This window comes from Rhodococcus sp. SBT000017 (assembly GCF_003688915.1).
In the GTDB taxonomy this organism is placed as follows: domain Bacteria; phylum Actinomycetota; class Actinomycetes; order Mycobacteriales; family Mycobacteriaceae; genus Rhodococcoides.
This window is the reverse complement of the sequence record NZ_REFU01000001.1, coordinates 1,613,360-1,669,836: the sequence shown is the minus strand read 5'-3', so window position 1 is coordinate 1,669,836 and position 56,477 is coordinate 1,613,360. Positions and strand designations below refer to the sequence as shown.

52 protein-coding genes (2 of these 52 running past the window's edge) are annotated in these 56,477 nt (G+C 65.5%); 24 read left to right on the top strand and 28 right to left on the bottom strand.

The annotated features are described in order from the left end of the window. The 3 genes from AYK61_RS07555 to AYK61_RS07545 form a co-directional block, all read left to right on the top strand. A protein-coding gene (locus AYK61_RS07555; RefSeq protein WP_121870359.1) for an ABC transporter permease crosses the window boundary here: on the top strand, positions 1-928 show its 3' portion. Its footprint begins 131 nt before the window's first position; the window shows 928 of its 1,059 coding nt (coding positions 132-1,059); the start codon falls outside the window, past its left edge; it ends in the stop codon at positions 926-928. 2 nt (positions 929-930) lie between these two features. Further along, positions 931-1,713 (top strand): ATP-binding cassette domain-containing protein, encoded by a 783-nt coding sequence (locus tag AYK61_RS07550; RefSeq protein WP_121872547.1) that lies wholly within the window; start codon positions 931-933, stop codon positions 1,711-1,713. 95 nt (positions 1,714-1,808) lie between these two features. Next, the gene (locus AYK61_RS07545) at positions 1,809-3,014 is read left to right on the top strand and encodes an acyl-CoA dehydrogenase family protein (protein ID WP_121870358.1); all 1,206 of its coding nucleotides are present in this window, start codon (positions 1,809-1,811) and stop codon (positions 3,012-3,014) included. 64 nt (positions 3,015-3,078) lie between these two features. Here the strand turns inward: AYK61_RS07545 and AYK61_RS07540 are convergent, their stop codons facing one another. Genes AYK61_RS07540 through sdhC form a run of 4 tightly spaced genes read right to left on the bottom strand, consistent with a single transcriptional unit; the run spans position 3,079 to position 6,493 of the window. Continuing rightward, on the bottom strand, positions 3,079-3,861 hold the full coding sequence (locus AYK61_RS07540) for a succinate dehydrogenase iron-sulfur subunit (RefSeq protein ID WP_037188150.1): 783 nt from the start codon (positions 3,859-3,861) through the stop codon (positions 3,079-3,081). A 1-nt stretch (position 3,862) separates the two neighbouring features. After that, on the bottom strand, positions 3,863-5,614 hold the full coding sequence (gene sdhA, locus AYK61_RS07535; RefSeq protein ID WP_032397463.1) for a succinate dehydrogenase flavoprotein subunit: 1,752 nt from the start codon (positions 5,612-5,614) through the stop codon (positions 3,863-3,865). A gap of 16 nt (positions 5,615-5,630) precedes the next feature. Then, positions 5,631-6,083 (bottom strand): succinate dehydrogenase hydrophobic membrane anchor subunit, encoded by a 453-nt coding sequence (locus AYK61_RS07530; protein WP_032397462.1) that lies wholly within the window; start codon positions 6,081-6,083, stop codon positions 5,631-5,633. Further along, positions 6,083-6,493, bottom strand: a complete 411-nt coding sequence (gene sdhC, locus AYK61_RS07525; protein ID WP_121870357.1) for a succinate dehydrogenase, cytochrome b556 subunit — start codon at positions 6,491-6,493, stop codon at positions 6,083-6,085. Before sdhC ends, AYK61_RS07530 begins: the two co-directional genes overlap by 1 nt. Before the next feature lie 265 nt (positions 6,494-6,758). On the opposite strand from sdhC, the gene AYK61_RS07520 reads away from it, so the two are divergent. Continuing rightward, the gene (locus tag AYK61_RS07520) at positions 6,759-7,172 is read left to right on the top strand and encodes a cytidine deaminase (protein ID WP_121870356.1); all 414 of its coding nucleotides are present in this window, start codon (positions 6,759-6,761) and stop codon (positions 7,170-7,172) included. After that, positions 7,165-8,448, top strand: a complete 1,284-nt coding sequence (locus AYK61_RS07515; protein WP_121870355.1) for a thymidine phosphorylase — start codon at positions 7,165-7,167, stop codon at positions 8,446-8,448. Before AYK61_RS07520 ends, AYK61_RS07515 begins: the two co-directional genes overlap by 8 nt. 9 nt (positions 8,449-8,457) lie before the next feature. Here AYK61_RS07515 and AYK61_RS07510 read toward each other — a convergent pair whose 3' ends face one another. Both AYK61_RS07510 and AYK61_RS07505 read right to left on the bottom strand, forming a co-directional pair. Further along, a complete protein-coding gene (locus tag AYK61_RS07510) occupies positions 8,458-9,825 on the bottom strand; it encodes an aspartate aminotransferase family protein (protein ID WP_121870354.1) in 1,368 nt (455 codons plus the stop codon). Further along, positions 9,822-10,286 (bottom strand): Lrp/AsnC family transcriptional regulator, encoded by a 465-nt coding sequence (locus AYK61_RS07505; protein ID WP_032376836.1) that lies wholly within the window; start codon positions 10,284-10,286, stop codon positions 9,822-9,824. The genes AYK61_RS07510 and AYK61_RS07505 overlap by 4 nt, the downstream gene beginning before the upstream one ends. A gap of 143 nt (positions 10,287-10,429) precedes the next feature. Between AYK61_RS07505 and AYK61_RS07500 the strand changes: the two genes are divergently transcribed. Both AYK61_RS07500 and AYK61_RS07495 read left to right on the top strand, forming a co-directional pair. Further along, complete coding sequence (locus AYK61_RS07500; RefSeq protein WP_121870353.1) at positions 10,430-11,935, top strand: gamma-aminobutyraldehyde dehydrogenase; 1,506 nt, start codon at positions 10,430-10,432, stop codon at positions 11,933-11,935. Beyond that, a complete protein-coding gene (locus AYK61_RS07495) occupies positions 11,932-13,353 on the top strand; it encodes an FAD-binding oxidoreductase (protein WP_121870352.1) in 1,422 nt (473 codons plus the stop codon). The genes AYK61_RS07500 and AYK61_RS07495 overlap by 4 nt, the downstream gene beginning before the upstream one ends. Positions 13,354-13,489: 136 nt before the next feature. On the opposite strand, the gene AYK61_RS07490 is transcribed toward AYK61_RS07495, so the two are convergent. Genes AYK61_RS07490 through AYK61_RS07480 form a run of 3 tightly spaced genes read right to left on the bottom strand, consistent with a single transcriptional unit; the run spans position 13,490 to position 17,653 of the window. Next, positions 13,490-15,220, bottom strand: a complete 1,731-nt coding sequence (locus AYK61_RS07490; RefSeq protein ID WP_183130116.1) for a transposase — start codon at positions 15,218-15,220, stop codon at positions 13,490-13,492. 55 nt (positions 15,221-15,275) lie between these two features. Beyond that, complete coding sequence (locus AYK61_RS07485) at positions 15,276-16,130, bottom strand: universal stress protein (RefSeq protein WP_121870351.1); 855 nt, start codon at positions 16,128-16,130, stop codon at positions 15,276-15,278. Between the two features lie 20 nt (positions 16,131-16,150). After that, positions 16,151-17,653: an APC family permease gene (locus AYK61_RS07480; RefSeq protein ID WP_121870350.1), complete on the bottom strand. Its 1,503-nt coding sequence runs from the start codon at positions 17,651-17,653 to the stop codon at positions 16,151-16,153. 245 nt (positions 17,654-17,898) lie between these two features. Between AYK61_RS07480 and AYK61_RS07475 the strand changes: the two genes are divergently transcribed. Continuing rightward, complete coding sequence (locus tag AYK61_RS07475) at positions 17,899-19,023, top strand: adenosine deaminase (RefSeq protein WP_121870349.1); 1,125 nt, start codon at positions 17,899-17,901, stop codon at positions 19,021-19,023. Between the two features lie 21 nt (positions 19,024-19,044). Here AYK61_RS07475 and AYK61_RS07470 read toward each other — a convergent pair whose 3' ends face one another. Genes AYK61_RS07470 through AYK61_RS07450 form a run of 5 tightly spaced genes read right to left on the bottom strand, consistent with a single transcriptional unit; the run spans position 19,045 to position 22,444 of the window. Beyond that, complete coding sequence (locus AYK61_RS07470) at positions 19,045-20,304, bottom strand: primosomal protein (protein WP_121870348.1); 1,260 nt, start codon at positions 20,302-20,304, stop codon at positions 19,045-19,047. Positions 20,305-20,319: 15 nt separating this feature from the next. After that, positions 20,320-20,634 (bottom strand): YbaB/EbfC family nucleoid-associated protein, encoded by a 315-nt coding sequence (locus AYK61_RS07465; protein WP_121870347.1) that lies wholly within the window; start codon positions 20,632-20,634, stop codon positions 20,320-20,322. Continuing rightward, complete coding sequence (locus tag AYK61_RS07460; protein WP_121870346.1) at positions 20,631-20,969, bottom strand: hypothetical protein; 339 nt, start codon at positions 20,967-20,969, stop codon at positions 20,631-20,633. The genes AYK61_RS07465 and AYK61_RS07460 overlap by 4 nt, the downstream gene beginning before the upstream one ends. 11 nt (positions 20,970-20,980) lie before the next feature. Further along, positions 20,981-22,105: a C40 family peptidase gene (locus tag AYK61_RS07455; RefSeq protein ID WP_121870345.1), complete on the bottom strand. Its 1,125-nt coding sequence runs from the start codon at positions 22,103-22,105 to the stop codon at positions 20,981-20,983. Positions 22,106-22,111: 6 nt separating this feature from the next. Next, the gene (locus AYK61_RS07450; protein WP_121872546.1) at positions 22,112-22,444 is read right to left on the bottom strand and encodes a type VII secretion target; all 333 of its coding nucleotides are present in this window, start codon (positions 22,442-22,444) and stop codon (positions 22,112-22,114) included. A gap of 133 nt (positions 22,445-22,577) precedes the next feature. Between AYK61_RS07450 and upp the strand changes: the two genes are divergently transcribed. Further along, the gene (gene upp / locus AYK61_RS07445; RefSeq protein WP_037188128.1) at positions 22,578-23,201 is read left to right on the top strand and encodes a uracil phosphoribosyltransferase; all 624 of its coding nucleotides are present in this window, start codon (positions 22,578-22,580) and stop codon (positions 23,199-23,201) included. An 80-nt stretch (positions 23,202-23,281) separates the two neighbouring features. Beyond that, on the top strand, positions 23,282-24,130 hold the full coding sequence (locus tag AYK61_RS07440) for a DUF2797 domain-containing protein (RefSeq protein ID WP_259467959.1): 849 nt from the start codon (positions 23,282-23,284) through the stop codon (positions 24,128-24,130). A gap of 18 nt (positions 24,131-24,148) precedes the next feature. Here the strand turns inward: AYK61_RS07440 and AYK61_RS07435 are convergent, their stop codons facing one another. Together AYK61_RS07435 and AYK61_RS07430 are read right to left on the bottom strand one after the other, a co-directional pair. Further along, positions 24,149-25,750, bottom strand: a complete 1,602-nt coding sequence (locus AYK61_RS07435; protein WP_121870344.1) for a phospho-sugar mutase — start codon at positions 25,748-25,750, stop codon at positions 24,149-24,151. Next, positions 25,747-26,541 carry a purine-nucleoside phosphorylase gene (locus tag AYK61_RS07430; protein ID WP_121872544.1) on the bottom strand — a complete coding sequence of 265 codons (795 nt, stop codon included), beginning with the start codon at positions 26,539-26,541 and terminating at the stop codon, positions 25,747-25,749. The genes AYK61_RS07435 and AYK61_RS07430 overlap by 4 nt, the downstream gene beginning before the upstream one ends. 120 nt (positions 26,542-26,661) lie before the next feature. On the opposite strand from AYK61_RS07430, the gene AYK61_RS07425 reads away from it, so the two are divergent. The 4 genes from AYK61_RS07425 to AYK61_RS07410 all read left to right on the top strand — a co-directional run bounded on the left by AYK61_RS07425 (position 26,662) and on the right by AYK61_RS07410 (position 30,281). Beyond that, complete coding sequence (locus AYK61_RS07425) at positions 26,662-27,366, top strand: enoyl-CoA hydratase-related protein (protein WP_121870343.1); 705 nt, start codon at positions 26,662-26,664, stop codon at positions 27,364-27,366. Positions 27,367-27,478: 112 nt separating this feature from the next. Continuing rightward, on the top strand, positions 27,479-28,642 hold the full coding sequence (locus AYK61_RS07420; protein ID WP_121872543.1) for a M20 family metallopeptidase: 1,164 nt from the start codon (positions 27,479-27,481) through the stop codon (positions 28,640-28,642). Further along, the gene (locus AYK61_RS07415; RefSeq protein WP_121870342.1) at positions 28,639-29,802 is read left to right on the top strand and encodes a M20 family metallopeptidase; all 1,164 of its coding nucleotides are present in this window, start codon (positions 28,639-28,641) and stop codon (positions 29,800-29,802) included. Before AYK61_RS07420 ends, AYK61_RS07415 begins: the two co-directional genes overlap by 4 nt. Before the next feature lie 14 nt (positions 29,803-29,816). Further along, a complete protein-coding gene (locus AYK61_RS07410; protein ID WP_121870341.1) occupies positions 29,817-30,281 on the top strand; it encodes a TrmO family methyltransferase in 465 nt (154 codons plus the stop codon). 13 nt (positions 30,282-30,294) lie between these two features. Here AYK61_RS07410 and AYK61_RS07405 read toward each other — a convergent pair whose 3' ends face one another. Beyond that, a complete protein-coding gene (locus tag AYK61_RS07405) occupies positions 30,295-30,759 on the bottom strand; it encodes a gamma-glutamylcyclotransferase (RefSeq protein WP_037188123.1) in 465 nt (154 codons plus the stop codon). A gap of 181 nt (positions 30,760-30,940) precedes the next feature. Between AYK61_RS07405 and AYK61_RS07400 the strand changes: the two genes are divergently transcribed. The 3 genes from AYK61_RS07400 (at position 30,941) to glpD (ending at position 35,498) form a co-directional block, all read left to right on the top strand. Next, positions 30,941-32,344 (top strand): NAD(P)H-quinone dehydrogenase, encoded by a 1,404-nt coding sequence (locus tag AYK61_RS07400; protein ID WP_121870340.1) that lies wholly within the window; start codon positions 30,941-30,943, stop codon positions 32,342-32,344. Between the two features lie 139 nt (positions 32,345-32,483). After that, entirely contained in the window at positions 32,484-33,722 is a 1,239-nt protein-coding gene (locus AYK61_RS07395) for a PLP-dependent aminotransferase family protein (RefSeq protein WP_121870339.1), read from the top strand. Positions 33,723-33,767: 45 nt separating this feature from the next. Further along, a complete protein-coding gene (gene glpD / locus AYK61_RS07390; protein WP_121870338.1) occupies positions 33,768-35,498 on the top strand; it encodes a glycerol-3-phosphate dehydrogenase in 1,731 nt (576 codons plus the stop codon). Between the two features lie 148 nt (positions 35,499-35,646). Here glpD and AYK61_RS07385 read toward each other — a convergent pair whose 3' ends face one another. The 4 genes from AYK61_RS07385 to AYK61_RS07370 form a co-directional block, all read right to left on the bottom strand. Further along, positions 35,647-36,903 carry an RNA polymerase sigma factor gene (locus AYK61_RS07385; RefSeq protein WP_121870337.1) on the bottom strand — a complete coding sequence of 419 codons (1,257 nt, stop codon included), beginning with the start codon at positions 36,901-36,903 and terminating at the stop codon, positions 35,647-35,649. Further along, the gene (locus tag AYK61_RS07380; RefSeq protein WP_121870336.1) at positions 36,900-37,250 is read right to left on the bottom strand and encodes a YciI family protein; all 351 of its coding nucleotides are present in this window, start codon (positions 37,248-37,250) and stop codon (positions 36,900-36,902) included. Before AYK61_RS07380 ends, AYK61_RS07385 begins: the two co-directional genes overlap by 4 nt. 109 nt (positions 37,251-37,359) lie before the next feature. Next, positions 37,360-38,133: a DNA-formamidopyrimidine glycosylase family protein gene (locus tag AYK61_RS07375; RefSeq protein ID WP_121870335.1), complete on the bottom strand. Its 774-nt coding sequence runs from the start codon at positions 38,131-38,133 to the stop codon at positions 37,360-37,362. Between the two features lie 46 nt (positions 38,134-38,179). After that, on the bottom strand, positions 38,180-42,757 hold the full coding sequence (locus AYK61_RS07370) for an ATP-dependent helicase (RefSeq protein WP_397484773.1): 4,578 nt from the start codon (positions 42,755-42,757) through the stop codon (positions 38,180-38,182). Between the two features lie 96 nt (positions 42,758-42,853). On the opposite strand from AYK61_RS07370, the gene AYK61_RS07365 reads away from it, so the two are divergent. Beyond that, positions 42,854-43,105 carry a modification methylase HgiDII gene (locus tag AYK61_RS07365; protein ID WP_068051442.1) on the top strand — a complete coding sequence of 84 codons (252 nt, stop codon included), beginning with the start codon at positions 42,854-42,856 and terminating at the stop codon, positions 43,103-43,105. Positions 43,106-43,292: 187 nt separating this feature from the next. Beyond that, positions 43,293-43,829, top strand: a complete 537-nt coding sequence (locus AYK61_RS07360) for a DUF1992 domain-containing protein (RefSeq protein WP_237669085.1) — start codon at positions 43,293-43,295, stop codon at positions 43,827-43,829. On the opposite strand, the gene AYK61_RS07355 is transcribed toward AYK61_RS07360, so the two are convergent. After that, positions 43,826-44,431 carry a ribulose 1,5-bisphosphate carboxylase large subunit gene (locus AYK61_RS07355; RefSeq protein ID WP_121870334.1) on the bottom strand — a complete coding sequence of 202 codons (606 nt, stop codon included), beginning with the start codon at positions 44,429-44,431 and terminating at the stop codon, positions 43,826-43,828. The two genes, AYK61_RS07360 and AYK61_RS07355, sit on opposite strands and share 4 nt — an antisense overlap. 54 nt (positions 44,432-44,485) lie before the next feature. Here AYK61_RS07355 and AYK61_RS07350 point away from each other — a divergent pair, with 54 nt between their 5' ends. From AYK61_RS07350 to AYK61_RS07340, 3 genes are all read left to right on the top strand, one after another. Continuing rightward, a complete protein-coding gene (locus tag AYK61_RS07350) occupies positions 44,486-45,670 on the top strand; it encodes an NAD(P)H-binding protein (RefSeq protein ID WP_121870333.1) in 1,185 nt (394 codons plus the stop codon). Then, complete coding sequence (locus tag AYK61_RS07345; protein WP_037188095.1) at positions 45,670-46,380, top strand: CPBP family intramembrane glutamic endopeptidase; 711 nt, start codon at positions 45,670-45,672, stop codon at positions 46,378-46,380. The genes AYK61_RS07350 and AYK61_RS07345 overlap by 1 nt, the downstream gene beginning before the upstream one ends. 98 nt (positions 46,381-46,478) lie before the next feature. Continuing rightward, positions 46,479-46,916, top strand: coding sequence for an Lrp/AsnC family transcriptional regulator (locus AYK61_RS07340; protein ID WP_032376860.1), 438 nt, complete (start codon positions 46,479-46,481; stop codon positions 46,914-46,916). On the opposite strand, the gene AYK61_RS07335 is transcribed toward AYK61_RS07340, so the two are convergent. Both AYK61_RS07335 and AYK61_RS07330 read right to left on the bottom strand, forming a co-directional pair. After that, on the bottom strand, positions 46,888-49,602 hold the full coding sequence (locus tag AYK61_RS07335; RefSeq protein WP_121870332.1) for a molybdopterin cofactor-binding domain-containing protein: 2,715 nt from the start codon (positions 49,600-49,602) through the stop codon (positions 46,888-46,890). The genes AYK61_RS07340 and AYK61_RS07335 overlap by 29 nt on opposite strands. Then, positions 49,599-50,411 (bottom strand): FAD binding domain-containing protein, encoded by an 813-nt coding sequence (locus AYK61_RS07330; RefSeq protein WP_121870331.1) that lies wholly within the window; start codon positions 50,409-50,411, stop codon positions 49,599-49,601. The genes AYK61_RS07335 and AYK61_RS07330 overlap by 4 nt, the downstream gene beginning before the upstream one ends. Positions 50,412-50,625: 214 nt before the next feature. Here AYK61_RS07330 and AYK61_RS07325 point away from each other — a divergent pair, with 214 nt between their 5' ends. Both AYK61_RS07325 and AYK61_RS07320 read left to right on the top strand, forming a co-directional pair. Next, the gene (locus tag AYK61_RS07325) at positions 50,626-52,194 is read left to right on the top strand and encodes a PucR family transcriptional regulator (protein WP_121870330.1); all 1,569 of its coding nucleotides are present in this window, start codon (positions 50,626-50,628) and stop codon (positions 52,192-52,194) included. 9 nt (positions 52,195-52,203) lie between these two features. Then, positions 52,204-52,836: a DUF2461 domain-containing protein gene (locus tag AYK61_RS07320; protein WP_121870329.1), complete on the top strand. Its 633-nt coding sequence runs from the start codon at positions 52,204-52,206 to the stop codon at positions 52,834-52,836. A 50-nt stretch (positions 52,837-52,886) separates the two neighbouring features. On the opposite strand, the gene pucL is transcribed toward AYK61_RS07320, so the two are convergent. The 4 genes in view from pucL to uraD (AYK61_RS07300) are tightly spaced (at most 10 nt apart) and all read right to left on the bottom strand, a layout consistent with a single transcriptional unit that may run on beyond the window. Further along, positions 52,887-53,807, bottom strand: coding sequence for a factor-independent urate hydroxylase (gene pucL, locus AYK61_RS07315; protein WP_121870328.1), 921 nt, complete (start codon positions 53,805-53,807; stop codon positions 52,887-52,889). Position 53,808: 1 nt separating this feature from the next. After that, positions 53,809-54,135, bottom strand: coding sequence for a hydroxyisourate hydrolase (gene uraH / locus AYK61_RS07310; RefSeq protein ID WP_121870327.1), 327 nt, complete (start codon positions 54,133-54,135; stop codon positions 53,809-53,811). Then, positions 54,132-54,635: a 2-oxo-4-hydroxy-4-carboxy-5-ureidoimidazoline decarboxylase gene (gene uraD / locus AYK61_RS07305; protein ID WP_121870326.1), complete on the bottom strand. Its 504-nt coding sequence runs from the start codon at positions 54,633-54,635 to the stop codon at positions 54,132-54,134. Before uraD (AYK61_RS07305) ends, uraH begins: the two co-directional genes overlap by 4 nt. 10 nt (positions 54,636-54,645) lie before the next feature. Then, a protein-coding gene (gene uraD / locus AYK61_RS07300) for a 2-oxo-4-hydroxy-4-carboxy-5-ureidoimidazoline decarboxylase (RefSeq protein WP_121870325.1) crosses the window boundary here: on the bottom strand, positions 54,646-56,477 show its 3' portion. It continues 73 nt past the right edge of the window; only the last 1,832 of its 1,905 coding nucleotides appear in the window; the start codon falls outside the window, past its right edge — the gene reads right to left on this strand; its stop codon occupies positions 54,646-54,648.

The following is a 56,477-nucleotide window of genomic DNA, read 5'->3' as shown; positions in this document are numbered from 1 at the left end:
ATTCGTCTTCTTCTGCATCGTGGCACCGCCGTTTCGATCGCCCGAAGCCCTCGCCACCGTGCTGTACGCATCCTCGACCATCGGCATCATGGCGATCGGTGTTTCCCTTTTGATGATCGGCGGAGAATTCGACCTCTCCACCGGGGTTGCGGTGACGTTCTCCTCGATCATGGCCTCCATGCTGGCCTACAACCTGCACCTGAACGTCTGGACCGGCTCGGTGCTGGCGCTGGTGCTGGCACTGGCGGTCGGGTTTCTCAACGGATACCTGGTGATGACGACCAGGATTCCGTCGTTCCTGATCACGTTGGCGTCGTTCCTCATGCTCACCGGCATCAATCTCGCCGTCACCAAGCTCGTCACCGGCCAGGTGGCCACCCCGTCCATCTCGGACATGGAGGGGTTCGATTCGGCCAAGGCAGTGTTCTCGTCCTCGTTCTCGCTGCTGGGGGTCTCGGTCCGCATCACCGTCGTGTGGTGGATCGTGTTCACCCTCGCCGCGACCTGGGTGCTGATGAAGACCCGGATCGGCAACTGGATCTTCGCTGTCGGCGGCAACCAGGAATCGGCGCGTGCGGTCGGGGTGCCGGTCACTCGGGTCAAGATCGGCTTGTTCATGTTCGTCGGCTTCTGCGCCTGGTTCGTCGGCATGCACCTGCTGTTCGCGTTCGACACCGTGCAGTCCGGCCAAGGCGTGGGCAACGAATTCCTCTATATCATCGCCGCGGTCATCGGCGGATGCCTGCTCACCGGTGGATACGGCACGGCTGTCGGTGCCTTCATCGGAGCGTTCATCTTCGGCATGACCAACCAGGGCATCGTCTACGCAGGCTGGAACCCGGACTGGTTCAAGTTCTTCCTCGGTGCGATGCTGCTGTTCGCAGTGATCGCGAACAGCTCCTTCCGCAACTACGCGGCGAAAAGGTGACCATGACGTCCTCCGCGAACACGCCCCTCATCGAACTGAAAAGCGTGGGCAAGAGCTACGGCAACATCATCGCGCTGCACGGGATAGACCTCCGTGTCGGTGCCGGTGAGGTCACCTGCGTTCTCGGTGACAACGGCGCAGGCAAGTCCACTCTGATCAAGATCATGTCCGGGTTGCATCGGCAGTCGGAGGGGGAATTGCTCGTCGACGGCACGGCGACCACGTTCGGCTCGCCGAAGCAGGCGGTCGATCAGGGTATCTCCACGGTCTACCAGGACCTCGCGGTCGTCTCCCTGATGCCGGTGTGGCGCAACTTCTTCCTCGGTCAGGAGCTGCGCAAGGGCAAGATCTTCAAGACCCTCGACACCCAAGCGATGCGCGCGAGAACCATCGACGAACTCCGCAAGATGGGGATCGATCTACCGGATGTCGATGCCCCCATCGGCTCACTGTCCGGTGGCCAACGTCAGTGCGTGGCCATTGCGCGCGCCATCTACTTCGGTGCCCGAGTTCTCATCCTCGACGAGCCGACCGCCGCTCTCGGCGTCAAACAGTCCGGCATGGTTCTCCGGTACATCTCGGCGGCCCGGGAGAAAGGCTTCGGAGTCGTGTTCATCACCCACAATCCGCATCATGCGTACATGGTCGGAGATCACTTCGTCCTCCTCGATCGTGGACGTCAGACACTGGACTGTGCGCACGACGACATCTCGCTCGACGACCTCACCAAGGAAATGGCGGGCGGCGACGAACTGGCGACCCTCTCCGACGAACTGCGCCGCTGACATCTCGGGGCCGCGGTGCATGCGTGAGAATTGGGCGCGGCGGGTAGAGGATCGAAAGAGGTGCTCGACGGAGGCACCAGACGAAGGAGCCGAACATGAGCGAGCACGAGCCCCTCGGACCACTGTCGCCGGACTTTCTCGAATCCGATTTCTACGGGTATCAGAGCATGCTCGACGATTCCGAGACCGAAGTGGTCCTGCGCACCCGTCGATTCCTGCAGGACGAGGTCGCGCCGCGGGCGAACGAATTCTGGGAGAAGGCCGCCTCTCCGGTGCACCTGATGCCGAAGATCGCACAGCTCGAGATCGCCGGTCTGGGTTATGGTTTCGACGACCGAAAGGCCTCACGCAAGCTGCTCACCGGCTGGCTCGAAATGGAGTTCGCGCGAGTCGATCCGTCCACGGGAACGATGTTCAGCGTGCACAGTTCGTTGGCGATGAGCAGTATCTCGATTCTCGGGTCCGAGCAGCAGCGCGAGCGGTGGTTGCCTGCGATGCGCCGAATGGAGAAGATCGGCGCGTTCGGACTGTCCGAACCGCACGGTGGCTCCGACGTCGCAGGCGGACTCGAGACCACAGCTCGACTCGACGGAGATCACTGGATCCTCAACGGCAGTAAGCGCTGGATCGGCAACGCCACGTTCGCAGATCTGACCATCGTGTTCGCCAAGGACGAGGCCGACGGCGAGGTCAAGGGCTTCGTCGTCGAGCAGGGATTCGAGGGGTTCCGGGCGGAGAAGATCGAGGGCAAGTACTCGCTCCGCGCGGTCGAGAACGCGGACATCCATCTGGAGAACTGCCGAGTCCCGGTCGAGAACAAGCTGGCCGACGCCAACTCGTTCGCCGATACAGCGAAGGTGCTCCGTCTGACCCGCGGAGGCGTGGCGTTCCAGGCCGTGGGCGTGATGATGGGCGCGTACGAGCGGGCCGTGGCCTATGCGCGCGAACGCGAACAGTTCGGGTCTCCGATCGCGTCGTTCCAGCTGATCTCCGACCTGATCGCCCGCATGACGGCGAACATCACCGCCTCGCTCGGCATGGCGATTCGTGTTTCTCAGCTGCAGGACAACGGCGTCCACCACGACGAGCATGCAGCGCTGGCCAAGACGTTCTGTACGACGCGGCTGCGCGAGGTGGTCGGCTGGGCCCGAGAGATCCTGGGCGGCAACGGAATTCTCATCGAGCACGACGTCATCAGATTCTTCGCCGACGCCGAGGCCCTGTACTCCTACGAGGGCACCGCGCAGATCAACAACCTGATCGTCGGCCGCGGAGTGACGGGCTTCGGCGCGTTCGTCTGACCGAGAACGAAAAGCGCCCCTTCGCGTGTGCGAAGGGGCGCTGTACGTGGGGCAGGAGAAGCTGTCAGCGTGCGAACAGCAACGCGCGCTTGACTTCCTGAATCGCCTTGGTCACCTGGATGCCGCGAGGGCATGCGTCGGTGCAGTTGAAGGTGGTGCGGCAACGCCACACACCCTCGACATCGTTGAGGATGTCCAGACGCTCGGTTGCACCCTCGTCACGGCTGTCGAAGATGAACCGGTGCGCGTTGACGATGGCGGCCGGACCGAAGTAGCTGCCGTCGCTCCAGAACACGGGGCACGAGGTGGTGCAGCACGCGCACAGGATGCACTTGGTGGTGTCGTCGAACCGGGCGCGGTCCGCTGCGGACTGGATCCGCTCGCGGGTCGGCTCGTTGCCCGTCGTCATCAGGAACGGCTTCACGGCGCGGAACGCGTCGAAGAAGGGTTCCATGTCGACGATGAGGTCCTTCTCCACCGGCAGACCCTTGATGGGCTCGATGGTGATGTTCAGCGTCTTCGACGAGTCCTTGGGGAGCATGTCGCGCATGAGCACCTTGCAGGCGAGACGGTTGACACCGTTGATCCGCATCGCGTCGCTGCCGCAGACACCGTGTGCACACGAGCGACGGAACGTCAGGGTGCCGTCCAGGTAGCCCTTCACGTACAGCAGCAGGTTGAGCAGACGGTCGGTGGCCAGGGTGGGGACCTGGAAGGTGTCCCAGCGCTGACCGTCACCGTTCTCGGGATTGAAGCGCGCGATCTTGAGGTTGACCATCACCGCGCCCTCGGGGACGGGCGGCAGGTCGGACTCGTTGGACTTCTTGTCCAGTGTGGGTGCGCTCATATCAGTACTTCCGCTCCATCGGCTCGTAGCGGGTTTGGATTACCGGCTTGTAATCCAAGCGGATCTCGGTGAGCAGACCTTCGCCCTCTTTGTAGGCCATGGTGTGCTTCATGTACTCGGCGTCGTTGCGCTCGGGGTAGTCCTCGCGAGCGTGTCCGCCGCGCGATTCCTTCCGGTTGAGTGCACCGACGACCGTGACCTCCGCCATTTCGAGCAGGAAGCCGAGTTCGATGGCCTCGAGCAGGTCGCTGTTGTAGCGCTTGCCCTTGTCCTCGACGGTGATCTTGTTGTACCGCTCCTTGAGGGCGCGGACATCCTTGAGTGCCGTCTCGAGACGTTCCTCGGTACGGAACACCGATGCGTTGTTGTCCATCGACTGCTGCATCTCGGTACGGATGTCGGCTGCGCGCTCGTGGCCGTGGTCCGACAGGATCAACTCGAGCCAGTCCTGCACCATCTTCGCCGGCTCCTCGGGGAGCGGGGTGAAGTCGACCGAGTTCGCGTACTCGGCCGCGGCGATGCCGGCACGACGTCCGAAGACGTTGATGTCGAGCAACGAGTTGGTGCCGAGACGGTTGGCTCCGTGCACGGAGACGCAGGCGCATTCGCCGGCCGCGTAGAGGCCGGGGACGATGTCCTCGTTGTTGCGCAGAACCTCGCCGCGGATCTTGGTGGGGATGCCGCCCATGACGTAGTGGCACGTCGGGTAGACGGGCACCGGCTCCTTGACGGGGTCGACACCGAGGTACGTGCGCGAGAACTCCATGATGTCCGGGAGCTTCTCGTCCAGAACTTCCTCGGGAATGTGCGTGACGTCGATGTAGACGTAGTCCTTGTTCGGGCCGCCGCCGCGTCCTTCGAGCACCTCGAGCACCATCGACCGCGCGACGATGTCGCGGGGCGCGAGGTCCTTGATGGTCGGTGCGTAGCGCTCCATGAAGCGTTCGCCCGACTCGTTCCGCAGGATGCCGCCCTCGCCTCGCACTGCCTCGGAGATGAGAATGCCCAGGCCTGCGAGACCTGTCGGGTGGAACTGGTGGAACTCCATGTCCTCCAAGGGAAGACCCTTGCGGAACACGATGCTCATGCCGTCACCGGTGAGGGTGTGGGCGTTGGAGGTGGTCTTGTAGATCCGGCCCGAGCCTCCGGTGGCGAAGATGATCGACTTCGCGTGGAAGATGTGCAGCTCACCGGTGGAGAGCTCGTAGGCGATGATTCCGGTCGCGACGGGACCGTCGTCGGTCTCGGTCAGACACAGATCCAGTGCGTAGAACTCGTTGTAGAACTCGACGTCGTGCTTGACGCAGTTCTGGTAGAGCGTCTGCAGGATCATGTGGCCGGTGCGGTCGGCTGCGTAGCACGCACGACGCACCGGAGCCTTGCCGTGATCGCGGGTGTGGCCACCGAAGCGCCGCTGATCGATCTTGCCCTCGGGTGTCCGGTTGAACGGAAGACCCATCTTCTCGAGATCGAGAACGGCGTCGATGGCTTCCTTGGCCATGATCTCCACCGCGTCCTGGTCGGCGAGGTAGTCGCCGCCCTTGACGGTGTCGAACGTGTGCCACTCCCAGTTGTCTTCCTCGACGTTGGCCAGGGCGGCGCACATGCCGCCCTGAGCTGCGCCGGTGTGCGAGCGCGTGGGGTAGAGCTTGGTCAGTACGGCTGTGCGAGCACGGGGTCCGGCCTCGATCGCAGCACGCATACCGGCACCGCCTGCGCCGACGATCAGTACGTCGTAACGATGTTCCTGCATGTAAGCGTCAGTGTCCTTAGCTCGCCGTGATGTTGGGATCGAACGTGAAGATGACGTAGGTGCCGACGCCCATGATGAGGATCATCGACAGCACCAGCAGCGTGGTCAGCCAGAAACGCGTCGAATCCTTGCGGGAGTAGTCCGCGATGATCGTGCGCAGGCCGTTGCCGCCGTGCAGCTGCGCCAGCCACAGCATCGTCAGGTCCCAGAACTGCCAGAACGGGCTGGCCCAACGACCGGCGACGAATGCGAAGTTGATGCGATGCACACCGTCGTCGAGCATCAACATGATGAACATGTGGCCCAGGACGAGCACGACGAGTGCCAGGCCGGAGAAGCGCATGAACAGCCATGCATAGAGCTCGAAGTTGCCCTTGCTCTGGCGCCGCGGCGAACGCGGGTTGGCCAGGCTGGCCGGACGGTCGTAGTTCGTGCCGAGGACCTTCGCCTCGGGACCCTGCGTCGACATCAGTGACCACCCGCCGTGAACATGTTGTAGAAGATTCGTCCCGCGCCGGGGATCATGACGACGAGCCAGACGACTGCGATGACCCACAGCATCGGCTTCTGGTACTGCGGTCCCTTCGACCAGAAGTCGATCAGCATCACGCGGATGCCGTTCAACGCGTGGTACAGCACGGCCGCGACGAGGCCGATCTCCATCAGACCGACGAGCGGGGTCTTGTAGGTCTCGATGATGGCGTCGTACGTCTCGGGGTTGACCCGAACCATCGCCGTGTCGAGAACGTGGACGAACAGGAAGAAGAAAACCAAGACGCCTGTGATTCGGTGAAGGACCCAGGACCACATGCCCGGATCCCCGCGGTACAGCGACCGCTTGCGCTCCTTGACCGGAGCGGCTTCTGTCGTGCTACTCATCGAGTGCAATGCCTCCAACGTCGTTGGTGGACGCATCGAGCCCGGTGGCCGGTCTTGTCGTGGCTCGATTTGTCGCGATTCGGCCCTAGTGCTGGTTGTACTAGCCGCTTACAAGAAACTGTAAACCCATTCGAAACACGGAACTAATTCGACTCGAGGTTCGTACGCTGCCGAAATCTGGTGTTAGGTTTGCCTTCCCAATTGATGGGCGCACTTCAGGCCGGATCTCTGCATCAATTCAGACAGCGTGATTGGATGGTGCACCATGAACGAAATCGACTGGAAAACGTTGCGCGACAATGCTCATGAGGCAATGGGCCGTGCCTACGCCCCGTACTCCAACTTTCCGGTCGGCGCCGCAGCTCTGGTGGACGACAATCGGATAGTCACCGGGTGCAATGTGGAAAATGTCTCATACGGTTTGGGGCTCTGCGCGGAGTGCGGGTTGGTGTCGAACTTGCACTCGACCGGCGGCGGCAGACTCGTGGCCTTTTCCTGCTGCGATTCCAGGCGTGAAATTCTGATGCCGTGCGGGCGATGCCGGCAGCTGCTGTACGAGTTCGGCGGCCCGGATCTGCTCGTCGACACCGCCTCGGGACCGGTTCGACTGGCAGAGTTGCTCCCGAACGCTTTCGGCCCCGACAACCTCGACGAAGGACGCGTGAACAACCATGCCTGACGCCGTATCCATCATCAGCGCCAAGCGCGACGGGCGCGTTCTCGACGACGAGCAGATCGAATGGGTGATCGCGGAGTTCACCCGCGGATCCGTCGCGCCGGAACAGATGTCGGCTCTCGCAATGGCCGTTCTGTGGCGCGGATTGTCGCGTCGCGAGCTCGGTACGTGGACGAACGCGATGATCGCGTCGGGCACACGGATGGACTTCTCGGCGCTGCCGCTGCCCACCGTCGACAAACACTCGACCGGTGGTGTCGGAGACAAGATCACGCTGCCGCTGGCTCCGCTCGTCGCCGCCTGCGGAGCCGCTGTGCCGCAGCTGTCGGGTCGAGGACTTGGCCACACCGGCGGGACGCTCGACAAGCTCGAGTCCATCCCCGGATGGCGAGCGGATCTGAGCGGCGAGGAGATGCACCGCATCCTGGCCGATCCGGCGATCGGTGCTGTCGTGTGCGCTGCCGGTGCCGATCTCGCTCCGGCCGACAAGAAGCTCTACGCATTGCGAGACGTGACGGGAACGGTCGAATCGATCCCGCTGATCGCCAGCTCGATCATGAGCAAGAAGATCGCCGAGGGCACCGGGGCGCTCGTGTTGGACGTCAAGGTCGGTGCCGGAGCGTTCATGAAGAACGTCGACGACGCACGCGAACTCGCGACCGCCATGGTCGAGCTCGGAACCGATGCGGGGGTACGGACTCTGGCGGTGCTGACGGCGATGGACACCCCGCTCGGGCTCACCGCGGGCAACGCGCTCGAGGTGGAGGAATCGGTCGAGGTACTCGCCGGAGGTGGGCCGGCCGACATCGTCGAGCTGACGATCACGCTGGCGCGCACGATGCTCGCGGCGGCCGGGATCGAGGGTATCGATCCGGCCGACAAGCTGGCCGACGGTTCGGCAATGGATCGGTGGCGAACGATGATCGCCGCGCAGGGCGGCGATCCCGATGCCTCGCTCCCCGTCGCCCGCGAGAGCCAGGACTTCGTCGCCGCCACCGACGGCGTCGTCACCGGATTGGACGCAATGGGTGTCGGATTGGCGGCGTGGCGGATGGGCGCGGGCCGCGAGCGCCAGGGTGAGCCGGTGCAGAGCGCAGCCGGTGTGCGGCTGCACGCCAAGCCCGGCGATCGGGTGCGCGCAGGAGATCGGCTGGCGACGCTGTACACCGACACCCCGGAGCGCTTCGAGTACGCGCAGCAGGCACTCGAATCCAGTTGGGAGATAGGGGCCACGGCCGTGCAGCCGACCCCTCTGGTGATCGACCGGATCGGGCAATAACGAGCCCGGTCAGATCAGGTTGCCGGCCTCCGTCAGCACGCTGCGCAGGATCTGCTCCATCTCGTCGAACTCCTTCTGACCGCAGATCAGTGGCGGAGCCAGCTGCACCACCGGATCGCCGCGGTCGTCGGCACGGCAGTACAGGCCTGCGTCGAACAGGGCCGTGGACAGGAAGCCGCGGAGGATGCGTTCTGCTTCGGCGTCGCTGAACGTCTCCTTCGTGGTCTTGTCCTTGACCAACTCGATGCCGTAGAAGAATCCCTCGCCGCGCACGTCTCCGACGATGGGCAGGTCGTGCAGCTTCTCGAGCGTCGCACGGAACGCCGGGGCGTTGTCTGCGACGTGAGCGTTGATGCCCTCGCGCTCGAAGATGTCGAGATTGGCCATGGCCACGGCGGCGGAGACGGGGTGGCCGCCGAAGGTGTATCCGTGCGCGAAGCTCGACGTGCCGTCGTCGAACGGCTCGAAGAGCTTGTCGGAAGCGATCATTGCGCCGATGGGTGAGTAGCCCGAGGTCATTCCCTTCGCGCAGGTGATGATGTCCGGTACGTAGCCGAAGTCGCTGCAGGCGAACATCGACCCGATCCGGCCGAAGGCACAGATGACTTCGTCGGAGACGAGCAGAACGTCGTAGCGATCGCAGATCTCGCGGACCCGCTCGAAGTATCCGGGCGGGGGAGGGAAGCAGCCGCCGGCGTTCTGAACCGGCTCGAGGAACACAGCGGCAACCGTGTCGGGGCCCTCGAATTCGATGGCCTCGGCGATCCGGTCCGCGGCCCAGATTCCGAAAGCCTTCGGATCGGAGTCCAGGGGAGCGGGGGCGCGGTAGATGTTGGTGTTCGGCACTCGGAACGCGCCCGGTGTCAGCGGTTCGAAGGGTTCCTTGAGCGCGGGAATTCCGGTGATGGCCAGCGCGCCCTGTGGGGTCCCGTGGTAGGCGATCGCCCGCGAGATCACCTTGTGCTTACCGGGCTTGCCGACCTTCTTGAAGTACTGCTTGGCGAGCTTCCATGCGCTCTCGACGGCCTCGCCGCCACCGGTGGTGAAGAAGACGCGATTGAGATCGCCCGGGGCGTATCCGGCGAGCCGCTCGGCCAGCTCGATCGCAGGTTCGGTCACGTACGACCACAGGGGGAAGAACGCCAACTCCTTGGCCTGCTTCGCGGCCGCCTCGGCCAGTTCCTCGCGACCGTGACCCACCTGCACCACGAACAGCCCCGAGAGACCGTCGATGTAGCTCTTGCCGTTCGAGTCCCAGATGGTCGACCCCTCACCGCGCGTGATGATCGGGGGAGTGACCCCTGCGCCATGGCGGGTGAAGTGGCCCCACAGATGTTTGGCTGCGGAAGCGTCGAGCTCGGATGTCGTTCGCGTCATCGTGTTCCCCAATTGTATTGCTGCTTGACGAGTTTGAGATAGACCAGCGTTTCGGTGCTGGTGACACCGTCCAGGCTGCGGATCTGCTTGTTCAGGATCTGCAGGAGTTGTTCGTCGTCCTCGCACACCACTTCCACGACGACGTCGAACGATCCTGCGGTGAGGACGACGTAATCGATCGCATCGATCGCCGACAGTTCCTCGGACAGTGCATAACTGTCGCCGGTGCACTTGATGCCGATCATGGCCTGCCGCTTGAATCCGACCTGCACCGGATCGGTGACCGCGACGATCTGCATGACGCCGGAGTCCGTCAGGCGCTGAACCCGTTGACGGACAGCCGCTTCCGAGAGTCCGACGGCTTTGCCGATGGCAGCGTACGAGCGACGCCCGTCCTCCTGGAGTTGCTCGATGATCGCCTTGGAGACGTCGTCGAGTGCGATGGGCGGTTGCTCGGGCATGGATCGATCTTGTCACTGTCGTGGCCGTGAACACAACCCGTCGACGATGAAAAGCGTGTCGATTGTGGATTCAGACGACAGAATCAGTTGTCGAAAGGCTGGAAACAGAGAGAATCAGTGGGTCCGACGGTACTGTCGCAGGCATGGCGAACATTCCTGGTTGTTGGATCGGTGGACAAGCGGTCGACGGTAGCGGTGATCGGTACGAGATCGACGATCCCGCGAGCGGAGCCGTCGTCGCCGGCGTCGGTCTGGCCACCGCCGCCGACGTCGATTCGGCTCTCGCGCAAGCCCGATCGGCCTTTCCCGCATGGTCCACCGCCACTCCCGCGCACCGCAGCGCGGTGTTGATGGAACTCGCGCGTCTGGTTGCGGCCGACGCGGCGAACTTCGTGTCCGAGGAAGTGGCACAGACCGGCAAATCGACCAGGCTGGCAACGGAATTCGATGTTCCGGGCAGCATCGACAACATCGAGTTCTTCGCCGGAGCGGCGCGGCACCTGGACGGCAAGGCTGCTGCGGAATACTCGGGTGAGCACACCTCCGCCATCCGTCGCGACGCCGTCGGAGTGGTCGGGTCGATCACGCCGTGGAACTATCCACTGCAGATGGCGGTGTGGAAAGCGATACCGGCGTTGGCGGCCGGGTGCTCCATTGTGCTCAAGCCCAGTGAACTCACCCCGCTGACCACCTTGCGGCTGGCACGCTTGGCCACCGAAGCGGGCGTTCCCGACGGGGTGTTCAACGTGGTCACCGGAACCGGTCTCGACGCAGGGGTCGCGCTGTCCTCCCATGCGGGTCTGGACCTGATGACGTTCACCGGCTCCACTCCTGTCGGCAGGCGCGTGATGGCGCAGGCCGCCGCGCACGGCACACGCGTGCAGCTCGAGCTCGGCGGCAAGGCCCCGCTGGTGGTGTTCGAGGACGCCGATCTCGACGCAGCCATTCACGGAGCCGTCGCGGGATCGTTGATCAACGGCGGTCAGGACTGTACTGCTGCCACCCGCGCCATCGTCGCCGAATCCCTCTACGAGGACTTCGTCGCCGGAGTCGCCGAGTTGATGGGTCGCGTCGTCGTGGGAGACCCGACGGATCCGGCGACCGACATGGGATCGTTGATCTCCGTCGCGCACCGCGATCGTGTGGCGGCGATGGTGGATCGAGCCCGGGACGCGGGGGCCAGGGTGGTGACCGGAGGCCGTGTCCCGGAGGGCCGGGGTGCGTTCTATCCGCCCACCCTGATCGCCGATGTCGGTGAGCAGGACGAGATCTATCGCGACGAGGTGTTCGGTCCGGTGCTCACGGTGTCGAAGCATCACGGGGACGACGATGCGATCCGGCGCGCCAACGACACCGAGTTCGGACTCGCCGCCTCGGCCTGGACCAGGGACGTGTACCGCGCGGGCCGAGCGACGCGGGAGATTGCCGCCGGCTGCGTCTGGATCAACGACCACATCCCGATTGTCAGCGAGATGCCACACGGCGGATTCGGGGCCTCGGGGTTCGGAAAGGACATGTCGAGCTACTCGCTCGACGAGTACCTCACCGTCAAGCACGTCATGACCGACATCACCGGTGTAACCCGAAAGGCCTGGCACCGAACGGTATTCGCTTCAGCCGATCCCGAAGCGCAGGTGGATGCCCGATGAGCGCATCATGGGCAACCGCACCCACCGAACGCGGCGTGGCGATGGTGGCGGGCGCGGCACCGGAGTCCTACTGGCTCGACCGTCCCGAACGCCCCGCTCCGCGCAGTCGGCACACCGGCTCTGCGACAGCGGATCTGGTGATCGTCGGCGGCGGGTTCACCGGCCTGTGGGCGGCGGTGCACGCCGCCGAAGAGAATCCCGACAGATCGATCGTGTTGCTCGAAGGTGACCGCATCGCGGAGGGCGCAACCGGACGCAACGGCGGCTTCTGCGCGGCCAGCCTGACGCACGGACTGAGCAACGGACTCGACCGCTACGCCGACGAACTACCCGAGCTGCTGCGCATGGGCACCGAGACGCTCGACGCGATCTGCGCGACTGCGGACCGGTACGGAATCGACGCAGACATCGAGCGCACCGGCGAGTTGGACATCGCCAATTTCGACTGGCAGGTGGACGACCTGCGTGAGCTCGGCGACGAGGCGACGCGGTTGTATCAGCCGATGGAGTATCTCGACGCCGCTGCGGTGGCGTCGAGAGTCACCTCGCCGATGGCGCGGGGCGCACTGTTCGACCCCGACGTTGCGATGATCGATCCCGCCAAACTCGCCTGGGGCCTGGCCGACGCGGCCGAGTCGCGCGGCGTTCGCATTCACGAGAACACTCGGGCGCTGTCGATCGACAAGTCCGGCAACGGAATTCGAGTGAAGACGGGATACGGCACCATCGAGGCCGCCAAGGTCCTGCTGGCCACCTCGGCATCGAAATCGTTGCGCCGCAAACTCCGTCACTGGATCGTCCCGGTATGGGACTACGTGATCATGACCGAGCCGCTGAGTCCGTCGCAGCTCGCCGACATCGGCTGGTCCGGCCGCGAAGGATTGGCCGACTCCGGCAACCGATTCCACTACTTCCGGTTGACGGCGGACGATCGCATCCTGTTCGGCGGGTGGGACGCGCACTACTTCTACGGTAGCGACACCGACCCGCGCCGAACCCAACATCCCGAAGAGTTCGCACTGCTCGCCGAACACCTGCTGCAGATGTTCCCGAGCCTCGAAGGAATTCGCGCCACCCACGCCTGGGGCGGATCGATCGACACGTGCTCGCGGTTCAGCGCCTTCTGGGATCTCGGAATGGACGGACGGGTGGCCTCGGTGGCCGGGTTCACCGGACTCGGCGTCGGCGCGTCGCACTTCGGGGCCCGCACCGCTCTCGATCTATTGGACGGCAAGGACACCGAACGAACACGCCTGAAGATGGTGCGCAGCAAGCCGCTGCCGTTTCCACCCGAGCCCCTCAAGTTCATCGGCATCAACATCACGCGTGCACAATTCGCCCGAGCAGACCGCAACGAGGGACGACGGGGACTGTGGCTGAAGGGAATGGATGCGCTGGGTCTCGGCTTCGACAGTTAGAGCGGCTGCGCCGCACGTGCGCGGAAACTCGACCTCTGCGGGCCGTTGCGTTTTGGCGCGAGTGAGCGGGTGAACTGATCGGCTGTGTGAGGTCGGTCGGTGTGGCCGGGCCCGGTAGGGCCCGGTCACTCACTGTTCAGGCCGGTGCCGTTGTGGGGGCGGCCGCGAGGCGGGTGAGGATTTTGCCGATGTTGTGAACCGCTGCGTGAAATGACCATTCACTGGCCGCTCGGTCGAGTCCTCGACCTGTGAAGCGACGAAATCCGAGATTGTGTTTGGCATGCCCGAACGGTGTCTCGGCGATATGCGAGCGTGTGCGGTAGGTCGCGATCCCGTCCGGTGTCGCCAACCTCTCCCGCATCTTATCGAGCGAACTCTGTTGCACCGGTGCATCTTCGGTGTTGCTCGCCGCGGCGGCGTGGGCAGCGGCTTCGAGATCACGGGTGGTGCCGGTGGCGATCAACCTGTCCGGGCCGGGTGCATCGAGATTGGCGTTCGAGCAGTACCCGGCATCGAAAAGCATGATCCCGATCGCAGCCTCACCGGCACCGGCATCGGATCCGCAGACCGTGTCGGTGACCGGCGGTGAATCTGTGGCAGTTTTCGTCGCGACGATCGTGTCGGCGGCAGCGATGGCCTTCGCGACCATGTCCGGGTAGTAACCGGAGTCGTTGGGGTTGATCCCGACACCGGTCGCGATGATGATCCCGTCCTCGGTGGTGAATGCTTGACAGTTGTAACCCTGCACCCATCCGCCACCACGGATCGGCTGCACTCGCGACTGCGGATCGGTGATGTTGCGGCAGATCACCGGCGCACTGTTCTCCCGGTCACGTCGGCGGGCTCGAGCTTTCGCCAACGCCGCCCGCGCCCGCACCACCGTGTAATGAGACTCCACCGGCACCGGAGCAGTTCCTTTCGGCTTCGCCCCACGAGCACCCAGTGCCGCAACTTTGGCCTCGTAGTCAGCGCTCATCTGCACCCTGACCTGCCGTGCACGCTGCAACCGGATCTCCGCTGCGTCGACCGCAGCACCGACCGGAGACTGACCGATGATCTTTGCGCCCGCCTCCATCCGCTCGAGATGGCCCTTCGCCGCGGCCTGCTCGGCTGCTCGCGCCGCTGCCTTCTCGGCCTCGATCTGGGCCAGTGCTTCGGCGATCCGCGCCGACCGAGACTTCGGGTCGGCCAGGTCTTTCGGGACGTGGCCGGGGCCCGGATCGTCCGGGCCGTAGAGCTCGTCGTCGGCGTCATCGCCTGCGGCGTGCGCTGCGGCCGCCGCGGCGGCGATCTTCGCAGCCTCGGCCTCGGCCGCCGCACGCAACCCGGATTCGCTGCGATTCGCCGACAGCGACGCGTTCGAGGCGATCTTGACTCCGTCGAGGGCGATGGTTCCCAACGACCCCAATCCCACCCGCGCGGCCAGGATCAGCACCTGCGCGAACAAAGCCGCGCAGGCCGCGTGGTTGTCTTTACGGAACCGAGAGATCGTCACATGATCGGGGATGTCACCAGCGCAGATCACCCGGTAGGACACCACGTCGGCGCACGCGGACTCGATCCGGCGTGAGGATCGTTGGCCCTGCGACCAGGACCAGATCAGCAACGTGAGCAACATGTCCGGGTCGTATCCGGCGCGCCCGACACCACCGAGTCGACGCCCGGTATGAAACGCCGAGGTGTCGAGATGAGTATCGACGATGTCGATGAGCGTCCACACCGGATGCTCCGCCGGTAACCACTCGCGCATGTCCGGTGGAATCAGAAACTGTTGATCACGATCGACCGGTCGATACCCCTTCGCCACCACCACATTCTCGCCCACCCACAACGATGGGGCGCCTCGACACTCGAGACGCCCCACCATCAAATTGAAACAGCCCGTCTGCTACGAACTTCTACTCACGTGCGGCGACGCCGCTCTACTCGTGCGGGACCACGACCACCGGCACCGGCGCGGCACGCAGAATCTTGGCCGCGCTGGACCCGAGGAAAACCCGCTTGGGAGTCGCCAATCGACTCGAGCCGAGGAACAGCACATCGCCCGGCTTCCAGTCGAGGTTGCCCATCGCCTCGTCCAGCGTCGACCCGTCGGCGACGACCGACTGCAGGCCCTCGATATCGGGGAGCGTGCGCACCGCGTGGTCCAGATTGTCCTGCGCGGCAGCGACCTGTCGTCGACGGGTGTCCAGTGACGTCTCGTCGCTCGGGGCCCCGGTCGGCTCGAGCGAGACCAGTGACACCAACCGCACCGGTACGTGCGCCGCGCTGGCAAGAGTGATGGCGAAGGGCAGCGGATTCGGGGCGGAGGCCCGAGTGGGGACGGCGACGGTCAGGTCGGTGATCGGTGCGTTCGAGAGCCGGTAGCCCCGAGGGGCAAGTGCCAGCGGCACTTCCGACGCGTGCAGCAGTTGACTGGCGACCGACCCGATCGAGTGTCGGTTCAGCAGGCCGTCACCGGCACCGCCGACGACGATCATGTCGGCATCGGTGTTCACCGCGAAGTCGATCAGGGCGCGGGCGAACGACTCGTGCGTGAGCACGTGCGTGGTCACCTCGATGCCCGACGGTACCTGCGCGGCCGCGTCGTCCACCCAGCCCCGCGCCTTGGCCTCGAGAACTTTTCGGTAGGGTCCGCTGCCCTCCATGACAGGTTCGTCGACGGCCATGACCAGCACGATGTCGATGGAGGCGTCGAGGGCGCGGGCGAGGGCGGTGGCCAGGGCTACGCCGTCGTCGCCGCTGGGAGTGGCGAGGTAGCCGACGGTGATCTTCATGAGCGAGGTGTCCTTCTCTTCTAGTAAGTGTCGGGAACCTTGACGTCGGTCGACGCGGTGAGTGTCTTGCCCTGGAAGAAGTCCTTGTTCCCCACGAAGCACAGCAGCATCAGCGGAATGCCGAGTACCAGCATGCCGACACCGAGAACGAACACTCCGCCGACGGGACCGTAGACGGTGAAACCGTAGTCGGGCTTGATCATGTCCACCGCGCTCTGGACGAACGCCCACGTCATGGACAGCCCGCCGAGAAGCGGAAAGATGCCGCGCATGAACAGGTTTCGGGCGGACGAGAACAATGTCCGACGGAAGTACCAGACGCACGCGTATGCGGTGATGCCGTAGTAGAAGGCGACCGCGAGCCCCAGTGACGCCACCGAATCCTGGAGCGCGTTGGCGCTGACGAAGGTGAGCACCAGGTAGAACAGCAGTGCCGCGACGCCCATCACGAGGGTGCCGAAGCCGGGCGTCATGTACTTGGGATGGACGCTGGCGAACCGCTTGGGGAGGGCCTCGTAGACGGCCATCGACAGGGTTCCGCGCGCGGTGGGCAGGATGGTCGTCTGGGTCGAGGACAGAGCCGAGATCGAGACCGTCAACAGCAGCAGCGACGCCACGATCGAGCCGGCTACGGGACCGCCGAGGATCGTGAGCACGTCGTCGACGTTGTCCGGGTTGTTCAAACCGATGCCGGTATCGCCGAACCCGGCGAACGACTGCACCGCGTATCCGACGAGAACGTACGTCGCGACGAGGATCAACGTCGTGATCACCGCGGCGCGTCCCGGCGTCTTCTCGGAGTCCTTCGTTTCCTCGCCGACGGCCAGGCAGGCGTCCCATCCCCAGTAGATGAAGATGCACAGGATGATGGCCTGGGCCGCGTCGGACATCGTCACTCCGGTCGGGACCAACCAACTCCACTGGGGCGTGATGGCCTGCGGTCCGGCGGTACCGGTGCCCACCTTGACCAGTGCCGTCACCGACACTCCGATGAGCACACCGAACTGCACGACCAGCAGCACGTTCTGCATGCGTTCGCTGATGAGGATGCCGCGAAAACTGACGTAGGTCATCGAGGCGATGAAGAACGAGCCGAGGGCGACCTTGGCCGCGGTGGACTCCGCCAATCCCGACAGCCCCAGGAACTCGAACAGGTAGATGGCGGCAATCTCGGCGACGTTGGCCAGCACGATGATCGCCGAGACTGCCAGGCCCCACCCTGCCATCCAGCCGACCCAGGGTCCGAACGCCTTGGTGCCCCAGGTGAACGACGTTCCGCAGTCCGGGGTGTCGCGGCCGAGCTCGCGGTAGGCGAAGGCGGTGAGCAGCATCGGAACGAAGGCGATGAGGAACATCGAGGGTGCCTTGTCGCCGACGGCCAGAACCACGTAGCCGAGTGTCGCGGCGAGGCTGTAGGCCGGGGCGACCGCCGACAAGCCGATGACGATGTTGCCGACCAGCCCGAGAGCGCCGGTGTTGAGTCCTTTACCCGGAAGGGTGTTCGGCGGTTCCACAGTGGACATAGGTCTCTCCGAGGTTCGAGTCGACCGAGGACGTCGGAGGGGGACCCGACAGAATCGGCCGCGTGTGTTTGCTGAACACTACGATTTCCGTCGCCGATCCGCTGTGTATCGACGGAATTGTTTTCATCGGAGTAACAATGCAACGAAATGGGTCGCGTAAGTGGCGGAGGTCGGGGGAATCCGCGGACTCGCCGATGGGCGATGACAGGCGCGCGTGCGCGCGGGCCGCACGCTACCGTCGTCACATGAGCACCGCGGAGAACACTCAGTCCTCGATCGGTGGCAGTGCGCCACTCGATCTCGCGCCGATCAGGACAGCTCCCAAGGCGTTGCTGCACGATCACCTCGACGGCGGACTCCGCCCGCAGACCGTGTTGGAGCTGGCCGACGAATGCGGTTACGGCGATCTTCCCGCCACCGACGGTGCAGCGCTGGGCGAGTGGTTCCGCGACGCCGCGGACAGCGGCTCGCTCGTGCGGTACCTCGAGACGTTCGCGCACACCGTCGCCGTGATGCAGACCCCCGAGGGGCTGTTCCGAGTGGCGCGCGAATGCGCCGAGGATCTGGCCGACGACGGCGTCGTGTACGCCGAGGTGCGCTTCGCGCCGGAACAGCACCTCGAGCGCGGCCTGACCCTCGACGAGGTCGTCACCCATACCCTTGCCGGGTTCGAAGCCGGGATCTCCGCGGCCAAGGTGCGCGGCAAGAACATCACGATCGGCACCTTGCTCACTGCGATGCGGCACGCGGCGCGTTCGCGGGAGATCGCCGAGCTGACGGTCCGGTTCCGTGACCGCGGCGTCGTGGGCTTCGACATCGCCGGTGCCGAAGCCGGCTTCCCTCCCAGTCGCCACCTCGACGCCTTCGAGTACATGCGAGCGAGCAACGCGCACTTCACCATTCACGCGGGGGAGGCGTTCGGTCTGCCGTCGATCCAGGAAGCAGTGGCGTTCTGCGGCACCGACAGGCTCGGTCACGGGGTTCGTATCACCGACGACATCACCACCGGCGCCGACGGTGAGCACGAACTCGGTCTGCTGGCCGCCTACGTCCGCGACACGAGAATGCCCCTCGAACTGTGCCCGAGCTCCAACGTCCAGACCGGGGCCGCCGAATCGTTGGCGACGCACCCGTTCGATCTGCTTGCCCGACTGCGATTCCGAGTCACCGTCAACACCGACAACCGGTTGATGAGCGATACCTCGATGAGTCGCGAGATGGCCAAGCTCGTCGAGACCTTCGGCTACGGCTGGAGCGATCTCGAGCGGTTCACCATCAACGCGATGAAGTCGGCGTTCCTGCCGTTCGACGAGCGACTGGCGATCATCGACGACGTCATCAAGCCCGGTTACGCAGTTCTGATCGGCTGATCGATCGGGCCCGGCGGGCAGCTACTTCTTGCGCAGCCGGCTCTCGAACTCACGCTCGAGGGCGCGCCATGCTTCGGCCTCGACGTCGAACGGCGCGCTCGGAGCGAGCCGATCAGGACTGGGCTCGAGGGTGTACGAGACGTACCAACCCAGCGGGGTGGACGTGGCGAGAGCTTCGTCGACGGAATCATCACCGGCGAAATCGGCTGCATCGGTGAACAATTCGACGGCCAGGTCCAATTGGTCGACGTCTACTGAGGTGGGCCCCTCGGCGAGGTCGTCGGCCAGGCCGGGCAGCACGTACACGTTGTCGTCGGTGATCGCGATGTCGAGGGAGCCGTCGATGGCGGCGGTCTGAACATCGGAGTAGGTGCTGACCTGTGCCAGATCGTGGTCGTGATCGTCGGCCAGGTACCGGGCCAACGAACGCTCGGAACCGAACACGCTGATGGCGCCGCCGCGGCCGAGGAACACCGGCTTGTCGCCGAGGTAGCACCGCAGGGTGTAGAGCGTGTCGTCCGAGGTGATGATGCGAATCGGATCGATGCCGACAGTGGTCCAGAACGTGTCTTCGGCTGCGGCTGCGGCGATCGGATCGCGGTCCACCTCGGCAGAATCGTCGTCGTCTTCCGAATCGGAGTCGATGTCGTCCGTGACGTCATCGGCATCGACGGCGTTCTCTGCCGCTGCGGTGATCTCGGCTTCGGCGACGGCAACGGCAGTGGAGTCGACATCGGGTGAGGTGACGACGGAGTCCACGGCGTCGAGCACGTCGTCCCAGTGCTTGGCTACAGCCGCTCCGATGCGGTCCCACAGTTCGCCGCCCTCGCGACCGAGGAAGTTCTCGACGCCTCCGCCGACGGCACCGACGAATGGGTTGGAGCCGAAAAAGCTTGTGACAGGACGTAATTCGCAGACATCGCCGATGGAGGAGACGATGTCGAAGGTGGCCTGCAATTCGGCGAGAACGTCGGCTTCGGGGTCGGAGGCCACCAACTCCGGCACCGCCACCAGATCGAAGCGGTGCAGATCGTCGGGCTCGAGTTCGTATGCGGCGAGTGCGGAGACCACCTTCCACGACGGATGGTCGACGAGATCGTTGTCGTCGTCGGATCTGACGAATGCCGCGAGCTCCGCGACGGTCGAGAATCCGTACAGGTCCTCCTCGTGTCCGAGGAATGCCTCCCACTCGTCGTCGCCTTCTCGCCACTCCGGTGCCCACAGTGTCGAGAAGTCACCGGCGGTGAGACCGAGTTCGATCGGGATGATGTCTCCAGCCATGGCGCGAAGCCTATCTCAGGAATCTGTGAACGAACCCTGCAGACTTCGCAGGATCGCCTCGCGCTGGTCGAGCGCCGAAACGGCGGCCTGCGCGGCCATTGCGGTGATCGTCGACGCGAGTGCGTGAGCGCCAACAGATCCGAGGTTCTCGGCGAGTTCGAGCCCGACCAGGGCACCGGTTCCATCGGCAACGACGGTCACCAGGTTGTCCGGCGACGTCAGTCGAATTCTGATGCGGTCCAGTCTCTCGTGCGTTTCGCGAAGCGCGTCCAGCCGGTGCTGAGCGCTGCCGACCAGAGCGTCGAGTTCGGTGGTGTGGGCGTGGGTCATACCTGCTTCAACCAACTCGTGGGTGCGGAGTCCTCTGCGAGATTCTCGTTCGCTTCGGCGGCGACTCGGGCCCGGGTGGGCAGACCGAGGCGATCGAGAACCTCGGTGGGAACGCCGTCCTCGGCGAGGAGGGTGCGGCGCTGAGCTCGTGCGGCCGCACTCGCCCGTCCACAGTGCTCGAGAATCGTCGACGCCAATGCGCCTCCGCCGTATAGCAGTTCGCGCTCGTCGATGACGATTCCGATCGGCAGTCCGTGTTCGGTGGCGCGCACCGTCACCGATCCCGATCGAGTTCCCGATACCGCGCTGACGACGGGGGTGTCCGAGTCCGTCATTGTCTGGCCCCTCATTCGGTCGGACGGTAGAAGCCCTTGAAGCCCATACCGCTGTTGGTCGTTCTGATCGGACCCACCTGCACCGGGTCGCCTGCCTCGACGAGCTGACCGTTTCCGATGACCATGGCCACGTGCCCGTCCCAGACTGCGAGGTCGCCGGGCATCACCTCACCCGGTGCCACGGCGGATCCGATGTCCTGTTCCTGTGCCAGACGCGGGATCTCGACGCCCTGCTGTGCGTACGCCCACTGTGTCAGTCCGCTGCAGTCGAGCCCGCTGCCCGGCGTGGTGCCGCCCCATGCGTAGGGCACACCCTGTTGGGTCAGTGCGCTGCGGACGGCACCCGCGGCTTCGGCATTGGGCGCGGTGACGGTACTGCCGTCGGGTAGCCGTATCTCGACTCCCCGGCCGGTGCTCTCGGTGGTTCGGGAGGGATCCGTGCCCGGATTGCCCAGGTAGTTCTGGGCACCGCCGCTGCTCGACGACTCGGCCCCGGCGGCAGGGGCGGAGACGGACTGCGCGAACGTCTTCGCCAGCTTCTCGCCTGCCTCGATCACCTGTGCTGTCGCGGGCGAGGTCATGAGATTCGAGGGTGAGCCGGGGGCAGGTGTCGGTCCGCCGCCCACGGGGGCGGGAACTGTCGGCGGAGCGGCCAGTTCACCGACTTTCGCGGTGTGGACGGCCAACTCGCCCCGCACGCGCGCCACCACCACGAGAGCTCGCTCGAGGTGTTCGATGGCCGCCGTGATCAGCATGGTCTGCCCCGGCGGGGTGGCGATGATCGGCCCGGCCGACAGTGCGATTCCCACGAAGGACTGCACGATCGCCTGCAGTTCGAGGAAGCCTTGATTGGTGTCGCGGCAGGCCTGATCCACGACGGCAGCGATGTCGTCGGCGTGGTCGGCGAGGGCGATTGCGCTCGTATGAGCGTTCTCGGCGTAGCGAATGGCCGCGTCGGCGGCCGCACCGTTCCAGTTGGCAGCGAGCTCGGTGACCGCGACCCTGCCGATTCCCTGAGCAGCCTCGATCGCTGCCGAGGACACCCGCAGTACGTCGGCCGGACCGCCGGTGGGGAGCGCCCCGTTGCCGAAGGCTCCGAGCAGATCGACGATGGGACGGGCCAGCAGATCGATCATCGGCGCTTACCGCGCGTCCTGCGCGATACCGGCGGCCGCGGTCGCAACGGTTGCGCCGGTGCCGGCATCGGTGAGGGCGTACGACACCGCGGATGCGGTGGCCGCGGAACCGATGCTCGCCACCGTGCCCGCCAGACGCACCACAGCATCGGTGTGCGCCAGATGGGTGCCGGTGACTGCACCGAGAAACTCCTGTCCGATCAGGCCGAATACCGGAGCCAGCACGGCCGGGCCGCATGCGGCGGCGGCAGCACCCGCCGCCGCGATCTGCTCCGCCATGGTCGACGCCACCGCACCGTACGCGAGGACCCCCTCGGTTTCGACGACGAGCTCGGCCATCAGTGCCCCCTGAGAATGCAATCGATTCACGGTCGCCGAGTGCGACGCCCAACTGGTTCGACGCGGGTACGTGCCATTCGGTTCCCGCGAGTTGCCGTTCGCGTCCTGCCGACCGAGTCCTATCCTTGTCGGCATGGAAACACACGTGGTCGATCACCCACTGGCCGCAGCCCTGCTCACCACGATGCGGGACGAGCGGAGCGACAACGCCACGTTCCGGTCGGCTCTGCGCCAGCTCACCCACATGCTGGTCTACGAGGCCACCCGCGATGCTGCGATCGACACCTTCGAGGTGCGAACACCCGTCGCGGTCACCGAGGGCACCAGGCTGGCACGACCGCCGTTGCTGGTCCCGGTTCTGCGCGCGGGCCTCGGAATGGTCGAGAAGGCCAGCAGCCTCATCCCGCAGTCCCGCGTCGGTTTCGTCGGGATGGCCCGAGACGAGGAAACCCACCAGCCCGTGCCGTACATGGAATCCTTGCCCGACGACCTGTCGCAGACGCCTGTGTACGTACTGGACCCGATGCTCGCCACCGGCGGATCCATGGTCCACACGATCGAACTGCTCGTCGGCCGCGGTGCGGCGGACGTGACCGCCATCTGCGTCGTTGCCGCTCCCGAAGGAGTTGCCGCGCTCGAAGCCTCGGGTCTGCCGGTGCGACTGGTGGCAGCGAGCATCGACGACGGCCTCAACGACAACGCCTTCATCGTTCCCGGCCTCGGTGACGCGGGCGATCGTCAGTTCGGTCCGCGCTGACTCCCTCTGTCGCAGGCCGATTGGTTCTCGGCGTCTCCTGGCCCTCGGAGGCGTCACCTGCACCGCGCCCGAGATTGCGGGTGCTCGACGTCGACACCGAGCAGATCGAGTTCCACGAACTGGTCGGCCGCAGGCTCGGTTTCCGTGCGCCGGGTGCGTCGACCGATCGGTACTGCACCGGGCGCATGGCATTTCGGGCCGACGGTCCGCCGCGCTACGTGCCGTGCCCCGGCCGGGAGCGGGCCGTCGCGTCGGGGCAGTGCGCGACGTGCGCCGACAAGGACAGCTTTCGATTCGTGCACACCGTGCATCGCAGCGGATTCGTCTCACGTGATCTGGAAAAGCATGTCATGCAGCCGCATTGGCTGTATCTGGCGGCGTTCGCCAACGGCACCTTCAAAATCGGGACGGCGGCTGACACGCGTAAATGGGGTCGGCTCGCCGAGCAAGGTGCCATCTGCGCGCAGTACGTCGCCCACGCCGACGACGGCAAGGCCGTCCGGGTGGCCGAGGATCTCGTGACCGAATCGATGGGGCTACGGCAGGCGGTGAGGTCCGCGGCGAAAGCCGCCTCGCTGTGTCTGCCGATCGACGTGGACAGGCTCGAGGCCGCCACCGCTGCCCGGGCCGAGCAGGTCCGCGAAATGCTGACCGAGGCAGGCATAGCCGGATGCACCCCGATCGACGAACCATGGGCCCCGCCCGCAGGCCGGGAGGCGTTGAGCGAGAACGTCAGCCGCGTCGCCTACCCCGCGGATGTCGCAACCGGTTCCCACGGACTCGAGATCAGGACATGCGTCGGGCAGGCGGTGATAGCGACCGTCGACGACGAGACCTACGTCGTGGATCTTGCGGCATTGAAGGGTCGGCGAATCGAACTCGGGGCCTTCACGTCCGATCTGCCTGCGGTGCAGTCGGCGCTGTTCTGAGGTTCGGGTCGTCGACGCTCAGAGGTGCTGGGCGAAGTCGGTCAGTTCGGCCAGGATCTCGGCTGCCGCCGCCCGTGCTCTCGGCAGGTCCTCGGGGCCGTCGACGTGCTCGATGACTTCGAGGTAGGCCTTGAGTTTGGGTTCGGTGCCGGAGGGCCGCACGATGACCCGCAGCCCCGATCCGCTGATCTCGACTGCGTCGGTGCGTAGTTCGTCGTCGCGTTGGGCGTAGTCCGACGCGGTGACGGCCCGCCCGGCCAGTTCCGTCGGCGGTGCGCTGCGCAACCGGTGCATCATGTTCCCGATCTCGGCGAGGTCCTCGACCCGCCGCGAGACCTGCGCACCCAGGTGAACCCCGAACTCGACCGCGAGGTCGTCGAGCACGTCGAGAAGGGTGCGCCGATCCTGCTTCAGGCCTGCGGCCAGATCTGCGAGCACCACCGCGGCCGAAATACCGTCCTTGTCGCGCACCACGTTCGGATCAACGCAGTGTCCGATGGCCTCCTCGTAGGCGTACACGAGGCCCTCGCCCGCGCGGACGAGCCACTTGAATCCGGTCAGGGTGCGGGCATACCGAGCGCCGCGCGCCGGAGCGAGCTCCGAGAGCAGTTGCGACGAGACGATCGTATTGGCCACCAGCGAGTCGGCGGGCGCATCGGCGAGGAGATGGTTCGCGAGCAGGGCCCCGGTCTCGTCGCCGGTCAGCATGCGCCACCCACCGTCCGTGGGCACCCCGATCGCACAGCGATCGGCGTCGGGGTCGAGGGCAATCGCGATATCGGCGTCGATCTCGGCCGCCAGCGCGACCACCGCGTCGGCTGCGCCAGGCTCCTCCGGGTTGGGGAACGTCACGGTCGGGAATGTGGGATCGGGCTCGAACTGTTCTTCGACCACCCGGATATCGCGGAACCCCGCGCCACGCAGCGCAGCCATCGCGAGTTCACCGCCGACGCCGTGTAGGGGAGTCAGCGCGATGCGGATGCCCCGAACTGTCGAACGTGGCAGTGCGACAACGGAATCGAGATAGCGCGCAGCGATGTCGGAGCCGGTCGGTTCGACGATCGTGCGCGGAACCTCGATCGCGTCGGGAGTGGCCTCGATGAGTGCTTCGATCTGGGCGTCGCTCGGCGGGATCAATTGCGAGCCGCCGCGGAGATACACCTTGTACCCGTTGTCCGCGGCGGGATTGTGCGACGCGGTGATCTGCACGCCGAGCTCGGCATCGAGTGCCCGCACCGCGAAGGCGACGACGGGGGTAGGGAGAGGCCGAGGCAGCATCACCACGGAAAAGCCCTGGGCGGAGAAGGTTTCGGCGGCCGCGAACGCGAACTGTTCGGAGCCGTTCCTGGCGTCGCGACCGACCACGACCGTGGAACCACCCAGACCGTTCTCGATCAACCACGCCGCGATGCCGGCCGAGGTCTTCGTCACCACCGCCACGTTCATCCCGTTCGGTCCCGCGCGCACCGGGCCACGTAGACCTGCGGTACCGAATGTCAGGGGACCGCTGAACCGGTCGGCGAGTTCGGCATCGGGCAGGCCGTCGAGTTCCTCGCGAGCAGCGGGGTCGGGATCTCCTGCGATCCAAGCCCGTACCCGTTCGGTGAGATCCTCGGTCACAGGCGAGAGACCAACTCGTGCAGCAACGCACCCATGCGAGCGGCGGAATCCTTACCGGCAGCGAGCACTTCGGAGTGATCGAGATGCTCACCGGTCATTCCGGCCGCGAGATTGGTCACCAGCGAGATACCCAGGACGCGTGCGCCTTTCGCGCGGGCAGCAATCGTCTCGTGCACCGTCGACATACCCACGAGGTCGGCTCCGAGCGTGCGCAGCATCCTGATCTCGGCGGGCGTCTCGTAGTGCGGGCCGGGCAGGCCGGCGTAGACGCCGTCCTCGAGCGACGGATCGATCTCGCTCGCAAGGGCCCGTAGTTCGGGGGAGTACGCGTCGACCAGATCGACGAACTCGGCCCCCACCAGGGGCGAACGGGCCGTGAGATTGAGGTGATCGGAGATCAGCACGGGCTGCCCGACGCTCATGCCGTCTCGGATACCGCCCGCAGCGTTGGTCAGGACGACGGTCGTGGCACCGGCCGCGACCGCGGTCCGCACCGGATGCACGACGCGTCGCAGGTCGTGGCCCTCGTAGGCATGTGTGCGTCCCTGCAGCAGCAGTGTGTGGGTGCCGCCGACGTCCACCGAGGTGATGGTGCCGGAGTGGCCCGACGCCGACGGTGGCGCGAAGCCGGGCAGGTCGGCCATGCGCACGGTTGCGGTGGGGGAGCCGAACACGTCGGCTGCCGCCTGCCATCCGGAGCCGAGGACGATGGCCACGGTGTGCGTGTCGACTCCGGTTGCTGCGGCGAGTGCGTCGGCGGCGGTGCGCGCGGCACCCTCGGGATCGGTCACGGGGTCGGTCGCATGTGCGTCGGTGGTTGCCACGATGAACAACAGTAGGAGATCGTCGCCACGGATGTGCGACCGACAGAGGTTGCCACCAGCAAGTTACCCCCGAGTAGTATCCGCTGCATGCCATACCTCGAACGCGACGGCGACGTCCACATCCTGTTCCTCGGTGCCGAGAACGGCTCGGACAATCCGGAGAACCGACTGCATCCGGACTGGATCGACGCCGTGCATGCGTTGCTGGACGAGGTCGAGGCCTCGACCGGCCCGGCGGCGCTGGTCACCACGTCGGCAGGCAAGTTCTACAGCAACGGTCTCGACACCGATTGGCTGTTCGCCAACCTGGACAAGATCACCTGGTACCTCGACCGCGTGCACACTCTCTACACCCGGTTGCTCGCCTTCCCGATGACCACCGTCGCGGCTGTGCAGGGGCACGCATTCGGCGCAGGCGCGATGTTCGCCACCTCCCACGACTTCCGCATCCAACGCGTCGATCGCGGCTTCTACTGCCTGCCCGAGGTGAACCTGAACATGCCGTTCACCGTGGGGATGTCTGCTCTGATCAACTCCCGGCTTCCCAAGCAGACCGCCGTCGAGGCCATGACGACCGGTCGCCGCTACGGCGGAGCCGACGCCGTTGCCGCCGGAATCGTCGAGGCGACGGCATCGGAGGAGTCGCTGGTGTCCGACGCGGTCGCGAAGGCGGCGGCGCTGACGAGCACCCGAGGTGCGAACCTGGCCGGGATCAAGAGTCGTATGCATGTGGATCTGCTCGCCGCGCTGAACACCGCGACCGACGACAGCAACTTCAGCTTCGGGAAGTAGCAGGACCGTCTTCACCCCCGACTGAAGCACAGCTGTTCCGACACTCGGTCGCGCTAGTGACACACTGTCTCTCGTGATCGACGAATCGAACAGTGCTGCCGTGGGCGAGGCGATGGACCGCGCCCTGGCCACCGCTACCGACGAAGTGGTCGCGCTCTCGCACTCGATTCACGCGGAACCGGAGCTGGCCTTCGCCGAACATCGCAGCGTCGCCAAGATTCTCGATACGCTCCGAGCCCACGATTTCGAGGTCGAGACAGCCGTCGCAGGCATGGACACCGCGTTCACCGCGTCGTTCGGCAGCGGCGATCTCGTCATCGGTATCTGTGCGGAGTACGACGCTCTGCCCGAGATCGGTCATGCGTGTGGGCACAACATCATCGCGGCCTCGGCTGTGGGTGCTGCGCTTGCGCTCGCCCCGGTCGCCGACGCACTCGGCATCACCGTGCGAGTGCTCGGTACCCCGGCCGAGGAGACCGGCGGCGGCAAGGTGCTGATGCTCGAGCGAGGAGTGTTCGACGGCGTCGGCGCGGCGTTGATGGTCCATCCCGGCCCCTTCGACATCGTGGGTGCGACCTCGCTGGCGCTCGCGGACATCGCCGTGAAGTTCACCGGCCGGGCCGCGCACGCGTCGGCAGCTCCCGAATGGGGAATCAACGCAGGCGATGCGGTGACCATCAGTCAGGTGGCTCTCGGGTTGCTACGGCAGCACCTCTCGCCGGGGCAGCAGTTGCACGGCATCGTCAGTGACGGAGGTGTGGCACCGAACATCGTGCCCGGCCACGCCGAGTTGCTCTACTACCTGCGCGCGAACACCACCGAATCGCTGCACGCTCTGACGGCGAAGACGTACGCGTGTTTCGAGGCGGGAGCCATCGCCACCGGGTGTACCCACAAGATCCGCACGGTGTCGCCCACCTACGCGGCGTTGACTCCGGATTCGTGGCTGGTCGCGGCTTTTCGGCAGGAGATCGAAGCGCTGGGCCGATCGCCCCTGGCTCCGGATTTGGAAGGATTTCGCCCGTTGGGCAGTACAGACATGGGAAACGTGACGAATGTTCTACCCGGTATTCACCCCGTCGTCGGACTCGATGCAGGAGGGGCGGTGACGCATCAGCCGGAGTTCGCCGCCGCGTGTGTCACCGAGTCGGCAGATCGAGCGTTGCTCGACGGAGCTCTCGGTCTCGCCAGAACTGCGGCGCGTGCCGCCGCCGATCCCAGTACCCGCGCCCGTCTGCTCGACGGCGTGATCGCCCGCTCGGCGGCGCAGTCGTGAGTACCCGCGAAGACGCGATCGATCGGTGGATTCACGCGCACACGGCAGATCTGTCTCTGTGGCGTCGGCACATTCACGCCAATCCGGAACTTGCTCGACGCGAATTCGGTACCACCGCGTTCGTGATGGAGCATCTCGAAGCAGCAGGTCTGTCACCCAAGCCGCTCCCGGGCGGAACGGGGTTGATCTGCGACATCGGACCCGACGGTCCCCGGGTGGCGTTGCGGGCGGACATGGACGCCCTACCGCTGCAGGAGAACACCGGCGCGGTGTACTCGTCGACCGTGCCGGGGGTGTCGCACGCCTGCGGGCACGACGCACACACCACGGTGCTGCTCGCGACCGGATTGGCGCTGGCGTCACTGCCGGACCTGCAGTACGGGGTGCGCCTGATCTTTCAGCCCGCCGAGGAGGTCATGCCGGGCGGTGCCCTCGACGCGGTGGCCGCGGGAGCGCTCGACGGCGTCACCAAGATCTTTGCGCTGCACTGCGATCCGCGGCTCGAGGTGGGGCAGGTCGGCGTGCGCCTCGGCGCGATCACCTCCGCGGCCGACACCGTCGAGCTGCGCCTGGATTCGCCCGGCGGACACACGTCTCGCCCGCACCTGACCACCGATCTCATCTATGCGTTGGGCACCGTCATCACCGGCCTACCCGGAATGTTGAGCAGGCGTGTCGACCCGCGGACCAGCACGGTCATGGTGTGGGGAGCGGTGGTCGCGGGCCAGGCCCCCAACGCCATACCGCAGACCGGCATGCTGACCGGCACCGTCCGCACCGGAGACCACGAGACCTGGGCATTGCTGGAACCGTTGGTTCGTGAGATCGTCACCGGGTTGCTCGCACCGACCGGTGTCCGCTTCGAGCTGCACTACCGTCGCGGCGTGCCTCCCGTGGTCAACGATCCGGCGTCCACGCACACCTTCGAGAAGGCGATCGGCCGGGTCGGACCCGACGCGTTGGCCGATACCGCGCAGTCCGGCGGCGGCGAGGATTTCTCGTGGTACCTCGAACGAGTGCCGGGCGCGATGGCTCGACTCGGTGTGTGGCCGGGCACCGGACCGCAACTCGACATCCACCAACCCACCTTCGATCTCGACGAACGAGCACTGGCCGTGGGCGTGAAGGTGATGACCGGTATCGCGCTGGATCCGAACTAGAGACAGGAGATGAGATGGCATTCGACGTGTCGCCGATCGGGATCGTCAGATCCGATCGCGCCGAGGTGGTGGACGACAACTGGGGATCGGTCGAGGCCGTGCTCGACCTCGACGCGAGTGTCCTCGACGCCGACGCGACCCTCGGTCTCGACGAGTTCTCGCACCTCGAGGTGGTCTACGGCTTCCACCTGTGCGATCCCGCCGCGACGACCACCGGTTCGCGCCACCCTCGCGGTGACACGACGCTTCCTCGGGTGGGTGTCCTCGCTCAACGGGTCAAGGATCGGCCCAATCATCTCGGGGTGTCCCGGTGCGAGATCGTCGACGTCGACGGACTGCGCATCCGAGTGCGAGGTCTCGACGCGATCGACGGCTCGCCGGTGTTCGACGTCAAGCCGTTCCTGCAGTCGATGGTTCCCGAGCGTGCGGACGTGACCGAGCCGAGCTGGGTGGCGTCGGTCATGAAGAACTACTTCTGACCCGTCCTTCGAGCTACGAGGCGGTACCCGGACCGACGTTCCGGCTGTTCCGGGTACGCAAATCTCGCACGTATTCGGCTGGGGCACCGGCGATTTCGGCAGCTTCGGCCATGACGCCGAGGTAGCGAGCCGACGGAAGGCCGCCCTCGTAGGCGTCGAGTACGTACATCCATGCGAGCACCGGCTCCCGGCCGGTCTCGATGCGCAGCCGGATCTTCCGATGAATACCGAGTTCCGAGCCCTCCCAGCGATCCAGGCTCTCCTCGTCCTCCTCGGATACGTCGTAGAGCACCACGAAGACCTGCGAGTCGGGATCCTCCACGACCGTCGCCAGCGCGCCTTCCCAGCCGATGTCTCCACCGCCGAAGGTCAACCGCCATCCGTGCAGCCACCCGGTTCCCGACAGGGGCGAGTGAGGGCATCGCTGCAACATCTGCTCCGGATGCATGTTCGATCCGTAGGCGGCATAAATTGGCACGTCGGCCAGCCTAAACCGTATCGGTGCACACTGACGCCTCGTGGTCGTGTTTCGGTGCGTCGCCCCAGGTCCGACCTCCTATCGGGCGAACGAAGCCAGCCCTACCGACGCGCGGGGGCAGCCTCTGGAATACCGTTGATGCGACACAGCGAGAGATTTCGAGCATGCGAGAAGAGGATCAATGACCCGGATTGTGATCATCGGTGGTGGTCCGGCAGGGTACGAAGCAGCGTTGGTTGCCGCACAGCACGGCGGAGAGGTGACGCTCGTCGATTCCGACGGTATCGGCGGTGCCTGCGTTCTCTGGGACTGCGTGCCGTCGAAGACGTTCATCGCCTCGACCGGCATTCGCACCGAGATGCGTCGAGCCAGCGACCTCGGCATCTCCCTCGATCCGTCGCAGGCCGCCGTCGCACTGCCGAAGATTCACGACCGCGTGAAGAGCCTCGCCCAAGCACAGTCCTCCGACATCGCCCAGCGCGCCACCTCCGTCGGCGTGCAACTGCTGGCCGGACGCGCCGAGATGATCGACTCCCACGTCGGGATGGCCTCGCACCAGATCAAGGCGGTGCTCGCCGACGGCGAAGAGCGCATCCTCGACGCGGATGTCGTGCTCATCGCAACCGGAGCCCGCCCTCGCGTGGTCAAGGGAGCCGAACCCGACGGCGAACGCATCCTCAACTGGCGTCAGCTCTACGACCTCGAGGCCCTCCCCGAGCACCTGGTGGTCGTCGGATCCGGTGTGACCGGTGCCGAGTTCGTCTCGGCCTACACCGAGATGGGCGTCAAGGTCACCGCGGTCTCGAGCCGCGACCGCGTCCTTCCGCACGAGGACGAGGATGCCGCTCTGGTGCTCGAGGACGCGTTCAACGAGCGCGGCGTCACCCTCGTCAAGCACGCGCGCGCGGATTCGGTGGTTCGCACCGAAAACGGAGTTCTCGTCACGCTGTCGGACGGTCGCACCGTCGAGGGCAGTCATGCGCTGATGACCGTCGGATCGGTGCCCAACACCTCCGGTCTGGGACTCGAGAACGTCGGCATCGAACTCGACAAGGGTGGATACCTGCGGGTGGATCGCGTCTCGCGTACCGCGGTCGCGGGCATCTACGCAGCCGGTGACTGCACCGGTCTGCTGCCGCTGGCCTCGGTCGCGGCGATGCAGGGACGCATCGCGATGTACCACGCACTGGGACAGGCCGTCAGCCCGATCAAGCTCAAGACCGTGGCCTCGGCGGTGTTCACCCGGCCCGAGATCGCATCGGTCGGCGTCGCCCAATCCAAGATCGACGCCGGTGACGTGCCCGCGCGCGTGGTGATGCTGCCGCTCACCACCAATCCGCGAGCGAAGATGAGCGGACTCAAGCGTGGTTTCGTGAAGATCTTCTGTCGTCCGGCCACGGGCGTCGTGATCGGTGGCGTCGTGGTCGCCCCGAGCGCATCGGAGCTGATTCTGCCGATCGCGATGGCCGTGCAGAACAACCTTTCGGTGAACGACCTGGCGAACACGTTCTCGGTATACCCGTCGCTGTCCGGTTCGGTCATCGAGGCCGCGCGTCAGCTGATGGCGCACGACGATCTGGACTGATCTCACAATGCGAGAAACGCGTTCCATATTTCGGTAGCACGTGAGACAGTCGAAGGAGCGGACACACCCGTCCGCTCCTTCTTCGACTCAGCGGATCCGCGGGCCGTTCTCCCATTCCTGCTGCCCCGGAGTCCTTCTCATGTCCTCTGCATACCTTCCCGCCGGCTTGGCCGGGCGCACCGAATCGCTCACCAGCTCGGCCATTCGTGACCTCCTCGCTCTCACAGCGCGCGACGATGTGATCAGCCTGGCCGGAGGTCTACCGGCCACCGACCTGATCCCTATCGACCGCATCGCCGCAGCAGCGCAGGCTGTGCTTCGTCGCCCCGACGCGGTCCAGTACTGCGAGACATCCGGCCACCGCACTCTGCGCAGCATCGTTGCGGCCAGGGAAACGCTTGCGCGCGGGGGAGTGCCCGTTGCGGTCGAGTCCGTCATCGTGACGCACGGTTCGCAGCAGGCCCTGGCATTGCTCGCGCAGGCCTTGATCGACCCGGGCGCTGTCGTCGTGGTCGACGAACCCGCGTACACCGGTGCGCTGCAGGTCTTCTCGATCGCGGGAGCGCGCATCGAGTCCATTCCCAACACCGATACCGGAATGGATACCGACGAACTCGAACGCAGACTGACGGCCGGACTGCGGCCTGCGGTGGTCCACACCGTCGCCAACTTCCACAATCCGCGTGGAGTCACGATGAGCGAGCAGCGTCGACGCCACCTCGCGGCGCTCGCGGATCGCTACGGATTCTGGGTGATCGAGGACGACCCGTACGGTGAGATCTTCTTCGACACAACGGATTCCGGTATCGAGTATCCGCCGCTGCCGATCGCATGTCACAGCGATCGCGTCATCCGACTGTCGAGTGCGTCGAAGATCCTGGCTCCGACGCTCCGTGTCGGCTGGTTCGTCGCCCCGCCCAGCGTCTGTGCGGCGGTGGAACTGCTCAAGCAGGGCGCTGATCTGTGTGGATCCTCGATGACGCAGTTGATGGCGGCGGAGATGCTCGGCGACACCGCGTGGCTGAACGCCCACCTGACGGTCCTCAGACGCGAGTACGGCTCTCGTGCAACGGCATTGACTACTGCTCTCGTCGCCGAGTTCGGTCCTCGGCTCATCGTCTCGCGCCCCGCGGGAGGGATGTTCGCCTGGGTCACCTTCCGAGACGGAACCGACACCGGCGAGTTGCTCGACGCGGCACTCGATCACGGAGTTGCCTTCGTGCCGGGCACGGCGTTCGCTTCGGGTGCGCAGTACCGTCACTCGCTCCGGTTGAGCTTCGCCGGATCGACCCCGACCGTCCTGGCAGATGCAGTGCGGCGATTGGGTGCCGCGCACTCGGCAGGTTCTGCGCCCGATGGACCCGGGGCGGTAGCCTGACGTGCAAGCAATGCGGGGATTTTCGAAGGAGAGGGAGCGTTCGAGATGAGCAACCGATCGAATACGAAGTTCCTCGGACCCGACCAGCGGGTGGAGGCGTGGGACCAGCTCGGAACCGAGCAGTTCGACGTGGTGGTGATCGGCGGTGGCGTCGTCGGCTCCGGAGCGGCCCTCGACGCAGCGACGCGTGGACTGAAGGTGGCGCTGGTCGAGGCGCGGGACTACGCGTCGGGAACGTCTTCTCGCTCGTCCAAGATGTTCCACGGCGGGCTTCGGTACCTCGAACAGCTCGAGTTCGGGCTCGTGCGCGAGGCCCTGCACGAGCGCGAACTCTCCCTGTCCACGCTCGCACCGCACTTGGTCAAGCCGCTGAAATTCCTCTTCCCGCTCACGCATCGTGTGTGGGAGCGGCCGTACATCGCTGCAGGCATCTTCCTGTACGACCGCATGGGTGGGGCCAAATCGGTGCCGCAACAGAAGCACCTGACTCGATCCGGTGCACTGCGCATGTCGCCCGGAATCAAGCGCAAGTCGCTGATCGGCGGGATTCGGTACTACGACACCGTCGTCGACGACGCCCGGCACACCATGACCGTCGCCAGAACGGCCGCCCACTACGGCGCAGTGGTGCGAACGTCCACCCAGGTCGTCGGCTTCCTGCGTGAGGCCGACCGGGTATCCGGTGTGCGCGTGCGTGATTCGGAGACCGGTGTCACCACCGAGGTACGCGCACACGTGGTGATCAATGCCACCGGTGTCTGGACCGACGAGATCCAGTCGCTGTCCAACATGCGTGGACGGTTCCGGGTACGCGCGTCGAAGGGTGTGCACATCGTGGTGCCGCGCGATCGAATCGTCAGCGAGGCCGCGATCATCCTGCGCACCGAGAAGTCGGTGCTGTTCATCATTCCGTGGGGCGCGCACTGGATCATCGGTACCACCGACACCGACTGGAACCTCGACCTCGCACACCCGGCGGCCACCAAGGCCGACATCGACTACATCCTGGGCGAGGTCAACTCGGTACTCGTCACGCCACTGACCCACGAGGACATCGACGGTGTCTACGCGGGCCTGCGGCCACTGCTCGCCGGCGAGAGCGACGAAACCTCCAAGCTGTCCCGCGAACACGCGGTCGCTCGGGTTGCACCCGGACTCGTCGCCATCGCAGGCGGCAAGTACACGACGTATCGCGTGATGGCCGAGGACGCAGTCGATCTCGCCGCCGAGGACATCCCGGTCCGGGTGGCGTCCTCGATCACCGAGAAGGTGCCCCTCGTCGGGGCCGACGGCTACTTCGCGCTGGTCAATCAGGCACCGCATCTCGGCGAGATGCACAAGCTGCATCCGCATCGGGTCACGCATCTGCTCGACCGATACGGTTCGTTGATCGACGAGGTGCTGGCCATGGCCGACGGCAAACCCGAACTGCTGCAACCACTCACCGATGCGCCGGCATACCTTCAGGTGGAGGTCGTCTACGCCGCGGCAGCGGAGGGCGCACTCCATCTCGAGGACGTGCTCTCGCGGCGCACCCGAATTTCCATCGAGTACTCCCATCGCGGAATGAACTGCGCGGGTCAGGTTGCGGCGTTGATCGCACCGGTTCTGGGTTGGGACGAGGCCACGGTCGACCGTGAGGTCGAGACATACCGTGCCCGAGTGGAGGCCGAGATCGATTCGCAGCGTCAGCCCGACGACGCATCGGCGGACGCGCTGCGCGTCGTTGCGCCCGAGGCCCGCCAGGAAATCCTCGAACCCGTTCGCACGATCTAGCGCAGTCGAACCAGCGTCCGGGGCGCGCGAGCCGCCGTCGCGCCGGAGACGGCCATGATCAGCAGGGTGAGTATCGCAAGTGTCAGCATGCGATCCATGGTGATCGGCGAAGCTGTGAACAGGCTTGGCCGCACCTGACAGGGAGCTTTCAGGTTTCTTCCCGTCGTTGTCGAACAGGGTGGGAAGACGACGCGAGCTGCGCTCGGAGATATGCCTTCTCGGCCGGCGACGGGTCGAGAGCGAGCGCGGTCGTTCGTGCGTTCCTGGCCTCCTCCGCGCGGTCCAGGCGATCGAGCATCACAGCTCGACAGGCATGCCATAGGTAGTGGCCGCCGAGGGAGTCGATGGCGTCCAGTGCGTCGAGTCCCGCAGCAGGACCCTGGCTTTCGCCTATGGCCACGCCGCGGTTGAGCGCCACGATCGGTGTGTTCTCCACAGCCGCAAGCGCGTCGTACAGTACGACGATCCGGGACCAGTCGGTGTCGGCATAGGTCGCTGCCGTGGAGTGGCATGCTGCGATGGCTGCCTGGATGGTGTAGCGGCTGGGCCGAGAGTCGTTGCGACGCAGTGCACTGTCCATCAACCGAGCACCCTCCTCGATCGCCTCTCGATTCCATCGAGATCTGTCCTGATCCTCCAGCCTGACGAGGCCGCCGGATTCATCGGTCCTGGTCGCTCGGCGCGAGTCCGTGAACAGCATGAGGGCCAGTAGCCCCTGAAGTGACGGCTCGTCCGGCATCAGGTCGATCAGCAAGCGGGCCAACCTGAGTGCCTCGTCACACAGTCGAGGCCGCACCAGCGTCTCACCGCCGAGATGGCCGGCGGTGAACATCAAATACACCGTGGTGGCCACCGCGTCGAGTCGTTGCGGCAACTCCGCCGAATCCGGTACTCGATACGGAATGTTGGCAGCTGCGATCTTCTTCTTCGCTCGCGTGAGCCGTTTGGACATGGTGGCCTCGGGCACGAGCATCAGTCGGGCGATGTCGGACGTGGCGAGCCCGCAGAGGGTGCGCAGGCTCAGTGCCACCTGCGCTTCGACGGAGAGCGTCGGATGACAGCAGGTGAAAACCAACCGCAACAGATCGTCGGCGATCGAGGACTCGTCGCTCTCGCTCCAATTCTGGTTCAGCACGGCGAGATCCGCCGCCTCTCGTTCCTTCGCGGTGCGCCCGGCCTCGCGTCTGATGATGTCGAGCGCCTTGTTGCGAGCCACGGTGGTGAGCCAGGCACGCGGATTGTCGGGGACACCCGATCTGGGCCAGTGAGCGAGTGCGGTCACCACAGCCTCGGAGACTGCGTCCTCGGCGACGGCAAAACTGCCGGTGGTGCGCACGAGGGTCGCCAGGACGCGGCGACCCTCGTCACGGACCACGGCCGAGAGGTGCTCGGCCGGCGTACTCATCGAGTCATCGGAATGACCGGCCGAACTTCGATTGCTCCGTTCCACGCCGCTGGGATCTGTGCGGCCAATGCGATCGCGGCATCGAGGTCCTCCGCTTCGAGGAGGAAGAACCCGGCAAGCACCTCTTTTGCCTCGGCGAACGGACCGTCGGTTGTCAGGACGTCACCTCCCTTCCCTCCCGACACACGCACCGTGGTGGCGGTCGACGTGGGGTACAGGACCGCTCCGCCGGTGATCGCGGATCCTGCCGCGGCACTGAATGCACCGTATTCGGCCATCTCGTCCGCGACCTCGGGCGAGGTCCAGTCGGCGTCATGGGTGTAGACGATGGCTGCGTACGTGGTCATGAAGGCTCCTTGGAGTCGTCGCGGCCGGCACCGTTTGCCGACCTACACACGAAGGACGAACGGGGTTCGTCGAAAAGGACACCACGGACCGAACCGATCTCGCCACACTTCAGTTCTGACAGTGTGGGCAGTAGTAGATCTGCCGTTCCTCCAGCGGATTGTCTCCGATCAGACCGAATTCGATGGTGGTTCCACAGCGTCTACACGGCTTGTTCTCGCGCCCGTACACCCAGAAATGTCGGCCCGGACGCCGATCTCCCGTCGTGACGCGTTGGTTGCGATCCTTGTTGGCCATGATCAATCGATAGGACAGGTCGATCGTCTTCTTCAGGTCGCCGGCGTCGCCGACCGGCGTGCGCGGGTCGACGCCACGGAGAAAGCAGATCTCGTTGCGGTAGACGTTGCCGAGGCCGGCGATGTTGCGCTGATCGAGCAGCGCGAGCCCGATCGGCCGGGCCGGATCCGATGCGAGCCTGGACAGCACGATGGCGGGATCCCAGTCGGGACCGAGCAGGTCCGGTCCGAGATATCCGACGGCTTCGTCCTCGTCCTCGAGGATCTCGAGCACTCCGAGCTCGAAACCGATGGCCTGTGCGTCGGCGGTGTTCAAGATGATCCGCGCTTGGAACGCAGGGCGACGCCACCGAGCGCCGGGTGCGTAGACGTGCCAGGTGCCCTCCATCTTCAGATGCGAATGGATGGAGTAACCGCCCACTCGAATCAGCAGATGCTTCCCGCGTGAGGCGACGGAATCGACGGTCTCGCCGGTGAAGTCGACTGTGGCGTAACGGGGTACGCGAATGTCGCAGGTGGTGAGCCGCCGGCCCTCGAGTGCGGCGCGCAGGGTGTTGGCGGCGCGCCAGACGGTATCGCCCTCGGGCATCGGAGTCGGTGTCCTCTCTGGTGTTCTTGCAGGTGATCGGGCAATTTCAGCGGCGCAGACGAAGTCCGCGCGGGGTCGCCGAGAAGCCTGCTTCGGTCAAGGTCTTGGCGAAGTCGGTGCCGTGAATGTCGTGACCGTTGATCCGCTCTACCAGTAGCTTGTCGACTCCGCCGCGGCGAACGGTGGCCGCCAAGGCGGTTGCTGCAGCGCCGATGTCCTCTGCATTCTCACCGAACGTGAGCACCGACTTTCCGCCACGTTCGACGAACATCGTCAATTCGCCGCGGACGAGGACGACCAGTGCGCCGGCCTTGCGCCCCGGCCGATGCTTCGTCGTCTCGTCCGGCTTCTCTCCGACACCGGCCTCGCCGACACCGGCTTTCGGCCAGGGCAGTGCTCCGCCGTAGGGGTTGGCCGGATCGCACGACGCGAGTACGACAGCGGTGGCGTTCTTCTTCGGTTCGTCGTAGCTGCGCAACCGGTCGACCACATCGGAGGTGGAGAATTGCGCACCGCCGAGTGAGTCGACGAAGTAGCCGCGACGGCAGCGACCGGAATCCTCGAACCCGGTGAGCACCTTGTACATCGTGGCGAATCCGCCGGGCACACCCTCGTTCATCACCGAACCGCGCGTCACGACGCCGTAGCGCTCGAGCAGGACGTCGGCGGTCGCATGGGCGCGGACGGTGAGGTCGGGTTCGAGCTCGGGCAATCGTGACCATCGTCCACCCGCCGTCGGCGGCCCGGTGCGGGTCGGGAGCGAGGGGCGCTCGAATTGCCGGTACGAGCGCAGCCGCGGTGTACGACGAGGCGCACGATGACTCGGGGCCGAGCGGGTGGTCGTCGAGTTCAGCAGCGCGCGCAGCGGAGCGAACGTGTCGTTGCTCAGACGCCCTGCCCACACCAGCTCCCACAGTGCAGCCTGCAGTGCGGTGTCGTCGGTACTGCCGACGGTATCGGAGAGTTGCCGGAAGAAGTACGCACCGCCGCCCGCGACGGCATCCTGAATGCGAATTTGCAGTTCCGACAGGTCCGATTCGGCGGCAGGCACCAGGGTGAGCGGGGCGGTGTCGGCCATGTGCAGGCTCACCCAGCCGTCCTTCGACGAGATCGCGCCGTGTCCCGACCACAGCACCTCGCCGGTGGAGGTGAGTTCGTCGAGCATCGCCGGACTGTAATCGGTCACCCGCGACGAGAGCACGAGAGATTCCCAGGCCGACGCCGGAACAGGAACGCCCGCAAGCTGTTCGATGACTGTCGCGACGCCGTCGATTCCGCTCAGGCGTCGGCTGTCCACGTGCTGCCACGCCGGAAGGAAGCGGCCGAGGGTGGCGGTGGAGACGGGTTCGACTTCCTGCCGGGCGGCAGCGAGCGACCGCCGCCGCAAACGCCGGAGGACCTCGGCGTCGCACCATTCGCTACCCGTAGCACCGGGACGGAATTCGCCCTCGACGACGCGCTTGTCGACGGCGAGTCTGCGTAGGACGTCGCGTACCACGGCGGTACCGACCCCGAAGCGCGCCGCCGCGTCGTCGAGGGTGAACGGTCCGTGGGTTCGGGCGTACCGGCTGATCAGGTCCACCAGCGGATCGTCGACCGGCTCGATGAAGGCTGCGGGAGTACCGATGGGAAGCGGGACGCCCAACGCATCGCGCAGCCGAGCGGCGTCTTCGATGGCCGTCCACCAGTTCTTGCCTGCGAACGAGACCTCCATCGCCCGTTTGGCATCGGCGAGTTCGGTGAGCCACTGCGGGTACTCGTCGCCGTCGGTTCGCAGGCCGACTTCCGTGGCGGTAAGCGGACCGAGCAGCCGTAGCAGGTCTGCGACGCCTTCGATGTCCTTGGCGTGGCGGTCCTCCGGGAGGCGCTGCAGTTCGAGTTCGGTGGTGGTGATGACGCTGTCGTCGAGCAGCTCTCGCAGTTCGACGCGTCCGAGCAGCTCGGCGAGGAGTGCCGAGTCGAGTGACAGTGCGGCGGCTCGGCGTTCGGCCAACGGGCTGTCGCCCTCGTACATGAATGCGCCGACGTAGTTGAACAACAGCGAATTGGCGAACGGCGACGGCGATGGGGTCTCGACGTCGACGATTCTGATCTGGCGTCGGCCGATTCGGGCCAGGATGTCCTCGAGGGCGGGGAGGTCGTAGACGTCCTGGAGGCACTCGCGGACCGTCTCGAGCAGGATCGGGAACGTGGGGTACTTGCGTGCCACGTCGAGCAGCTGAGCCGAACGCTGGCGTTGCTGCCACAGCGGCGCGCGTTTGCCCGGGTTGCGCCGGGGGAGAAGCAGTGCGCGAGCGGCACATTCGCGAAACCTCGACGCGAACAATGCCGATCCGCCGACCTGCTCTGTGACGATGTCGGCAATCTCGTCGCGCTCGAACACGAACAGCTCTGCGCCGGGCGGCTGGTCGTCGGTGTCGGGGAGCCGAACGATGATGCCGTCGTCGGAAGCAGTGGGCGCGGCGTCGATGCCGTAGCGCTCGATCAGCCTTGCGCCGACTGCGAGTGCCCACGGCGCGTGTACCTGCTGACCGTAGGTGGAATGCAGCACGAGCCGCCAGTCGCCCAGTTCGTCACGGAACCGCTCGACGATCATCGTCTTGTCGGTGGGGAGCTGGCCGGTGGCCTCGAGTTGTTCGTCGAGCAAGGCGATGAGGTTGTTGACGGCGTTGGCGTCGAGACCGTCGGAGCTCAGTCGCTCGGCCAAGTTGCTGCGATCGGTCGTGCTACGAAGGAACTCGCCGAGCGCCTGGCCCAGTTCTGCCGGTCGGCCGAGACCGTCGCCGTGCCAGAAGGGGAGCCGGCCGGGTTGACCGTACGCCGGGCTGACGAGCACCCGATCGTGGGTGATCTCCTCGATACGCCAGCTGGTGGCACCGAGTGCGAACACGTCACCCACTCGCGATTCGTAGACCATCTCCTCGTCCAGTTCACCGACCCTGGACTGCTTTTCACCCACCATGTAGACGGTGAACAGTCCACGGTCGGGGATGGTGCCGCCGGAGGTGACGGCCAGTCGCTGCGACCCGGGACGGCCGGTGAGAGTGTTGGCGTCGCGGTCCCACACGAGCCTCGGCCGCAGTTCGGCGAACTCGTCCGAGGGATAGCGGCCCGAGAGCAGGTCGAGAGTCGACTCGTAGGCCGACCGGGGCAGGGTGGCGAAACTGCCTGTGCGACGTAGAGAATCGAACCAGTCCTCGGCGTCGATCGGCTCGAGAGCGCAGGCCGCCACGGTCTGCTGCGCCAGCACGTCGAGAGGGTTGGCGGGAACGAACAACGCCTCGATCTTCCCCGTCGTCATCCGTTCGACGGTGACGGCGCAGTGAATCAGATCGGTGCGGTGCTTGGGGAACAACACACCCTTGGAGATCTCGCCGACCTGGTGGCCCGCGCGTCCGACGCGTTGCAACCCACTCGCCACCGATGGTGGTGCTTCGACCTGAACGACCAGATCGACTGCGCCCATGTCGATTCCGAGTTCGAGGCTGCTGGTGGCGACGACGCAGCGCAGCCTGCCGGTCTTGAGATCGTCCTCGATCAGCGCGCGCTGATCCTTGCTGACACTGCCGTGGTGGGCTCGGGCCAACAACGGATCGGCACCGTGGTTCACGTCGTTGGGAGTGCCGACCTGCGAGGGCGGTTTGTGCTGTGTCTCCACGCCGTCGCCGATCCGTTCGGCATACACCTCGTTGAGCCGCGCGGTGAGCCGTTCTGCGAGACGTCGGGAATTGGCGAAGACGATGCACGATTTGTGCTCGAGGATGAGATCGACCATCTTCTCCTCGACGTGCGGCCAGATCGATCCCTGCGCCGGGGGAGCGGTTGAGGTGTCCGCATTCGGATCGGTGACGCCCAGTTCGGTCATGTCCTCCACGGGCACCTGAACCGTCAGATCGAACGTCTTCGGAGCGGGTGGAGCGACGATCTCGATGGGGGCCGCACCGGCCAGGAAGCGGCCCACTTCTTCGTGGGGGCGCACAGTCGCAGACAGGCCGATGCGCTGTGCGGGCTTGTCCAACATCGCGTCGAGCCGCTCGAGGGACACCGCGAGGTGCGCGCCCCGTTTGGTGCCTGCGACGGCGTGTACCTCGTCGACGATCACAGTGTCGACCTCGGCGAGGATGTCTCGCGCGGCCGAGGTGAGCATCAGGAACAGCGATTCCGGGGTGGTGATCAGAATGTCCGGCGGAGTCTTGATCATGTTCCTGCGGTCGGCGGCGCTGGTGTCGCCGGATCGCACGCCGACCGAGATCTCCGGTGGGTTCAGCCCGAGGCGCTTGGCGGTCTGGGTGATACCGACCAGTGGAGCCCGCAGGTTGCGCTCGACGTCGACGGCAAGGGCCTTGAGCGGCGAGATGTAGAGGACTTTGGTTTTGCGGGTGCTGTCCGCACCCAGTTGCGCCAGCTCGTCCAGGGCCCACAGGAAGGCCGAGAGCGTCTTGCCCGAACCCGTCGGAGCAACCACGAGGGTGTGCGAACCACTCGAGATCGACGACCACGCGCCCAACTGCGCGGACGTGGGAGCAGGAAAGGCGCCGGTGAACCATTCACGGGTGGGCCGCGACAACTTCTGCATCACCGACAGCTCGCCCGCTTCGTCGGTGCCCGTACTCTGCCTGGCCATCCCATCATCATGCCCCCGAGCACCGACAGATGATCCTCACGCAGTTCCGCGATTGCGCGGCGGTGTCGATTCGAGCGATTCGGGTACACCGCTCCCATGACCGACGACCAAGAGATCATGCAGAAGATTTCCGCGAAACTCGACGCTCTGCTCGGCAGCAAGACCAACGGCCTGCAGAACGAGGTGCCTCCGGGTGCGAGCATCCAGTCCGACGAGGACGACGCCGAGCACGGGCCGCTCGGTCGCGACTACCACTTGGCGAGCAAGTACGCACAAGCGCTCGCCATCAACGAGCCTCAGGTGATCGACCGCGAAGAATTCGACCGTTTGGTCGCCGAATACGGTTGACCTGCACCGCTGTATGACGACAGCCCCGGCCCGCGCACTGGGTCGGGGCTTCGTCGTGTCCGGCGACCGCACCTGACGGTTCACGATCGAGCAGAACCGGCAGAATCCCGCGCTCGGTGTCCGATAGTGAACGCTCCGGTGCGGCAGACGTGGCGTAGAGCCTGGCATCGTATCTACAGTCGATGGGGTGACCGAACGGAAGAAGCCAGGAGTCACGTTCGAGTCCTGGGTGGACAAGCAGATTCGCCAGGCGCAGGACAACGGTGCGTTCGAGGGCCTCGAGGGCACCGGTAAGCCGATTCCGGTCGGCGACCCCGGCGACGAGCTGTGGTGGGTTCGCGGCTACCTGAAACGGGAGAACCTGCCCGCCGATGCGTTGCTGCCCACTGCACTGCAGCTGCGCAAGGAGATCGAGCGGCTGCCGGCGACACTGATCGGCATTCGGCGCGAGGATTCGGCGCGAGATGTGCTGGACGAGTTGAATGTTCGCATCGTCGACTGGATTCGGTTCCCGACGCCGCCGGTCGTGCCGCTCGCCCCGGTGGACGTCGAGACCTGGATGGAGAGCTGGCGAACCAACCGAGCCGAGGTGGACCGTCTCGAGCGTGAGCATCGTTCGCAGTCGGCCACGACACCCACGAATGCGAGGGGTTCCGATGCGCCGACGTGGTGGACGCGACTGCGCGGCAAGATCGTCCGGAAGCGCCGAGGCCGAGCGCGCTAGTTCTCTGCGTCGCGTTCTTCGTCGGCGAGCTTGTCCTCGCCTCGGTTACGGAAGAACTTGAATCCCGGAATGCCGATGACCGCGCGTCGAACGTCCTTGGTGACTCCGAGGAGCTCATGAATCTCGGGGGACACCGTGTCGAGGGTGGCGAGGATAGGAAGCAGCGCTTCCATGTGATCGAGGAGTCCGGGTAGCTGATCGACCATCGCGATCGCGGCGTCGACCTCCTCCTCGGACAGGCTGTCGACGAACTTGCGGGCCATGGGTTCGGATTTCTTGGCGATGGGATCGAACAACTCGATCAGCTCCAGCGCGGTGTGCGAGGCGACCGACGCCGACGCGACCACCTCGTCCGCGGCCCCGGTTGTCCGCTGCACGCTGGCAACCACGGCGTCGGCGGAGTCGATCACGTGATCGATGCGTGTCATCAACATCTCAATGCGTGTCAGCAGTGCTTCGATTCGGCCGGGCAGGGTAAGCGCGAAAGCGGTCGTGGTGAGCATCCAGCCCGCACCGGCCCGCGCAACCGCTACTCCGCGCCGGAGCACCGTTTCGGTACCGAGGGGATCGGGGAGAACCACACCTGCCAAGACCAGAGCCATAGGAGCGACAATGCCACACCGACACAACGCCCCGACTGCCGTTAGCCTCGAAGCATGAGAGCTCTCGTCACCGGTGCCAGCGGGTACATCGGGTCGCGGTTGGTGGCAGCTCTGCTGGCCGACAAGGCCGAGGTCGTCGTCGGCTCCCGAACGCCGGACAATCTGCGGACCTTCGACTTCTTCGACTCCGTCACCGCAGTCTCGCTCGACGTCACCGACGAACAGTCCTGTGCTGCCGCGTTCGCGGAGACCGGCGACATCGATGTGGCCTATTACCTCGTGCACGCCATCGGCGAATCCGACTACCGAGCGCAGGACCGACGATCCGCCGAGCAGTTCGCTGCGGCGGCCGCGCGGGCGGGAGTACGCCGAATCGTCTACCTCGGCGGTTTCGTACCCGACGACGACCGACTCTCGGAGCACCTCGCGAGCCGGGCGGACGTCGGCGAGGCTCTGACGGTGGACGGCGTCGAGCTGGTCTGGCTGCGAGCGGCCATCGTCCTGGGTGCAGGCTCGACGTCGTACGAGATGTTGCGGTACCTCGCCGATCGCTTGCCGGTGCTGCCGCTGCCGAGTTGGCTCGCCGAGCCCGTGCAGCCCATCGCCGTCGACGACGTGCTGCATTACCTGCTGGCATCCGCCGACGCCGAATCGGTTCCCGCGGGTTCCTACGACATCGGTGGGCCGGATGTGGTGCCGTATCGAGATCTGGTGTTCGCGTACGTCGAAGCTGCCGGTCTCCAGCGCATCGGCGTTCCTGTGCCGCTGGTGCCGACCTCGCTCGCAGGCAAGGTCATCGGAATGATCATTCCGGTTCCTGCAGGGCTCGCCGAGGATCTGGTGGGATCGCTGCACAACACGATGACGACGTCGGAGAGTCGGATTCGTGAGCTCGTTCCGGACTCTCCTCGAGGTCTCACCACGATTGCCGACGCCATGGCCCGTAGTGTGCGGGGAATGGTCGGTGACCCACCCGGTGTCTGTGCGCTGAAGGATCCGCTTCGGCTGGCGCGCACCGACGCGGCGTGGAGCGGCGGTGACGCTCTGGGGATCAGACGTCGCGGTGTCGCGGCGTCCTCCGACCGCACCTGGGGGTTGATCGAAGCCCTCGGTGGGCGTCGACTGCTGTACTCGAAGCCCGTTGCTGCGGCAGTGCGCACCAATCTCGACGTGATGGCCGACGTGAATCGACGCGCGAGGTCGGTCGTGCGCCGACTGACCGATACCGAGGAGGCGTGATGGGAACGTGGTCCACGACCGCGCTCAACGTGATGAAGTCCGCTCTGGTCGACCCGGTCGAGCGCGATCACAAGGAGTCCGACGCGGCGTTCCGCAAGCGGCGGATCATCGTGCTGATCACACTGGTGATCGGTGCCACGGTGCTCTACTTCTCGCTCAAGGTCGAGCCGGGCGATCCCGCGTTCTACGCACTGACCCTGGTGTTGGCCGCGGTGTGGACGGTGGGCGGATTCCTGTCGGGCCCACTGCATCTCGGACGCATTCAGGTCGGGGGATCGATCAGGCGGCCGATCGTCACGCCCATCCTGATCGGTCTCGCCGTCGGCGGGGTGTTCATGCTCGGCGGTCTCGTGGTGCGGCAGATTCCGCCGCTGGCCGACTTCACCGAGAACGTACTCGCGCACGCCCGGGTGGGTTCGTTGGTGTTGATCGTGTTCATCGCGTTGCTCAACGGCGTGGCCGAGGAGATCTTCTTCCGAGGAGCGCTGTACTCGGCCATCGGCGTCAAGCATCCGGTGATCATCTCGACGGTCGTCTACGCGATAGCCACCCTCGCCTCGGGCAACCCGATGCTCGGCTTCGCAGCAGTGCTTCTGGGCTACGTGATGGGCCTGCAGCGGCGCGCATCCGGCGGAATACTGGCACCGATCCTGACTCATGTCAGTTGGTCGGCGGTCATGGTTCTCGCGCTACCGCCGCTCTTCGTGTGATCTGCGGTGTTCGACCAGAAAGAGGCACAAGCACCGATTCGACCAGCCGAAACGGACGTCTGTGCTGATTTGTCTCCGATCTGGGCTACATTGCGCAGGTGAGTGAAAATCTCGATCGCGTCGATCGCTTGATCATCGACGAGCTTGTCTCCGACGGACGCGCTACTTTGGCGACGTTGGCGGAGAAGGCTTCCCTGTCCGTCTCGGCCGTTCAATCCAGAGTTCGGCGGCTCGAATCCCGACGCGTCATCCGTGGGTACACGGCGCAGGTCGACCCGGAGGCCCTCGGCCGGCCGCTGTCGGCGTTCGTCGCCATCACTCCGATCGATCCGGCCCAACCGGACGACGCCCCCGCCAGGTTGAAGCATCTGTCGGCCATCGAGTCGTGCCACTCGGTTGCCGGTGAGGAAAGCTACGTTCTACTGGTGCGAGTCGAGTCGCCGAGAGCGCTCGAGCGCTTGCTGCAGGAGATCCGCGCAACCGCCAACGTGCAGACGCGCAGCACGATCATCCTGCAGACGTTCTACGACCGCTGACCGCCCGCCACACTCGGTCCGACGACATGGGTAGGTCGTAGAGCCGGGCACCGACGGCGTCACGAATGGCGTTGGCCAAGGCCGGTGCCACGGGATTGTACGGAGACTCGCTCATCGACTTCGCGCCGAACGGGCCCAGACGATCGTAGGTGTCGGCGAACAGGACTTCCGTGGGAGGAATGTCCGCGAACTGCGGAACGTGGTAGCTACGAATCGAATCCGTGGTGACCAGACCGGCACCGTCGGTGCGGATCTCCTCGTACAGTGCGCTACCGATCGCCTGTGCGACGCCGCCCTCGACCTGCCCACGGCACTGCTGCGGGTTCATCACGGTTCCTGCGTCCGCGCTCTGCACCGACTGCAGTATTTTCACGGTGCCGGTGTCCTCGTGCACCGCCACCCGGAACGCGTGCACGTTGAACGCGACCGAACGCGGCAGCCCGCCGCTGTTGCCCGCAGTGACGAGGGTGCCTCCCGCCATCGCCAGAATGTCGTCGAGGGTGACGAAGCGATCTCCGCACCGCACGCCCTCCGGTCCGAGTGTGCAGTCCGAATTCCGGTGTCCGGTCGCGGTGGCGGCCAGATCCAGAATCCGAGCCGACATCGCGCGAACCGCCGCGTACAGGGCCTTGCCTGCCACCACGGTGCCTGCCGAACCGAATGCGCCCGTGTCGTACGTGACCGAGTCGGTGTCGGATTGATCGACTCCGATGCGGTCGACGGACGTGCCCAATTCACTCGCCGCGATCTGAGTGTGGACGGTGGTTGTTCCGTTGCCGAATTCCGCAGTCCCGACGCGTATCTCGTACTGACCTTCGGGCAGCAATGCCACCGAGGTCTCCGCGCGGTGGCCACGCGGCGGAATGGTCGCGATCATGGCCACCGCCATTCCTTCGCCGACCTTCCAGCCCGCCGGTGCGTGCTCGCCGTTGCCCCGTCGTAGAGCGGCTTCGGCGAGGTCGATGCACTGGTCGAGGCCGTAGCTGCCGAACTGCAGGTCGTCTCCCTCGTGGTGGGCGGCGACGATGTCGTCGCCGGGGACGATCACGTTGCGTCTGCGGAACTCGAACGGGTCGACGTCGATCTCCCGCGCCAGATCGTCCATTGCCGATTCGATCGCGAACATCACCTGTCCCAACCCGTAGCCGCGGAAGGCTCCGGACGGGATGTTGTTGGTGTACACGGTTTTCGCGTCGACTCGTTTGTTGGCGCACCGGTAGATCGCCACCGACTCGCCGCAACCGTGGAACATCACACCGGCACTGTGGTTCCCGTAGGCACCGGCGTCTGTGAGAACGTCGATCGACAGGGCGGTCAGCGTGCCGTCGGCGCTCGCGGCGGCGGTGACGTCGACGCGGAACGGATGACGACACGGTGCGACGGTGAACTCGTCGGTGCGGGTGAACTCGAACTGCACCGGTCGACCGGTACGCAGTACCGCCAGCGCCACCACGTCTTCGGTGAGCAGCTCCTGCTTGCCGCCGAATCCGCCGCCGACGCGCGCGGTGAACACGCGGACGCGATCGCGCGCCAGGCCGAAGATCTCGCAGATCTCGTCTCGCACCAGAAACGGAACCTGAGTGCTGGTGCGCAGGTTCAGTTTTCCGGTCTCGTCCAACCAGCCGATGGTGCCGTGTGTCTCCAGATGTACGTGCTGAATCCGCTGAGTGGTCCAGCGGCCGGAGACCACCGCCGCTGCGCCGCGAACAGCAGCGTCGACGTCCCCGGTCTGTCCGTGTAGCTCGGCCACCAGATTGCGCGACGGATCCGCGATCCGAGCCGTCGCGTCCTTGTCGCCGTGGATCTTCGGCGCATCGGGGGCGAGCGAGGACTCCGGATCGAACACTGCGGGCAGCACGTCGTACTCGACGACAAGAGCGCGGCACCCCTCCTCGGCAGCCGCGACCGATTCTGCGACCACGATCGCCACCCGCTGGCCGATGAAGCGCACAACGGTATCGAGAACATGGGTGTCGTCCGGATCGTCGACGCGGCGGTCGTGGCGGGCCGTCGAAAAGGCGGTCACCGGACTGTCTTTCGCAGTCAGAATCAGATGCACGCCCGGTACCTGCTCCGCCGCGGTGGTGTCGATCGAGACGATCCGGGCATGTGCGTGCGGACTTCCGAGAACACTGGCGTGCAGCAACCCGGGAGGGGTGTGGTCGAGTGTGTAGGGCTCGGTTCCGGTGACGATACGCGTACTGGCGGGTGCTGCGAGGGACCGTCCACACGCCGGACCGTCGACCGACTTCTCGGTGTTGACCACCCCGCAGACGGCGTCGGACACGGCGCGATACCCGGTGCAGCGACACAGGTTTCCCTTCAGCCGTTCGGGAAGCTCGTCCAGGTCTTCCTCGCTCAGCGTCGAGGCGGTGACGACCATTCCCGCAGTGCAGAATCCACACTGGAATCCGGCGGCTTCGACGAACCGGCTCTGCATCGGATGCAGATCGTCCGGTGTACCGAGACCCGCGACGGTGGTGACGGACCGGTCGGCCGCCCGAAACGCGGGGAAGATGCACGAATGCACCGGTTCGCCGTCGACGAGAACCGAACATGCGCCGCAGTCGCCCGCGTCGCACCCCTTCTTCACCTCGAAGTGGTCGTGTTCACGGAGCATGGTGCGCAGACACTGGCCGGGCCGTGGAGTGACATCGGTCGGCACACCGTTGATGTCCACAATCATGACAACTCCTCGCGAATCTGCTGCGCTGCAGTGCAACTGATGTGACGCCGCCAGTCCGGAGCCCCATGGGGGTCGTCGTACCAGTGCTGGGGCCCGATGGTGGCGGCGAGAGCGTCGTCGAGTTCGCCCGCCGTCGGCAGGCTCGGAAAGCGCAGAACGAACGGACGGACGGTCGACGCGCTGACGGTCAGAACGAATTCGCCACCGTCGTCTACCCGCCCGATCACCACGGCGGCCGACCGCCCGAGCGGTGACAGTGCGAGCTTGCGCATCGCCGTTCGCGACCGGAGTGCGCGCAGCGGAATCTCGATGCTGCGCAGCACGTCCCCCGGTCGAAGGGCATTGGTATGCGGGCCCGTGACCAGATCTGCAATCGCGATGCCGTAGTCGTGATCCGGCCCATCACTGGACCACACCTGCCCGACGCCGTCGAGCGCTGCGGTCAACGAGATCATCGCTCCGGCAGGCAGGGCCAGTGCGATGTTGCCGCCGACGGTGGCGGTCTTCCAGATCTTGAACGAGGCCAACAGCGCTGCTGCGCAGCGGGGAAACAATGCGGTGGCCGGCCACGGAGAGGCGTAGCGCGCCAGAGTCTCGATGGTGCACGTCGCGGCGATCGAGAGCCCGGTCTCGGTGACGGTCAACGGCTCCCAGCCCAAGGCAGTGACATCGACGAGAGTGGCCAGGTGGTCCTGCTTCTCCGAGAACAGCCAGGTACCTCCTGCGAGCACAGCGGTGTCCGCGCGTCCGGGCGGAAGGTCCGCGCGGGAGCCGGGAAGCAGAATGTCGTCGACAGTACCGAGATCCATGGCCCTCGTTCACCTCGTCCTCGCCGGATGATCCGCCACGCCGGCAGATCCACCAGCCGATGTGTCATCTCGAACTGTAATGAGTATCTGTTACCGATCTTCGGTCGTTCGGCGATACGCCCGAAACTCGGTGGAAACAACCCACGCATACTGTTTCTTCCTACGAGCTCAGCCGTTTCGAGCACGCTCAGCGAAGGCCGGGGGAGGAACCGCAGTGCAGGTCAAGGACTTGCTCGACGCCACGCAGCTCGGCGTTCGATTGCTCACCTCCGACACCGACGCTCTGGGGCGCACGCTGCGATGGACGTACACGACCGATCTGCCGGACCCGTCGCGCTACATCGCGGGTGGCGAGCTCGTCATCACCGGTCTCGTGTGGCATCGAACGCCCGCAGACAGTGAGATGTTCGTCCGGGCCGTCGCCGAATCAGGGGCCTCGGCACTGGCCGCCGGTGAAGGGCTGCTCGGCCATGTCCCGCCCGATCTGATCGACGCCTGCGAGCGGCACGGACTACCGCTGCTTGCGGTACCCGAGACGGTCTCGTTCGGCGAGGTGACCGAGTTTCTCGTCGGCCGTGTCACGGGAGACCGCATAGCCTCGTTGAACACCTCGCTCGTCCGGCAACGCCAGCTGCTCACCGCGATCGCGGACGGCAGAGCGCTCGACGAGTTGGCGCTGCACACCTCCAGGGAAACCGGGATGGCGTGTCTGATCTTCACGGCGACCGGACGTCGGCTGGTGGCCGAGGTCTCGGCGTTCTCCGATGCCGACGTGGACACGCTGACGCACGCTGCGCTCTCCTCCGAAAGACTGCCCACGACAACCACTCTCAGTGACGGCGGCGTGTACAGCATCTTCGGCATCGGCCCGTCGCTGGTGCAACGGACCACGCGATGGTTCTTGGCGGTTGCAGGAGACATGGCGACGTTCCCACCCGCCATCTCCGATGCGTTCGGCCAGCTCGCGGCCATCGCCGCGCTCGATCGTGCCCGGCGCGAGGAGGGACGGCTGGTCCGACGCGAAATCGCGGACCAGGCAGTGGCGTTGATCGAAGCCGACAGCACCAGACCGGAAGCCCTGACGCGGCTGCGTCAGGCAGGCGTCGACCCGGACCGCTCGCTGGTCGTCGTCAGGGTCGTCCACAGCGGACGGATCGACCTGCGCGAGATGCTGCGTACGGTTCTCAGCGACACGCTGACCTCCTTCGGTGGCGGCTGCGTCGGGTGCAGCACGCACGGCGACATCGTCGCTGTCGTGAACACCGACGATCCGAACTTCACGCACACACTGCGAACCCGATTGACTCGCTTGGGTTCCGGCATCGGACACAGCCGTCTGCTCGTGGGCGTCAGTTCCGAAGCAACCGGGATCACCGTCGACGGCGCGCTGCGATCGGCCCGTCACGCACTCGAAGTCAGCAGGCAAGGGACCAGCCCGGTGACCGTCACCGCGGGTGCGCAACTGACTTCGGCGGTCTCGATGCTCTCGGCTCTGCCCGACGACGTGCGTCGGTCGTTCGTCGAACACGTTCTGGCTCCTCTGCTCGACTACGACCGGCGTACCCATGCAGGACTGACCGATACCCTCCGTGAGTTCCTGGCCACCGGTGGATCGTGGAACCGAACGGCCGAGTCGTTGCACGTCCACCTCAACACCGTCCGCTACCGAATCAAGCGAGTCGAGGAGTTGCTGGGCCGCGATCTGAGTTCCACCTCGGACCGGCTCGATGTCTACCTCGCGCTTCAATCCATCCCTCGTTCGTCGGCCACGGGGGCCGCATAGGATCGAACGATGACTGGCTTCACCGGAATACCCTTCGCCGCCCTGGACTTCTACGAGGACCTCGAAGCCGACAACAGCAAGCTCTGGTGGAACGAGCACAAGGAGGTCTACGACACTGCGGTCAAGGGGCCGATGACGGCGTTGCTCGCGTCACTCGAACCGGAGTTCGGTACTGCCAAGGTCTTCCGCCCCTACCGTGACGTTCGCTTCTCCAAGGACAAGACCCCGTACAAGACCCACCAGGGCGGATTCGTTGCTCGCGGCGACAGTCTGGGCTTCTATGTCCAGATCGACCCCGCCGGGTTGTTCGTCGCAGGCGGCTTCTACAACTCCTCGGCCGAGGGCGTTGCCCGCTACCGCCGCACCGTCGACGACGACGTCCGCGGAGCCGAATTGGAGCGGATACTGGCGACACTGACGAAGGCCGGCTACGAGATCGGCGGCGACAAGCTCAAGACCAAGCCGCGGGGATACGAGCTCGATCACCCGCGTATCGACCTCCTGCGCCACAAGTCACTCACCGCAGGTAAGCATTTCGGCTCACCCGCCTGGCTGGAGACACCCAAGGCTGCGACGAAGGTGCGCGACGCCTGGCGGGCCCTGGCACCGTTGGTGGAGTGGACTGCGGCGCTGCACACGTGAGCGGAAATTCGTAGCAGGGGTCGAAGTTCTGCTCACCTGCGCGGAGCGCTCTATCCGACGACAGAGTATGTCCGCCAGGCACTTCCGGCGTCCGGGGCATCCTCGCGCTCGACGGTTGCCTGAATCAGACCGTACGGCCGATCGTCCGCGTTGAACACCTCGAGGTTGTTCTCGATGCCGAACTTGCCCAGGTCGTAGACGAAGTGATGCTTGTTCGGAGCCGACATCGTGATCTCGGCGATGAACGGATACTTCTCCAGCACCGCCTCGCCCATGGCGTACAGAGTCTGCTGCAGAGCCAGCGATTGCAGATTGGCGAACCGTTCGATCATCGCCGCCTTCACGCCCGTGTAGACGGCGTCCCACTCGACATCGGTGGTGGTGTATCGCCACTGCGCCGTCAGCGATGTCGCCATCACCCGGTCGGTCGTGGGCTCGAGAACCGTCAGGTCGTCCTCGAGGAATCCGTGGAATTCCGAACCCGTGGACTTGAGAATCACCATCTCCTTGAAGCCGCTGATCACCCACGTCCGCTGCGCCTTACCCTTGCCCTCGACGGTCACCGCCGACGTACGGATCTCGTCACCCTTGCGGGTCCACGTGTGATCGTGCTCGACGCCGTCGATCACCGCGCGAGCCCACGCGTATTCCTCGAGTTCGATGCGGGCTCCGTCCACGGGCTCGACATCGTCGACGTAGTGGCGAGCCAGATCGAGGCCGTAGCTCTCCAGATGCAGGAGGCCCTTGGTCTTGGCGTACGCGTAGGCGGTCTGCTTCTGAGTGTCGGTGGGCAGCACGTTGGACTGATCGCCCACCAGGTGCGCGGGAGAGAAGTCGCCGCGCAGAGCGCTCGACACGTTGATGTCGTGAATCTCGTGGCGAGGCGAGTCCCGATAGATCCGCACCACGCGGTTCTCCGCCTTGCCGTACTGATTGGATCCGAGGACGATCTTGCCGGTCAGGTCGGTCATGTCAGCTCCCGCGATAGGTCGAATAAGCGAAGGGGGACAACAGCAATGGGACGTGATAGTGCGCATCGGGATCGGTGACGGTGAACGAAATGGACACCTCCGGGTAGAAGGCCGGTGTTTTCGTCGCCTCGAAGTAATCGCCGGTGTCGAACGAGAGTCGATACACACCCGGATCGATCGGACCGGGCACGACCTCCCCGATTCGGCCGTCTCCATCGGTGGTGGCCTTGGAGATCTCGCCCTTCTCGGGATGGAACAACCGCACCCGCATCCCCACCGCCGGTGTCCCCGAGGTGGCGTCGAGGACGTGCGTCGACAATCCCGTCACTGCTCGGGACCCAGCATGCGGCCGAGGCGAATTCGGTTGATCTTGGCCAGTTCCACGCGGAGCACCCGTCTTTCGGTTTCGGCATCGTTGTCGAGCCTCTCCTCGAGGATAGCGAGCAGTTCCTCCGCGGATCTGCCGGTGGCGCACACCAGGTAGACGTGCCCGAACTTCTCCTCGTAGGTGCGATTTCCCGCCGCCAGCTTCTCGAGCACCTCGGTGCCCGCGGTCGCCACCGCGGACTGCTCGCGTTTCGACGACGGGTTGTCGGCCTTGCCGCCGATCCGGGGATGACCGTCGAGCGCATGATCGATCTCCGCCTCGGGCAGCTCGGCGAGCACTCGATCGGCTCTGTCCAACAGCATGTCTCGACTGTCGAAGGGGCGACCCTGGGCGACTCGACGGGCCCAGATCGACGATGCGCAGCACTCGTAGAGGGCATGCATCGCCTGCCGATCACTGAGCCGATTGAACCCGTCGAGCCCTATCCATTCGTGCAGCACATCTCGCTCGCTATCTGAAGTCGTTGATGCGACCGAACCGCGCGGCCGCGATCGGGTTGGCATCGGCCACGAGATCGTCGAACCGGTAGTTCGCGATCTTGGCGATCTCGATCATCGCGAACGACCGCTCCGCCGACGGTGCGTTCTCGACGCGCGACCACCCGTTCGCGAGGACTCGATCGTAGCGCTCCGTCTCCCTTGCGCAGATCACCAACGGGAAGCCGAAGTGTTCGCGGTATTCGGTGGCGAGTTGGACGATGTTGTCGTGCTCGTCCTCTTCCAGGTTGGACAAACCGACGTGATCCGCTGCGTTGAGGGTGCCGGTGGCGTCCTCGCTGCCGAGATCGGGGTAGCTGTTGATCAGCTCGATCTGTTCCTCGGTGGTGCCGGCCAACAGTGCCTCCTGGAAGGCCTCGCGCAGACCGTGCGCATCGGCGAAAGGCCGCTGTTGGTAGGCGCGTTCGACCACCCACGGAGTGCCCTGCACCAAGCCGCCGAACGTGGCAGCGAAGTCCTCGGCGGACATCTCGTTGACCTTGTCGAGGGTGATGCCCTTGCCCGGACCACCGGCGACGGCCTGCCCGCGACCACCGATGTGGAAGAACAAGACGTTGAGCACGATTGCCGAGACCGCGCCGAGAACGATGCCACTGCCGAACAACATCTCCAGCCACGCGGGCACACCCTCGGAGACCGTCGGTTGAATGGTCACGAGCATCGCGAGCCCGAGGCTCGTGGCGACGATGATCAGGTTGCGGTGATCGGTGAAATCCACCTTCGACAGAGTCTGGATTCCGACCACGGCGACGGTGGCGAAGAGGGCGAGCGCGGCTCCGCCGAGCACCGGGGGTGGGATCGATGCGACGACGGCTGCCGTCTTGGGTAGCAGGCCGAGCAGAATCATGATGCCGCCTGCCGTGGCAACCACCCAGCGACTGCGCACACCGGTCAGGCGCACCAGGCCGACGTTCTCGGAGAAGGCCGTGTACGGGAACGAGTTGAACGTACCGCCGATGACGGTGGCCACTCCGTCCGCGCGCAGAGTCGCTGCGATGTCGTCCTTCTTGATGCGCTTGCCGACGATCTCACCTGTCGCATACACACTGCCGGTGGTTTCGACCGCGATGATGAGCATGACGACGATCATCGAAATGATCGCGACGACACTGAATTTGGGCACACCGAACAGGAATGGCTGCGTGAAACCGACCCACGACGCCTCCGAGGTGCCGTCGAAGTTCATGTCTCCCAGAGCGAACGCGACGGCGCTGCCGATCACCAGGCCCAGAAGCACGGCGATGGTGGCCATGAAGCCCTTGAAGAATCGTTGGATCAGCACGATGATCAGCAGCGTGCCGATCGCGTAGGCCATCCACCGTCCGTTGGTCGGATCCTGTTCGTGAGTAGCAGGATTGGTCACCGCATCGTTGACGGCCACCGGGAGCAGCGCCACACCGATGATCGTGATGACGGTGCCGGTCACCACCGGAGGGAAGAAGCGCAGCAGCCTACTGAAGTACGGAGCCATGAAGAACGTGACGAGACCGGCGACGATGACGGCACCGTAGACGTACAGCAACCCCTCGGTGCCGCCGCCGTTCGCCATCGCGATCGCGATCACCGGAGAGACACCGGCGAACGTCACACCCTGCAGGAGCGGCAGGCGGACACCGACCTTCCAGAATCCGACCGATTGAATGATCGATGCGATGCCGCAGGTGAACAGATCCGCATTGATCAGGTGAATCAACTGTTCGTTGGTCAGTCCGATCGCGCTGCCGATGATGATCGGCACCAGGACAGCGCCTGCGTAGAACGCGACGACATGTTGGAACCCGTAGG

Excerpts from the sequence above, each read along its gene's own strand:
- AYK61_RS07410 (WP_121870341.1), top strand. The coding sequence starts at position 29,817 with ATGGCATTCGACGTGTCGCCGATCGGGATCGTCAGATCCGATCGCGCC.
- AYK61_RS07365 (WP_068051442.1), top strand. The coding sequence starts at position 42,854 with ATGACCGACGACCAAGAGATCATGCAGAAGATTTCCGCGAAACTCGAC.
- upp (WP_037188128.1), top strand. The coding sequence starts at position 22,578 with ATGGAAACACACGTGGTCGATCACCCACTGGCCGCAGCCCTGCTCACC.
- sdhA (WP_032397463.1), bottom strand. The coding sequence starts at position 5,614 with ATGCAGGAACATCGTTACGACGTACTGATCGTCGGCGCAGGCGGTGCC.
- AYK61_RS07455 (WP_121870345.1), bottom strand. The coding sequence starts at position 22,105 with ATGATCGATCTGCTGGCCCGTCCCATCGTCGATCTGCTCGGAGCCTTC.
- AYK61_RS07395 (WP_121870339.1), top strand. The coding sequence starts at position 32,484 with ATGTCCTCTGCATACCTTCCCGCCGGCTTGGCCGGGCGCACCGAATCG.
- AYK61_RS07485 (WP_121870351.1), bottom strand. The coding sequence starts at position 16,130 with ATGAAGATCACCGTCGGCTACCTCGCCACTCCCAGCGGCGACGACGGC.
- AYK61_RS07480 (WP_121870350.1), bottom strand. The coding sequence starts at position 17,653 with ATGTCCACTGTGGAACCGCCGAACACCCTTCCGGGTAAAGGACTCAAC.
- AYK61_RS07320 (WP_121870329.1), top strand. The coding sequence starts at position 52,204 with ATGACTGGCTTCACCGGAATACCCTTCGCCGCCCTGGACTTCTACGAG.
- AYK61_RS07400 (WP_121870340.1), top strand. The coding sequence starts at position 30,941 with ATGACCCGGATTGTGATCATCGGTGGTGGTCCGGCAGGGTACGAAGCA.
- sdhC (WP_121870357.1), bottom strand. The coding sequence starts at position 6,493 with ATGAGTAGCACGACAGAAGCCGCTCCGGTCAAGGAGCGCAAGCGGTCG.
- AYK61_RS07515 (WP_121870355.1), top strand. The coding sequence starts at position 7,165 with ATGCCTGACGCCGTATCCATCATCAGCGCCAAGCGCGACGGGCGCGTT.
- AYK61_RS07505 (WP_032376836.1), bottom strand. The coding sequence starts at position 10,286 with ATGCCCGAGCAACCGCCCATCGCACTCGACGACGTCTCCAAGGCGATC.
- AYK61_RS07465 (WP_121870347.1), bottom strand. The coding sequence starts at position 20,634 with ATGACCCACGCCCACACCACCGAACTCGACGCTCTGGTCGGCAGCGCT.
- glpD (WP_121870338.1), top strand. The coding sequence starts at position 33,768 with ATGAGCAACCGATCGAATACGAAGTTCCTCGGACCCGACCAGCGGGTG.
- AYK61_RS07420 (WP_121872543.1), top strand. The coding sequence starts at position 27,479 with ATGGACCGCGCCCTGGCCACCGCTACCGACGAAGTGGTCGCGCTCTCG.
- AYK61_RS07550 (WP_121872547.1), top strand. The coding sequence starts at position 931 with ATGACGTCCTCCGCGAACACGCCCCTCATCGAACTGAAAAGCGTGGGC.
- AYK61_RS07370 (WP_397484773.1), bottom strand. The coding sequence starts at position 42,757 with ATGGCCAGGCAGAGTACGGGCACCGACGAAGCGGGCGAGCTGTCGGTG.
- AYK61_RS07545 (WP_121870358.1), top strand. The coding sequence starts at position 1,809 with ATGAGCGAGCACGAGCCCCTCGGACCACTGTCGCCGGACTTTCTCGAA.
- AYK61_RS07450 (WP_121872546.1), bottom strand. The coding sequence starts at position 22,444 with ATGGCCGAGCTCGTCGTCGAAACCGAGGGGGTCCTCGCGTACGGTGCG.
- AYK61_RS07330 (WP_121870331.1), bottom strand. The coding sequence starts at position 50,411 with ATGGATCTCGGTACTGTCGACGACATTCTGCTTCCCGGCTCCCGCGCG.
- AYK61_RS07470 (WP_121870348.1), bottom strand. The coding sequence starts at position 20,304 with ATGGCTGGAGACATCATCCCGATCGAACTCGGTCTCACCGCCGGTGAC.
- AYK61_RS07380 (WP_121870336.1), bottom strand. The coding sequence starts at position 37,250 with ATGACCACGTACGCAGCCATCGTCTACACCCATGACGCCGACTGGACC.
- AYK61_RS07345 (WP_037188095.1), top strand. The coding sequence starts at position 45,670 with ATGGGAACGTGGTCCACGACCGCGCTCAACGTGATGAAGTCCGCTCTG.
- AYK61_RS07490 (WP_183130116.1), bottom strand. The coding sequence starts at position 15,220 with ATGGTGGGGCGTCTCGAGTGTCGAGGCGCCCCATCGTTGTGGGTGGGC.
- AYK61_RS07520 (WP_121870356.1), top strand. The coding sequence starts at position 6,759 with ATGAACGAAATCGACTGGAAAACGTTGCGCGACAATGCTCATGAGGCA.
- AYK61_RS07530 (WP_032397462.1), bottom strand. The coding sequence starts at position 6,083 with ATGTCGACGCAGGGTCCCGAGGCGAAGGTCCTCGGCACGAACTACGAC.
- AYK61_RS07475 (WP_121870349.1), top strand. The coding sequence starts at position 17,899 with ATGAGCACCGCGGAGAACACTCAGTCCTCGATCGGTGGCAGTGCGCCA.
- AYK61_RS07460 (WP_121870346.1), bottom strand. The coding sequence starts at position 20,969 with ATGACGGACTCGGACACCCCCGTCGTCAGCGCGGTATCGGGAACTCGA.
- AYK61_RS07335 (WP_121870332.1), bottom strand. The coding sequence starts at position 49,602 with ATGATTGTGGACATCAACGGTGTGCCGACCGATGTCACTCCACGGCCC.
- AYK61_RS07385 (WP_121870337.1), bottom strand. The coding sequence starts at position 36,903 with ATGAGTACGCCGGCCGAGCACCTCTCGGCCGTGGTCCGTGACGAGGGT.
- pucL (WP_121870328.1), bottom strand. The coding sequence starts at position 53,807 with ATGACCGACCTGACCGGCAAGATCGTCCTCGGATCCAATCAGTACGGC.
- AYK61_RS07500 (WP_121870353.1), top strand. The coding sequence starts at position 10,430 with ATGGCGAACATTCCTGGTTGTTGGATCGGTGGACAAGCGGTCGACGGT.
- AYK61_RS07375 (WP_121870335.1), bottom strand. The coding sequence starts at position 38,133 with ATGCCCGAGGGCGATACCGTCTGGCGCGCCGCCAACACCCTGCGCGCC.
- AYK61_RS07355 (WP_121870334.1), bottom strand. The coding sequence starts at position 44,431 with ATGGCTCTGGTCTTGGCAGGTGTGGTTCTCCCCGATCCCCTCGGTACC.
- AYK61_RS07425 (WP_121870343.1), top strand. The coding sequence starts at position 26,662 with ATGCCATACCTCGAACGCGACGGCGACGTCCACATCCTGTTCCTCGGT.
- AYK61_RS07495 (WP_121870352.1), top strand. The coding sequence starts at position 11,932 with ATGAGCGCATCATGGGCAACCGCACCCACCGAACGCGGCGTGGCGATG.
- AYK61_RS07510 (WP_121870354.1), bottom strand. The coding sequence starts at position 9,825 with ATGACGCGAACGACATCCGAGCTCGACGCTTCCGCAGCCAAACATCTG.
- AYK61_RS07540 (WP_037188150.1), bottom strand. The coding sequence starts at position 3,861 with ATGAGCGCACCCACACTGGACAAGAAGTCCAACGAGTCCGACCTGCCG.
- AYK61_RS07350 (WP_121870333.1), top strand. The coding sequence starts at position 44,486 with ATGAGAGCTCTCGTCACCGGTGCCAGCGGGTACATCGGGTCGCGGTTG.